Annotated in this window: 46 protein-coding genes and 2 pseudogenes (2 of these 48 cut by a window edge); 36 read left to right on the top strand and 12 right to left on the bottom strand. The window is 45.1% G+C overall.

Annotation, left to right across the window (positions count from 1 at the left end; translation table 11 throughout):
• The 14 genes from GC098_RS11235 to GC098_RS11170 form a co-directional block, all read left to right on the top strand.
• Positions 1–180: the 3' portion of a serine hydrolase domain-containing protein gene (locus GC098_RS11235; protein WP_246358552.1), read on the top strand. 903 nt of this gene lie to the left of the window's left edge; the window shows 180 of its 1083 coding nt (coding positions 904–1083); its start codon lies beyond the left edge, outside the window; the stop codon is at positions 178–180.
• Between the two features lie 40 nt (positions 181–220).
• Positions 221–1525: an ABC transporter substrate-binding protein gene (locus GC098_RS11230; protein ID WP_171643251.1), complete on the top strand. Its 1305-nt coding sequence runs from the start codon at positions 221–223 to the stop codon at positions 1523–1525.
• A 28-nt stretch (positions 1526–1553) separates the two neighbouring features.
• On the top strand, positions 1554–2483 hold the full coding sequence (locus GC098_RS11225; RefSeq protein WP_171643250.1) for a carbohydrate ABC transporter permease: 930 nt from the start codon (positions 1554–1556) through the stop codon (positions 2481–2483).
• A gap of 15 nt (positions 2484–2498) precedes the next feature.
• A complete protein-coding gene (locus tag GC098_RS11220) occupies positions 2499–3323 on the top strand; it encodes a carbohydrate ABC transporter permease (RefSeq protein WP_171643249.1) in 825 nt (274 codons plus the stop codon).
• A gap of 1 nt (position 3324) precedes the next feature.
• Complete coding sequence (locus GC098_RS11215; protein ID WP_171643248.1) at positions 3325–4344, top strand: N-acetylglucosamine kinase; 1020 nt, start codon at positions 3325–3327, stop codon at positions 4342–4344.
• Between the two features lie 39 nt (positions 4345–4383).
• A complete protein-coding gene (gene murQ, locus GC098_RS11210) occupies positions 4384–5295 on the top strand; it encodes an N-acetylmuramic acid 6-phosphate etherase (protein ID WP_171643247.1) in 912 nt (303 codons plus the stop codon).
• 262 nt (positions 5296–5557) lie between these two features.
• Complete coding sequence (locus GC098_RS11205; RefSeq protein ID WP_171643246.1) at positions 5558–7381, top strand: sensor histidine kinase; 1824 nt, start codon at positions 5558–5560, stop codon at positions 7379–7381.
• A complete protein-coding gene (locus tag GC098_RS11200; RefSeq protein WP_171643245.1) occupies positions 7374–8894 on the top strand; it encodes a response regulator transcription factor in 1521 nt (506 codons plus the stop codon). Before GC098_RS11205 ends, GC098_RS11200 begins: the two co-directional genes overlap by 8 nt.
• Before the next feature lie 174 nt (positions 8895–9068).
• Positions 9069–10538 carry an ABC transporter substrate-binding protein gene (locus GC098_RS11195; protein WP_171643244.1) on the top strand — a complete coding sequence of 490 codons (1470 nt, stop codon included), beginning with the start codon at positions 9069–9071 and terminating at the stop codon, positions 10536–10538.
• A gap of 77 nt (positions 10539–10615) precedes the next feature.
• On the top strand, positions 10616–11554 hold the full coding sequence (locus GC098_RS11190) for an ABC transporter permease (RefSeq protein WP_171643243.1): 939 nt from the start codon (positions 10616–10618) through the stop codon (positions 11552–11554).
• A 29-nt stretch (positions 11555–11583) separates the two neighbouring features.
• Positions 11584–12501, top strand: coding sequence for a carbohydrate ABC transporter permease (locus tag GC098_RS11185; protein ID WP_171643242.1), 918 nt, complete (start codon positions 11584–11586; stop codon positions 12499–12501).
• A gap of 46 nt (positions 12502–12547) precedes the next feature.
• On the top strand, positions 12548–13867 hold the full coding sequence (locus GC098_RS11180; protein WP_171643241.1) for a glycoside hydrolase family 125 protein: 1320 nt from the start codon (positions 12548–12550) through the stop codon (positions 13865–13867).
• Positions 13864–16995 carry a beta-galactosidase gene (locus GC098_RS11175; protein ID WP_171643240.1) on the top strand — a complete coding sequence of 1044 codons (3132 nt, stop codon included), beginning with the start codon at positions 13864–13866 and terminating at the stop codon, positions 16993–16995. Before GC098_RS11180 ends, GC098_RS11175 begins: the two co-directional genes overlap by 4 nt.
• Positions 16996–16998: 3 nt before the next feature.
• Complete coding sequence (locus GC098_RS11170) at positions 16999–19728, top strand: alpha-mannosidase (RefSeq protein WP_171643239.1); 2730 nt, start codon at positions 16999–17001, stop codon at positions 19726–19728.
• Positions 19729–20045: 317 nt separating this feature from the next.
• Here GC098_RS11170 and GC098_RS11165 read toward each other — a convergent pair whose 3' ends face one another.
• Positions 20046–20648, bottom strand: a complete 603-nt coding sequence (locus tag GC098_RS11165) for a DUF2238 domain-containing protein (protein WP_171643238.1) — start codon at positions 20646–20648, stop codon at positions 20046–20048.
• A 206-nt stretch (positions 20649–20854) separates the two neighbouring features.
• On the opposite strand from GC098_RS11165, the gene GC098_RS11160 reads away from it, so the two are divergent.
• The 15 genes and pseudogenes from GC098_RS11160 (at position 20855) to GC098_RS11090 (ending at position 38333) form a co-directional block, all read left to right on the top strand.
• The gene (locus GC098_RS11160; RefSeq protein WP_171643237.1) at positions 20855–21259 is read left to right on the top strand and encodes an Rrf2 family transcriptional regulator; all 405 of its coding nucleotides are present in this window, start codon (positions 20855–20857) and stop codon (positions 21257–21259) included.
• Positions 21260–21337: 78 nt separating this feature from the next.
• Entirely contained in the window at positions 21338–22240 is a 903-nt protein-coding gene (locus GC098_RS11155) for an NAD(P)/FAD-dependent oxidoreductase (protein ID WP_171643236.1), read from the top strand.
• Between the two features lie 140 nt (positions 22241–22380).
• Positions 22381–23383 (top strand): annotated as a pseudogene (locus GC098_RS11150) (glycoside hydrolase family 130 protein).
• Positions 23384–23471: 88 nt separating this feature from the next.
• Positions 23472–25310 carry a cache domain-containing sensor histidine kinase gene (locus tag GC098_RS11145; protein WP_171643235.1) on the top strand — a complete coding sequence of 613 codons (1839 nt, stop codon included), beginning with the start codon at positions 23472–23474 and terminating at the stop codon, positions 25308–25310.
• The gene (locus GC098_RS11140; protein ID WP_171643234.1) at positions 25288–26832 is read left to right on the top strand and encodes a response regulator; all 1545 of its coding nucleotides are present in this window, start codon (positions 25288–25290) and stop codon (positions 26830–26832) included. The genes GC098_RS11145 and GC098_RS11140 overlap by 23 nt, the downstream gene beginning before the upstream one ends.
• A 15-nt stretch (positions 26833–26847) precedes the next feature.
• Entirely contained in the window at positions 26848–28506 is a 1659-nt protein-coding gene (locus tag GC098_RS11135) for an extracellular solute-binding protein (protein ID WP_171643233.1), read from the top strand.
• 168 nt (positions 28507–28674) lie between these two features.
• Positions 28675–29601: an ABC transporter permease gene (locus GC098_RS11130; protein WP_171643232.1), complete on the top strand. Its 927-nt coding sequence runs from the start codon at positions 28675–28677 to the stop codon at positions 29599–29601.
• A gap of 43 nt (positions 29602–29644) precedes the next feature.
• Positions 29645–30514, top strand: coding sequence for a carbohydrate ABC transporter permease (locus GC098_RS11125; protein ID WP_171643231.1), 870 nt, complete (start codon positions 29645–29647; stop codon positions 30512–30514).
• 82 nt (positions 30515–30596) lie between these two features.
• Entirely contained in the window at positions 30597–32180 is a 1584-nt protein-coding gene (locus GC098_RS11120; protein ID WP_171643230.1) for an extracellular solute-binding protein, read from the top strand.
• Positions 32181–32246: 66 nt separating this feature from the next.
• Positions 32247–32651, top strand: coding sequence for a carbohydrate-binding protein (locus tag GC098_RS11115; RefSeq protein WP_171643229.1), 405 nt, complete (start codon positions 32247–32249; stop codon positions 32649–32651).
• Between the two features lie 287 nt (positions 32652–32938).
• Positions 32939–33994 (top strand): type I glyceraldehyde-3-phosphate dehydrogenase, encoded by a 1056-nt coding sequence (gene gap, locus GC098_RS11110; RefSeq protein WP_171643228.1) that lies wholly within the window; start codon positions 32939–32941, stop codon positions 33992–33994.
• Positions 33973–34149, top strand: a complete 177-nt coding sequence (locus tag GC098_RS11105) for a GapA-binding peptide SR1P (RefSeq protein WP_171643227.1) — start codon at positions 33973–33975, stop codon at positions 34147–34149. Before gap ends, GC098_RS11105 begins: the two co-directional genes overlap by 22 nt.
• Entirely contained in the window at positions 34149–36830 is a 2682-nt protein-coding gene (ppdK, locus tag GC098_RS11100) for a pyruvate, phosphate dikinase (protein WP_171643226.1), read from the top strand. Before GC098_RS11105 ends, ppdK begins: the two co-directional genes overlap by 1 nt.
• Positions 36831–36910: 80 nt before the next feature.
• Positions 36911–37519, top strand: coding sequence for a helix-turn-helix transcriptional regulator (locus GC098_RS11095; RefSeq protein WP_171643225.1), 609 nt, complete (start codon positions 36911–36913; stop codon positions 37517–37519).
• Between the two features lie 13 nt (positions 37520–37532).
• Positions 37533–38333 carry a pyruvate, water dikinase regulatory protein gene (locus GC098_RS11090; protein WP_171643224.1) on the top strand — a complete coding sequence of 267 codons (801 nt, stop codon included), beginning with the start codon at positions 37533–37535 and terminating at the stop codon, positions 38331–38333.
• Positions 38334–38416: 83 nt separating this feature from the next.
• On the opposite strand, the gene GC098_RS11085 is transcribed toward GC098_RS11090, so the two are convergent.
• Positions 38417–38608: a hypothetical protein gene (locus tag GC098_RS11085; RefSeq protein ID WP_171643223.1), complete on the bottom strand. Its 192-nt coding sequence runs from the start codon at positions 38606–38608 to the stop codon at positions 38417–38419.
• Positions 38609–38851: 243 nt separating this feature from the next.
• On the opposite strand from GC098_RS11085, the gene GC098_RS11080 reads away from it, so the two are divergent.
• The 5 genes from GC098_RS11080 (at position 38852) to GC098_RS11060 (ending at position 44498) form a co-directional block, all read left to right on the top strand.
• Complete coding sequence (locus GC098_RS11080) at positions 38852–40675, top strand: assimilatory sulfite reductase (NADPH) flavoprotein subunit (protein ID WP_171643222.1); 1824 nt, start codon at positions 38852–38854, stop codon at positions 40673–40675.
• A 38-nt stretch (positions 40676–40713) separates the two neighbouring features.
• The gene (gene cysI / locus GC098_RS11075; protein WP_171643221.1) at positions 40714–42435 is read left to right on the top strand and encodes an assimilatory sulfite reductase (NADPH) hemoprotein subunit; all 1722 of its coding nucleotides are present in this window, start codon (positions 40714–40716) and stop codon (positions 42433–42435) included.
• A gap of 538 nt (positions 42436–42973) precedes the next feature.
• A complete protein-coding gene (locus GC098_RS11070; protein ID WP_171643220.1) occupies positions 42974–43303 on the top strand; it encodes an ArsR/SmtB family transcription factor in 330 nt (109 codons plus the stop codon).
• An 18-nt stretch (positions 43304–43321) separates the two neighbouring features.
• A complete protein-coding gene (locus GC098_RS11065) occupies positions 43322–43831 on the top strand; it encodes an SRPBCC domain-containing protein (RefSeq protein ID WP_171643219.1) in 510 nt (169 codons plus the stop codon).
• Positions 43832–44348: 517 nt separating this feature from the next.
• A complete protein-coding gene (locus GC098_RS11060; RefSeq protein ID WP_171643218.1) occupies positions 44349–44498 on the top strand; it encodes an aspartyl-phosphate phosphatase Spo0E family protein in 150 nt (49 codons plus the stop codon).
• Positions 44499–44568: 70 nt separating this feature from the next.
• Here GC098_RS11060 and cydS read toward each other — a convergent pair whose 3' ends face one another.
• The 8 genes and pseudogenes from cydS to GC098_RS11025 form a co-directional block, all read right to left on the bottom strand.
• Positions 44569–44667: a cytochrome bd oxidase small subunit CydS family protein gene (gene cydS / locus GC098_RS41540; RefSeq protein ID WP_376769369.1), complete on the bottom strand. Its 99-nt coding sequence runs from the start codon at positions 44665–44667 to the stop codon at positions 44569–44571.
• Positions 44668–44672: 5 nt separating this feature from the next.
• Entirely contained in the window at positions 44673–45704 is a 1032-nt protein-coding gene (locus GC098_RS11055) for a cytochrome d ubiquinol oxidase subunit II (protein WP_171643217.1), read from the bottom strand.
• Positions 45701–47044, bottom strand: coding sequence for a cytochrome ubiquinol oxidase subunit I (locus tag GC098_RS11050; RefSeq protein ID WP_171643216.1), 1344 nt, complete (start codon positions 47042–47044; stop codon positions 45701–45703). The genes GC098_RS11055 and GC098_RS11050 overlap by 4 nt, the downstream gene beginning before the upstream one ends.
• 366 nt (positions 47045–47410) lie before the next feature.
• Entirely contained in the window at positions 47411–47734 is a 324-nt protein-coding gene (locus GC098_RS11045; RefSeq protein ID WP_171643215.1) for a luciferase domain-containing protein, read from the bottom strand.
• A 31-nt stretch (positions 47735–47765) separates the two neighbouring features.
• The gene (locus tag GC098_RS11040; RefSeq protein WP_171643214.1) at positions 47766–49142 is read right to left on the bottom strand and encodes an MFS transporter; all 1377 of its coding nucleotides are present in this window, start codon (positions 49140–49142) and stop codon (positions 47766–47768) included.
• Between the two features lie 59 nt (positions 49143–49201).
• The gene (locus tag GC098_RS11035; RefSeq protein ID WP_171643213.1) at positions 49202–49771 is read right to left on the bottom strand and encodes a TetR/AcrR family transcriptional regulator; all 570 of its coding nucleotides are present in this window, start codon (positions 49769–49771) and stop codon (positions 49202–49204) included.
• Between the two features lie 148 nt (positions 49772–49919).
• Positions 49920–51361 (bottom strand): annotated as a pseudogene (gene pdxR, locus GC098_RS11030) (MocR-like pyridoxine biosynthesis transcription factor PdxR).
• A 227-nt stretch (positions 51362–51588) separates the two neighbouring features.
• Positions 51589–52821, bottom strand: a complete 1233-nt coding sequence (locus GC098_RS11025) for a cysteine desulfurase (RefSeq protein WP_171643212.1) — start codon at positions 52819–52821, stop codon at positions 51589–51591.
• Between the two features lie 115 nt (positions 52822–52936).
• Here GC098_RS11025 and GC098_RS11020 point away from each other — a divergent pair, with 115 nt between their 5' ends.
• On the top strand, positions 52937–53761 hold the full coding sequence (locus GC098_RS11020; RefSeq protein ID WP_171643211.1) for a LysR family transcriptional regulator: 825 nt from the start codon (positions 52937–52939) through the stop codon (positions 53759–53761).
• Between the two features lie 142 nt (positions 53762–53903).
• Complete coding sequence (locus GC098_RS11015) at positions 53904–55091, top strand: benzoate/H(+) symporter BenE family transporter (protein WP_171643210.1); 1188 nt, start codon at positions 53904–53906, stop codon at positions 55089–55091.
• 132 nt (positions 55092–55223) lie between these two features.
• On the opposite strand, the gene GC098_RS11010 is transcribed toward GC098_RS11015, so the two are convergent.
• Both GC098_RS11010 and GC098_RS11005 read right to left on the bottom strand, forming a co-directional pair.
• Positions 55224–56414, bottom strand: a complete 1191-nt coding sequence (locus tag GC098_RS11010) for an MFS transporter (protein WP_171643209.1) — start codon at positions 56412–56414, stop codon at positions 55224–55226.
• Positions 56415–56447: 33 nt separating this feature from the next.
• Positions 56448–57671, bottom strand: partial view of a helix-turn-helix domain-containing protein gene (locus tag GC098_RS11005; protein ID WP_171643208.1) — the 3' portion only. 276 nt of this gene lie beyond the right edge of the window; 1224 of the gene's 1500 nt are visible here — the last part of the coding sequence; the start codon falls outside the window, past its right edge — the gene reads right to left on this strand; its stop codon occupies positions 56448–56450.

Below are 57671 nucleotides of genomic sequence, written 5' to 3'. Positions count from 1 at the left end.
AGCTGGCCTACGGGTAGTTTCGGTCATACTGGTTTTACCGGAACGAGCTTGTGGGTTGAGCCCGAACAGGGCATCAGCGTCGTATTTCTTACCAATGCCGTTCATTTGGGGCGAAACACCAAGATCCGGGAGCTGCGTCCAATTTTACATGAAGCGGTTTTGTCCTCATATCTATCTTGAGGTTAAACATATAAGTAAACATTAAAGGGAGGCTTTCTAAATGAAACGTTTATTCAGTGGGGCATTATTAACTATGGTCGCTGCTTCTTCCATGCTTGTCGCTTGCAGCAGCAACAATACCGCAACTCCTAGCACAACCCCTGGTGGAGCTAGTACAGCGCCATCGGCAGCACCTCAGGAAAAAGTAAAGTTGACAATGGGCAGCTGGCGTACCGAAGATTCGGAAGCTTACGCTAAAATCATTGCTGAATTTAAGAAAACCAACCCGAACATTGATATCGAATTCAAGCCGATTAAAAATACGGAATACAACACAGCCCTAAACACAGGTCTGCAAAGTGGAAATGGCCCTGATATTATTCATCTTCGTCCCTATGCTGCAGGTGCTGCTTTGGCTGATGCCGGTTACTTAGAGCCGCTGACAAGCGTCAAAGGAATGGACGTATTCTCGAAGGACACTTTGCTGGCCGCTACTGGAACAGATGGTAAAGTATACGGCGTACCGACAGTATTCAGCTCCACGCAAGTATTTTACAACAAGAAAATCTTCCAAAAATATAATCTGACAGAGCCAAAAACGTGGGATGAGCTGTTGAAAACGGCGGATACTTTGAAGAAAAATAAAGTAACTCCGTTTGCTTTCGGCTCCAAGGAAGGTTGGATTCTTTCCCTAACCCAAGGTACGCTTGCACCTTCCGTTTATGGTACTGATTTCATTAAGAAGATACTTGCCGGTGAAGCGAATTTCAAAAGCCCGGAATACGTAAGTTCGATTAAAATGCTCAAAGATATGACCCCATACTTCCCAGATAATTATGTAGGGATTGGTATGGATGATATGAGAAACATGTTTGTTTCCGAGCAGGCCGCTATGATGGTCATGGGTGATTGGGAATATGCCGTTATGAAGAAAACGAATCCAGATTTGCAAATGGATGTGTTCCCAGTGCCGCCGATGAAAGCAGATGGCAAAGCAACAGTTACAACGTGGGTAGACGGCTCTTTTTCAGTGAATGCAAAATCTGCTCATAAGGCAGAAGCTCTGAAATTTATGGAGTTTTTGACAACGAAAGAGTTCGGAGCGCTTGCTGTAAATGAACTGCAAAAACCAAGCACAATCCCAGGTGTGGCAGCAAAAGATCCGCTTGTAGCCAAAATTGCGAAGAATGCAGATACGATATCTACACCTTACGCTTCCGTTGTCTATTTCAATGCAGGCAACCCTACAACCAAATCTACTTTAGAAAACTCCATTCAAGGGATGTACCTAAACAAATTGACTCCAGAGCAAGTGACGGAAGAAGTTCAAAAGAGCGCAGATACATGGTTCAAGCCTAAGAAATAAATTCGTTTAAGAAGAGGGGTGGGGGCACATGAATAACTTTGCAAAATCGCCTTGGTGGAAAAAGGGAGCAGTTCATCTGTTCCCGGTTCCTGCCCTCGCAGTTTACATTCTCTTCGTGATCTATCCGATCCTTTCGGCTTTCGGTTACAGTTTTTATGACTGGAAGGGTCTCACCCGCGGGGAGTTTGTGGGGCTAGGCAACTTTGTGAGCCTGTTTACGAAAGAACCGTTCAACCATTTATTTTGGAATGCGTTTGGTCATAATCTTTATTATTTTGCTGTTGAAATGGCTGTTCAGAACGTGATTGCGTTCGTGCTTGCCTATCTTGTTTACAGCAAACTTAAGGGTTCGAACTTTCTGAAAATGGCTTACTTCTTACCGAGGCTGCTTTCTGTCATCGTCGTAGGCTTTTTGTGGAAACTCATGTTGAACCCGAACAACGGTATTGTCAATGTGCTGCTCAAAAAGATCGGTCTTGTTTCGTGGGCTAAGCCTTGGCTCGGGGACCCGGCTTATGCGTTAACATCAATTACACTGGTCAACAGTTGGTTTGGCATAGGTTTCTCCATGTTGATTTTTCTCGCTGGTCTGCACGCAATTTCGACAGAAGTCATTGAAGCGGCGCGGCTAGACGGAGTAAAAGGTTTACGCTTGATCCGTTCCATCATCCTGCCGATGATGAGTCAATCATTAATCATCATTACGGTGTTTACCTTTATTCATGCTTTCGAAGCGTTCGAACTCATCTATGCCATGGAAGGTTCGCAAGGGGAACCTTACAACTCCACCGACACGCTTGCTGTGTTCTTTTATCGGATTGCGTTTGGCGGCTCATCTGGCGGCGATTCGGTCGCATTAGGCCTGGGCTCAGCACTGGCAGTGGTACTATTTTTCATTATCGCAACGATTTCGGCTTTGTTCCTGTACTTTACTAGGAACCAATCGTCTCAGCATTAAGAAAGGAGGCACACCATGAAAACCAACAAATCCGTTCGGGGGCTCCAATACGCTGCTGCGTACTTGGGTGCACTGGTCAGTTTGTATCCGATCTTTCTGATGCTGACCTCATCTTTCAAGACGAACATCCAGATTCTGAAAAACCCGATGTCGCTTCCGACTTCTATATCGTTTACGGCATATAGTAAGCTAATCCATCAAATTCCGTTCGGAACTTATTTTTGGAACAGTGTCGTGGTTAGTGTTGTTTCCGTAGCTTTTATTCTGCTGTTTGGCGTTTTGGCATCATTTTATATCGCAAGATATCCATTCCGTTGGAATGGTGTGCTGTTCTTCTTTTTCCTCTTAGGTATGATGATTCCAATTAAGCTAGGGATCGTACCGCTGTTCTTATTAATGAAGAAGCTAGCCCTTTTGAATAGCGTTTGGTCGCTTGTTAGCGTGTATACGGCGATCGGAATGCCGCTTGCTGTCTTGATCTTAACTGGATTTTTTAGAACGCTGCCCAAGGAGTTAGAGGAAGCAGCACGCATCGATGGTTCTTCGGATTTCGGTGTCATGTGGCATGTTTTGCTGCCGCTTATACGCCCTGCATTGGGAACGGTCATGATTATGAATTTTATTATGGCGTGGAACGATTTCTTTTTCCCGCTGATTTTTATCCAAGACGATATGAAAAAGACGATACCAGTTGGCATGCTGTCGCTTTTCGGACAATACTCTACGGATTTAAGCATGCTATTTGCCGGGCTCACGTTGGCTTCAGTACCTATGATTGTCATGTTTTTCCTAGCGTCGAAACAGTTTATGGAAGGCATGACGGCAGGAGCGGTGAAATAATATGGCTGAAACTAGATATATTGGGATTGATGGCGGAGGGACCAAAACCGTATGTATTCTCGGCGATGCGGAAGGCAACATATTGGCTGAAAGCCGCGGAGAATCTAGCAGCGTGAAGTCCCGTCCATGGGAGGATGTTCAGCGAGTTCTACTCACACTCATCCGTGACGTATTATACCAATCGGGTACGGAAATGTCCCAGTTAGGTGGGATCTTCCTTGGGCTTGCGGGGAGTGATCGTCCCGAAGACCGGAAACGGATCAGTGACTGGCTGCAAACCGAATTGCCGGAAGGTGTTCCGATCACCGTGCACAATGATGCAGTGACCGCTTTGGCCGCTGGTACTTGGGGGCAGAAGGGCATTGCGCTCATTTCAGGCACAGGCTCGATCGCATATGGATTCGATCCAGCGACGGGCGGGTTTGTAAGAGTCGGAGGCTGGGGTTATTTACTCGGAGATGAAGGAAGCGGGTTTGATCTTGGGCGGAAAGCGCTGGTGGCAGTTATGCGAGCGTATGACGGCCGAGGGGAGCCTACAGCTTTGACTAGGTTAGTTCTTGAACGTTGGTCCTTACAGCATCCTGGGCAATTGATCAACACCATTTATGGCCAGGACAATGTACGTACCGCGATTGCGGATGGCTCCAAGCTCGTTATGCGGGCTGCAGCAGATGGGGATCCAATTGCTGTTAAGCTCGTGGAAGAAGCGATTCAGGAGCTAGAAGAGCTCGTGAAGACTGTGATAACCTCCATGGAGAAACAGCAGCCCATTGAGGAAAGCGATAGCCATCATTTGGCGGAAAATACAATCCCTCTTGTGATAACTGGTGGCTTATTTTCAGATCAAATGTTCGAAAATCGCTTTATGCAAACACCTTTGATACGGTCCGGCATGTTCGATGTCCGACTGCTCGAACGCCCACCAGTCATTGGAGCCTATCTTCTTGCCTTGCAGGAACGGGGCTTCGAATTAACGGAAGTAATGAAACAACGGATAGCAGCATTTGTCTTTCGTAAATAGAGGCAAGGTAACGCATCCATAAAAAGGAGGCAAGGTAACATGGTACAACAAGTTAATCAAACGGTTACCGAGCAGAGAAATGCAAAGTCAAGTCACCTAGACCGACTTACTGTTCAGGAGATCGTGACTCTAATGAATGAGGAAGACCAAACGGTAGCTATCTCCGTAAATGGAGCTTTGCCGCAAATCTCGGATGCAGCTGAAGCGGTGGTCGAAGCGATGACTGGCGGCGGCCGACTTTTCTACATTGGAGCTGGAACCAGTGGCCGTCTCGGCGTTCTAGATGCATCCGAATGCCCGCCTACGTTCGGTGTTGAGGCAGAGCTTGTGAACGGCATTATTGCTGGAGGAGAAATAGCCATTCGTTCAGCTGTAGAGAATGCTGAAGATGACGAAGAAGCTGGAGTACGTGCGATAGCAGATGTTGCACGAGCAGGTGATGTAGTCGTCGGTATTACAGCAAGCGGAACCGCTCCCTATGTGATCGGCGCCATACGAGAGGCTAACCGACTAGGTTTATTGACGATCGGCATTAGCTGTAACCGAGATACGCAGCTCAGTGCAGTTGTGAAATATCCGATCGAGGTGCCCGTCGGACCTGAGATTATAACAGGGTCGACAAGGTTAAAGGCGGGAACGGCGCAAAAAATGGTTCTTAACATGATCTCCACGACCGTGATGATTCAGATGGGTAAAGTTTATGGTAATCTGATGGTAAATGTTCAGGCGACGAATAAGAAGCTTAGAGATCGTACCGTGCGGATTATTCAGGAGGCGACTGGTGCTAATGAAGAAACAGCCCGCCGCGTCGGAATGGAAGCTAAGGGAGATGCAAGAGTCGCGATTCTGATGATTATGTTCAACGTAAGCCGTGAGAAAGCTTTGGATGCGCTTGTTCAAGTAAATGATCATTTTGGTAATGCTGTAAAGCAGCTCGAACAAACGAAATAAATCTTATTAGTTAAATGCCTAGGCTGATAGTAATCAGTTTAGGCATTTTTTAACATAATTCATATGTTTTGGACGAGAAGTCGATTTCCGGCTTCTCAGACTCAGTGGGCGAGCTTCGGCGCGTAGAGCTCTCGCAGTAAGCGCAGTTTTCGCGCTTATTTGTTCTTTGTTTGGGAATGTTAACGCATAAACGGATGCGAATTCATGTGCGATCTCTGATATGCTATAATGTACCCGATTAATAGCAGGAGTTGATGGCAGGATGGGGTTCCGCAAGATGTACCGAAATTATTTGAAAAATAATTTGTTTATGAAGCTGCTTCTCCTGTTCTCATTGATAACCGTCATTACGATTATATCGTTTTCGTATTTCATGTATCATTCGATGTCGCAAGCGGCAATTAATCGTGAGCTGGATATACAGAAGAAGGCAATGACGAATGTGAACAATTATTTGGGGGGGAAATACGATTCAGCGCAGTCTATCGTGTTCGGCTTATATCGGGATAGTTCGCTTGCCGCGGGCATCTCTTTCATGCTGCAGCACCCTTTCCAAGAATATGTGCAGCATGGTCTGGAGCAATATAATTTAGGCGGCAACAGCACGTGGAATGCCGGTTTGCAATATTTTAAAAATCGGGTGGAAGATGACGAAGATATTCGCAGTCTGATGCTGTACAGCGTGGATCAGATGACCTTATACGTGCTGGATCGTAACCGGCAATTGAAGATCGTTCCCACGAATGCAGCCCACTCTTACATTCCTGAAGTCATGGCGCTTGATAGCAAGAGTGTTACCTTGCCGAATATATGGGTACGTGAAGCCGCAGGTCAATGGGATAACCATCTGTACTCGATTAGGACACCCATCAACGACAAGCAAACCTTGAAAAATATAGGGCAGCAAGTCGTGTACTTCAGCTCAGACGGCATTTGGAAGATTCTCTTGAATGATAAGGAAGAGTTAAAGGGGACGATTCTCGTTCTCTCACCGGATGGGGGCGTCCTGTTTGATTCTTCGGATCAGTATTATGGCAAGCCCTATCCTTTCATGGATCAGGTTAGTTCGTTATACGAGAATAGTGGTTCGAATCAAAGTGGCTATGTGACGAAGCTGACGCAGAGTAAAGGAGACTTTATTGTCGTCGGTATCATTCCGAAGAATGAACTTGAAGCATCCTCAAGGCGAATCGGGAGTACAATCTTTATGATTAGCTCGATATGTATTTTTTTCGCCATTCTGATTCCTTCTCTGGTTGTAATGAATGTCTCTAAACGCACCAATCAGATCATTCGCTTTACACGGAAGGTCAAACAAGGCGATCTGAATGCACGGATTCCGGATGAGCGAGAGGACGAGTTAGGACAAATTTCTCGCAGCTTCAATGAGATGATCGAAGAGCTGAATCAATATATCGATAGGGTGTATAAGGCAGAAATTAAGCAGAAGCATACAGAGTTAACGGCTCTGCAAGCTCGCGTTAATCCACACTTTTTATACAATACACTTGAAGTCATTCGAATGCGGGCAATCTCTCATGGGGCTCATGACGTTGGTGAAATGATTTACAGCTTGTCGGCGTTATTCCGAAGCCTGGTACAGCAGAAAAAGATTTACACACTGAAGGATGAGCTTGAAGCCTGCCGCTTATACCTCGAGCTGTTCCAGATTCGCTATAAGGACAAATTCACGTATTCGATCGAATGGGATCGGAAGCTAGCATCTACACGCATAATGAAAATGTCGCTGCAGCCCGTAATTGAGAATTACATCGTACATGGCTTGCGAAGCGAATGCACCGATAATGAGCTTCATATTCGTGTGAAACAAACGGAAGAGTTCCTTCATGTGCAAGTGGAAGACAACGGAAACGGTATTACGCCTGAGCGTTTGAGCGAGCTAGAATCCTTCTTACAAGCTGAGGAAACCGAAGGGGAATCCTTCGGTCTGCGGAGCATCAATCAACGCTTAAAGCTGCTCTACGGCAGCAGATGTGGCTTAAAATTAAGTAGTGAACCTGGTAAAGGAACGGTAGTTGATATATGGCTGCCTATGGACGACGGAAAAGAGGGTTATGATGTTTAGGGTTTTTCTTGTGGATGACGAGCCTTTCATTATCGAAGGGTTGTATGACATTATTGATTGGGCCGAAGCAGGGCTGGAAATTGTCGGACATGCCAGCAATGGGCAGAAGGCTTTGGATGCTCTGCAGGAAACATCGGTGGATATTTTGTTGACGGATATTTCCATGCCGGTGATGACTGGTTTGGATCTGATTCGCCATGCCCGAACGGTTCATCCCGATTTGAAAGTCATCGTGCTCAGCGGTTTCGATGAGTTTACCTATTTAAAAGAAGGCATGCAGCTCGGTATCGAAAATTACCTGCTGAAGCCCATCAACATCCAAGAGCTGAAGGCAACGCTTCACAATACGGTCGAGAAGATGAATACGTTCGAAGAAACTCGGCAGGTTCAGGCCTACAGCAAACAAGTATTGAAAGATAACACGCTTCATCGTTGGTTAACCCATCAGATTGCGCCTTTGGAATTTTACGAACGCGCAGACCTTCTGGGGATGAATCTCGATCGTGCCTATATGATAGCTACTGTACTCCGAGCGACATCTGATGCTGCCGAGGTTTTCGAGGTTATCTCCGATCGGGTGCAATCCTATGATTGGATCACCTCATTCTTCGATATGGATGGCGATATCGTCCTACTTGCAGCTATGGATGATGCTGACCGAGGCAGAACGGATTTGACCGCTTTGCTTCAGCAGCTGCAGGCTGATTTTCAGGATCGTGCTCTCCGCATATCTATCGGCAGTGTAGAGCTTTTGCCTGAACAGGCTGGACAAAGCTATGCGGCCGCGAAGAAAGCGCAGGAGTATTTCTGGGTATATCCGGAACTGAACATGATTGATTATACAGAGCTTGCGATGAATCAAGACAATCGAAAGGTCGATTTCTCCATCATTGATTGGCCGATTTACGCGAAACTAATTATTGCTAAAGATCAAGAGAACTTGCGCGAGCAAATTCAAAACGATTTCAAACGGATTCAAGCGCTTCCGGGAATTACGCCGCACGATTTTCAGAATATCGCCTTTGAGATGATCATTCATTTCAAGCTGGAGATCAAAGCGATTCGCCATACCGAGGAACTCGATGCCTATAATCACGCTTTTCACCAAATCAGGAACGCGATTACGCTGGAAGAGCTGGAAACAGCCATCCTCGAGATTGCCCATACGACAATCGGTTTCTTAATTTCAGACGTTCGAAGCCCGATTGTGCAGCAGGTTTTAAAATATATCCAACAGTCTTATGCGGAAGAGCTATCGCTCAAAATGCTGGGGGCGCACTATCATATTCACCCCGTTTACTTGGGACAATTGTTCCATAAGGAAATCAACGAGACTTTTACGGAGTATATTAATCGGTACCGAATCGAAAAAGCGAAAGAACTGCTCAAGACCACGCACTCAAAAGTTCATGTTATTGCCAATGAGGTGGGCTACTCAGAATTGGGTTACTTTTATAAACAATTTAAAAAGTATGTGGGAATCTCCCCAACGGATTACAGAGGATTGCTCTAGGGAAAACTGAGGAGCAGTCCTTTTTTTTGTCGGAAAGGATAAATAGCTGCTTTTTTCTTAACTTTAGACAGGGTTCATTTAGTTTATCGTCTATTTGTAAATGCTTTCATGAGTTACTGTAAAGGTAGCCCCACGGGGCGTAAACAAAAGAGCAGTTAACAGGGAGGATACAACATGAAAAAACGTTTGGTCACTACACTAGGATTGACACTAGCCGTTTCCATGGCTCTTAGTGCATGCGGCAGCAAAGATGCCGGCAGTGCGAAAGGGAATGAAACGACAAATAAACCGGTAGAGTTAATCTGGTACACCATCGGAACACCGCAAAAAGACGTAGACCGCGTCATGGCTGAAGTGAGTAAATACACCGCGGAAAAAATCGGCGTTACTGTGAAAATGAACATGGCGGACTGGGGCGACTACGCGCAAAAAATGCAAGTCATGACAGCATCCGGCACACCGATGGACATTATGTTTACGTCTTCATGGGCTTTTGATTACGTGCAAAACGCGCGTAAAGGCGCATTTCAGCCGATTGACGAGCTTCTTCAAAAAAATGGACAAGGTATCGTGAAAGCATTGGATCCTGCATTTCTTAACGGCTCCAAAGTGGACGGGCACAATTACGGCGTACCTGCCAATAAAGAGCTGCCAGCTCAAGACGTATGGCGTTTCAACAAAAACCTGGCCGACAAATACAACCTTAGTCTAGATAATGTGAGCTCGCTTGAAAGTTTGGAGCCATTGCTCAAAACAATCAAAGAAAAAGAACCGAACATTTATGGATTAGCCGTTGATAAAAATTACATGCCATATGTGCCTTATGATTACATTATCGAGAAAATGCCGATGGCCGTAAAAGTAGACAATCCGGATTTCAAAGTGGTGAACATTTTTGATACGCCAGAAATGAAGCAAGCCCTTAAAACCATGAACAAATACTACAAAGCGGGATATGTTCCTACGGAAGCATCGACGCTTTCCTCGCTTAACGATGTACAAGTAACTGGCAAATGGTTCGCGGATAAAGCAACGAATCAACCGTTTGCGGACAACCTTTGGTCAGCTAGTTATGGCTATCCGGTTGTTTCCAAGGCGGCAAGCCCTGCTTTGATTTATAACTGGTCCGTTATGGGCTCCATGCAGGCGATCTCGGCTAATTCCAAATATCCGGAAAAAGCCATGGAATTCCTGAACTTGCTGAATACGGATCCTGTACTTCGTAATATGGTCGATTCCGGTATTGAAGGCGTCCACTACAAAAAAGTCGATAACGACAAAATGGAAAATTTACCAGAATCCAAAAACTACGACATGCCGACTTTCTCACTCGGAAACGTTCTGCTGACGTATAAAGATGTCAAAGATCCTGCGAACAAATGGGAAGAGTTCAAGAAGTTTAACGATACAGGTGTACCAGCACCTCTGCTTGGCTTCAACTTCGACCCGTCCAAAGTGATCAATGAAATCGCGGCGGTTCAAAACGTTAAAGAAGAATTCTGGGCAACATTGATGACGGGTACTGTAGATCCGGATAAATACATTCCGCTAGCTAACGAAAAATTCAAAAAAGCTGGTTTGGATAAAATCATGGCTGAAGCGCAAAGTCAGATTGATGCTTGGAAAGCAGCTAACAAGAAATAATTTCAGCATAGTTGATTAGGCGAATGTTCAACATTCGCCTGATCTTTTTCACTACAATGATCTTGAGGGGTGATTTTATGAAAGGAATAGGAGCATTTTTTAAAGATGTTAAACAAAGTAGAGTTCTGCTGCTGATGGCATTGCCGGCGACGCTTTGGTTCCTGTTCTTCTCTTATTTGCCGATGGCCGGCATGGTGATTGCTTTTAAGCAGTATCGCTATAGCCGCGATGGTTTTTGGGCAAGTATTATGGAAAGCAAATGGGTAGGACTGCAAAATTTCAAATTTTTATTCAGCACCAATGACGCCTATATCATTACGCGGAACACGCTTCTCTACAATATTGTGTTTATTATTGCAGGGCTTGTGCTATCCGTAGGGTTAGCCATTGTGTTATCGGAAATCGTCAATAAAAAACTGGCGAAGTTGTATCAAACGGGGATGTTCCTGCCTTACTTCCTATCGTGGGTAATCGTTGGTTACTTCGTGTTCAGTTTTCTTAGTGTAGATAAAGGTATGCTGAATCACATTCTCTCCGGGTTCGGAATTGATCCGATCCATTGGTATAACGACAAGACGTATTGGCCTCTTATTATCATTTTTGTTTACCTGTGGAAATCGGTCGGTTACAGCAGCGTTGTGTATTTGGCCGCGATCATGGGGATTGACAAATCGCTGTATGAAGCCGCGATGATTGACGGAGCGAGCAAATGGCAGCAAATCAAACACATTACTTTCCCTATGCTGAAGCCGCTCATGACGATTCTGACATTGCTGGCAATCGGACGCATTTTCTATGCAGACTTCGGATTGTTCCTGCAAGTGCCGAGAGATTCAGGTACTCTGTATTCCGTGACGAATGTTATTGATACGTATGTATACCGTGGTCTCAAATCTACGGGAGAAATCGGTATGAGTACTGCAGCCGGTCTATATCAATCAGTTATCGGTTTCATTCTGGTTATGACTTCGAACTATATCGTTAGAAAATTCGATAAAGATAATGCGTTGTTCTAAACTATTTTCATGGAAAGGAGGATTTCCAAATGATTGCTAAACCAATGAAAAGCCGTGACTTCCATAAATTGCCGCCTGCTTTAAATATACTTTTTAATCTTGTCGCGGGCCTCTTTGCGCTCGCTTGTATCTTTCCGTTCTTGTTTGTAACGATCATTTCATTTACGGATGAGAAGACGTTAAGTGCTAATGGCTACCGCATTATTCCGGAACAATGGAGCCTCGATGCCTATCGCTATCTCTTTAAAGCGGGTGATCAGCTGTTGCTTTCCTATGGAGTTACCATTCTTGTAACTGTCGTAGGGACGATTGTAAGCTTGCTTATCACAGCTACGTTTGCCTATGCGATTTCACGCAAAAGCTTTAAATTCCGCAATGCCTTCGGTTTTTTTGCTTTCTTCACGATGCTGTTTAACGGTGGACTTGTACCGACATATATCGTTGTTACACAATTGATGGGACTTAAAGATTCAATCTGGGCTTTGATTCTGCCTTTGGCCGGAAATGCATTTTACATCATGATTATGCGTACTTTCTTCGTCACATCTGTTCCTGACGCCATTATTGAATCTGGGAAAATCGACGGGGCCGGTGAATTTGGGATTTTCGTCAAACTAGTGCTGCCGCTCTCGCTCCCTGGACTGGCCACTATAGGTTTGTTCAGTACTCTGGGATACTGGAACGATTGGTTTAATGCACTGCTCTATATCGATACACCGAAACTAGTGCCTTTACAATCGATGCTGATGCGGATCGAGAACAGCATGCAGTTCCTGCTTCAGAATGCAAGCAACCCTTCTGTTGGCGTAGGCTTACTGCAATCGCTGCCGCAAGATACGTCCCGTATGGCGATGGTTGTTCTTGCAACTGGGCCGATTATTTTTGCTTATCCGTTCTTCCAACGGTACTTTATTCAAGGCTTGACGATTGGCGCCGTGAAAGAGTAACGTAAAAGTGCATTCTTCGAAACTAGAAAAATTTGGAGGACTTACCGTGGAACAATTCAGACTGCCGAAAATTCCGATGCCGAAACTGGAGCTGCCAAAGGCAATTCAAGAGGTATTGCTGGAGGCCGAAGAGAAGCTGGCGCATCGTCCGAAGCTGCTGCAGCTATTTAAAAATTGTTTTCCTAATACATTAGAGACGACGACCAAATTGATGGAGGATGGCACCACATTCGTCATCACCGGAGATATCCCGGCGTCGTGGCTGCGCGATTCTGTGGAACAAGTCATGCACTATGTGCCATTTGCCAAACAGGATTCTGATCTACAGCGCATCATTAGCGGCTTAATCAAGCGTCATATCCAATATATTCATATCGATCCATATGCCAATGCGTTCAACGAATCAGCGAACGATTGGCACTGGAACAAGGCGGATCAAACGGAAATGTCGCCATGGGTATGGGAACGTAAATTTGAACTGGATTCGTTATGCTTCTCGATGCGGCTGGCTTATGCGTATTGGAAGGAAACGGAGTTAACGGATATTTTCGATGCGGGATTTAAAGCTGCGATGTTTAAAATCTACGAATTGTTTAAGACGGAACAATATCACTTTGAAAAGTCCCCTTATCGTTTCACGCGCAATAACGGAATTCCGACGGATTCGCTGCGCAATAACGGGATGGGGATGCCAGTAAATTACACGGGCATGGTATGGTCAGGCTTTCGTTCAAGTGACGATGCCTGCGACTTTCATTACAATATTCCAGCGAATATGTTCGCGGTTGTGGCGCTTCGCCATATGCAAGAGTTTGTGGAGTGGGTATTCAGAGATATGGACTTCCTCCACGATCTGAAAGCCCTTGAAGCGGATATCGACCATGGCATCCAACTATATGGCATCTATCGTCATCCAACATTTGGTCCGATCTATGCCTATGAGACAGACGGCTTCGGGAACTATTGCTTGATGGATGATGCGGGCACGCCAGGGCTGATGTCGATTCCTTATCTGGGTTATGTATCGGCGGATGATCCGATCTATCAGAACACAAGACGATTTGCGCTCAGCAAAGAGAATCCATTTTATTTCGAAGGCAAAGTTGCGAGAGGCATCGGCAGTCCGCATACGCCAGACGATTACATTTGGCATATGGCCTTGTCCATGCAAGGCTTGACGGCTTCCACAGATGAAGAGAAGCTGGCTATGATCGCGATGCTTGAGGCGACGGATGCAGACACTGGGTTTATGCACGAGGGCTTTCATGTCGATGATCCAACGATTTTTACGCGGAAATGGTTCGCTTGGTCGAACAGTTTATTCTCTCAGTTGGTGTATAAAGCGATGAAGGATGGTTTACTATGAGTCGACCGGTCATTATTTTCTATGATTCTGCATTCCCGATCAGCAATTCAAGTGAAGTGAATGCCGATCTACTCGCAGCGCAAGGTGCAGTTGTTGTAGGCGCCGATGCACTTGGAGAAGCTCTCCGGTCGGCGGTTGGTGGATGCTTTGTTAATCTGCATGCCCCGTATTTTCCTAAGTCCACATGGCCGGAAATCCTTGCATTCTTGAAACGCGGCGGCGGGCTGCTTAGTATTGGCGGCGCAGCCTTCAAGCGTCCGGTGCGCCGGGAAGCTGATGGCTGGCATATAGAGTCGGAGCAGACCGCCTATCATCAGCAGTTATACATTCATGAAATACTTCGTGTTGAAGCAATTCCAATGCGCTCCTATACAGCATTAGAAACCTTGCCGCTGCTTCAGGGGCAGGAATCGATGTTCGCGCTTGCAGATACGTGGAATCTGGTTCCGCATACGACACGTAACAGCGACCTGCCAGATCAAATGGGCGCTGCGGGTACCATGAGCACACAGATTTATCCGCTTTTGAAAAGCATCAGTAAGGAAGGCCGCGAAGTTGCTGCGCCTGTCGTTCTTTGGGAAAACTCGCGCGGCACGTTTATCGGTTCGCGTTGGATGTTTGTCAATGTACCGCTTAGTCCTTCGTTTTGGAACGAAGGCGGGGCACATGCATTGATGGGGTGGGCGGCATTTTGCGCTAATGGCGTTACGGAGCTGTGGATCAAGCCGAATTATGCCAGCTTCGAGCCGGGAGAGCATGCGATGCTCACGCTCCAAACTCAGCTAATTGGTGGGCGCCAAACTGGAGCTGCCTCGAAGCAGTGGACATTTGATCTTCATGTAGCTCATGAAGGTGGCGCACAGGACGTGTGGACCCATCGTTTGACAGCCCAAGTGAATAAAGAATTCAATGTGGTGCGCATCCCGGTGCCACTAGACATACAACGTGGTTTATACCGTGTGACTTGCACGGCAACATCTGAGGATGGGGAGCTTCGCGTGCTTCGCCAAGGCTTCTGGGGGCACGACCCCTTGCTGCTTGCGGAGGGACAACCGATTACCTGTGATCGCGATTATTTCATCAAGGACGGACGTCCGCTGCCGATCGTCGGCATGACGTATATGACTTCCGATGTTGCTCGCAAATTCTTGTTCCTTCCCAATAGCGATGTCTGGGATCGTGATATGGCCCAAATGGCCAAAGCGGGCATCAATTGGATCCGAACAGGGATTTGGACGGCTTATCGCAATATTATGCAGGTGGACGGACATGCTTCCGAAGAAGTTCTGAGAGCAATTGATGCTTTCTTCTTAACGGCTAAGAAGCACAATCTCCAGGTAACGTTCACCTTCTTCTCCTTTACGCCAGAGACTTGGGAAGGGGTTAACCCTTATCTCGATCCGCAAAGCGTAGAGGCACAAAAGCGGTTTATCCGCTCTATTGTTTCGCGTCACCGTGCTACGACGCATGTGGATTGGGATCTGATCAACGAGCCTTCGATGTTTGATCCTGCGCTGATTTTTTCCGAGGGACCGCGTTCCACCCGGGATATCTACGAACGGCAGGCTTTTGTAGAGTGGCTTAAGCAGCGTCATGGCAGCATCGAGCTTCTTCAGGAACGGTGGAATATGTCGCCTGAACAGCTTCCTACTTTTGAGTCAGCGGCTATTCCCGAAGCTGAAGAAATCAATTTCGACGTGCAGGATATGCACAAGGGCAAGAAAGGGACACGTTGGCTCGATTACTGCTTGTTCTCGATGGATATGCATAACCGTTGGGCCAAAGAGCTCTACGATACGATTAAAGAGATCAGTCCGGATCATCTTGTGGTGGTCGGACAGGATGAAGCACTTGGCGCGCAGCGACCTTCTCCTTTGTTTTATGAGGAAGCGGTGGATTATACAACCGTGCACTCTTGGTGGCTGAACGATAACCTCGTTTGGGACGGTATTTTTGCCAAAACAGCGAATAAGCCGAACGTCATTCAAGAAACAGGCATCATGTACGTGGAGACACCGGATGGGCGCGCTAAACGTTCGGAGAACGAACTGCGCAGCCTGTTGGAGCGCAAGTATGCCTATGCATTTGCTACCGGAGGCGCCGGTGCTATTCATTGGATTTGGAATACTAACTTCTATATGGATAATGCCAACGAATCACATATCGGTGCGCTTCGTGCTGACGGTACGGAGAAGCCAGAAGCTGATGTTTCTTACGATTTCGGGCGGTTTATGGCTGGAATCAGAGATTTGTTCCAAGATCGGGCGTTGGAAGACATCGTCGCGATTTTCCCTTATTCGAACGATTTTTCCAACCGGAAATTGGCGTTTGATGCGACGACTAGAATGACGCGCGTGCTGTCCTATCAAATGAAGATGCCGTTCCGATCGGCATCGGAATATCATTTGGATGCGTTGGAGGACCAACCGGCGAAGTTGATCATTTTGCCGAGCGCGCACAATCTTGATGAACAAGCTTGGATGAAGCTTGTAGATATTGTACAGCGTACAGGTGCGACGCTGCTTGCGACTGGTCCGATCAGCCTTGATGCGTATTGGAAGCAAACTCCGCGTCTAATCGATGAGCTGGGTGCAGCTGAGCTTCACAATGTTCGCCGCGAAGAAATGCTTGGGCTGCAAGGTGCAGCACTCCCGGTTTCCTTTGACAAGCGCCGAATTGCTGAAGTCGTGAAAGAAGTGCGGGCTGGACGTTCGGAATCAGGTACAGCTTCTAGCAGCGCTGGCGATGCGGTTGTCGATATACCTCTGGGCAAAGGCAGACTCATTTGGAGTCCGCTGCCTGTTGAATTGAACGAACGACTGGACACGGTCGCCAGCCTGTATCGATATGCCATCGATGCCGCGGGCTGTGAAAGCGGATTGCAATGGCTGCTGGGTGGCGACATCGCAGGTGTATATGGAAGGAAGTTACGCTTTAAGAACGGTTTCCTGTATGTATTCGTATCTGAATTTGCATGGAACGTGAATATCGAAGTGAAGGATACGGATAGCGAGGCAACTTATGCATTTACGCTAGAGAAAGAGCGTTCCGTTCTCTTTGCTGCAGATGCGCAAGGCAATCTCATCTCCGTATACCGTCCGGAGGAAGTCCATATTGAAAGGAGTTAAACGATGAGTACCAAGAGAACCGCTCATATCATTTCCCATACGCATTGGGACAGGGAATGGTATTTACCATATGAGAAGCATCATGTTCGTCTCGTTAAGCTAGTAGATACGCTGCTGGATAAAATGGACCTGGATCCGAATTATCGCAGCTTCTTTTTGGACGGACAAACGATTATTTTGGAGGACTACCTCCAGGTTCGACCGGACCAAAAGGATCGATTGACCAAATTTATTCAGGACGGCCGTATTTTAATAGGTCCGTGGTATATTTTGCAGGATGCATTTCTGACCAGCGGTGAAGCCAATGTGCGTAATATGCAGATCGGGCATCAAGATGCGAAGAAATATGGCGATGTATCGAAGATCGGTTATTTTCCTGATACGTTCGGACTGGTAGGCCAAACACCGCAATTGATGCAGCAGTCTGGGATCACGAATGCCTTATTTGGTCGCGGCGTGAAGCCGACTGGTTTTAACAATACTGTTTCTGACGGAGATTATGAATCGTCATTCTCGGAACTACTTTGGGAAGGACCCGATGGTTCCCAGGTACTCGGCATTCTGTTCGCCAACTGGTATTCGAACGGAAATGAAATTCCAGTAGACCGGGAAGAAGCGAAAGCGTACTGGGAGCGGAAGCTAGCGGACGCAGAGAAATACGCATCGACTGGCGAGCTGCTCTTTATGAATGGGTGCGACCATCAGCCGGTTCAGTTGGACTTACCTGAAGCGATTCAAGCTGCGCGCGAGCTGTATCCGGATACGAATTTTGTTCATTCGAATTTTATCGATTACTTGCAGGCTGTTCAGCGTTCCTTGAAGCATGAACTTTCTACGGTAAAAGGTGAGCTTCGCAGTCAACGGACAGACGGTTGGTCTACGCTCGTGAACACCGCTTCGGCTCGTGTTTACTTGAAGCAAATGAATCAGCTGGGGCAAGCGATGTTAGAAAAAGTGGCTGAACCGCTGGCCGCTTTCGCACATGTCCTCGAAGTTGGGGAGAAATACCCGCATCATCTGTTCACATATGCTTGGAAAACATTAATGCAGAATCATCCGCACGATAGCATTTGCGGCTGCTCCGTAGACGAAGTACACCGGGAAATGGTGACTCGCTTCGAGAAAAGCCGTCACGTGGCGGAATCGATCGTTGATGACAGCAAACGAGCGATTGCTGAAGTGATCGATACGTCGAGCTTTGCGCAAGCGGGCGAAGGCGCCCTGCCGGTCGTTGTTTTTAATACATCCGGTTGGGAGCGTACCGGCGTAGTGAGTATCGAGCTTGATGCCTTGCGTTTGTACTTCCGTGATGGATACACGCTAGAAGAAGCAAGCAGTTTTGCGAAGGCGGCGGATCTTTCAGGCCGTACGCTCGTGGACGCGATGGGAAATGACGTAGCTTGCACTTTTGAAGATCTCGGACTGCAATTCGGTTACGATTTGCCGGACGACAAGTTCCGTCAGCCGTATATGTGCCGTAGAGTGAAGCTGACTTTTGAAGCGGAGAAGGTTCCTGCTTTGGGACTCAAGACGTATGCTTGGGTTAAAAGGGATGAGGAGATTGTTGATTCCTCGCTGTTAGTGGGTGACCGGGTGCTGGAGAATGAATCGCTGAAGATCGAAATCGCGGATAACGGTTCATTCACGTTGACTGACAAGAAGAATGGCCGTACCTACCGTGATTTAGGCGTATATGAGAATACCGGAGATATCGGCAACGAATATATGTACAAACAACCGGATGGCGAGACGCCGCTTACAACCAACGGCTTAGCTGCTCATATCCGCGTGTTAAAGGATACAGCCTATCAGGCAGCTATTGAAATTGTACACGACTGGGAAATTCCTGGGTCAGCGGACGAATTACTGGAAGAAGAGCAGCGCGATTTGATCTACTATCCACACAGAAAAGCGCAGCGATCAGCTCGCATGGTACCTATGCAGATCCGTACCATTGTCAGTCTGAGCCGTGGTGGCAAAGGGGTAGAGATCGAGTCCTCTTTCAACAATCAGGCCAAAGATCATCGTTTACGGATGTTGTTCTCATCGGATCTTAATTCACAGGTTCACCGCGTCGACTCCATGTTTGAAATCCCGCAGCGCGACAACACGCCAACAGCTGAATGGGAAAATCCAAGCAATACGCAGCATCAACAGGCATTCATTGATGTAAGCGAGGCAGAGGCTGGTCTTGTTGTTGCTAACCTCGGATTGAACGAATACGAAGTTCTGCGCGACGGACGCAATACGATTGCCGTGACGCTGCTTCGCGCAGTAGGAGAGCTGGGCGACTGGGGCTTGTTCCCGACGCCGGAAGCTCAGTGTCTGGGCGAGCACACCGTCCGAATGACCATCATTCCGTATAATGGAGAAGGCGAACAATACGGCGCTTATGAGCAAGCCTACCAGTTCCAAATTCCGTGGACGTTATGTCAAACGGGCATTCACTCTGGACGCATCGCACCTACGTATGCACCAATCCGTTGGGAAGGCGAGAAGATGGCTTTTTCCTCCATGAAAATGAATGAAGGAACTGGCGATCTGCTGCTCCGTTGGTACAACATGAGCTCCCAAAACACCGAGCTCAAACTAAACTCCAATATACCTCTATACACCTTCTATAAGAGTACGATTATGGAAGTACACGGTCCGAGTATTGAAGCTAACGCCGGAGGCCAAGTATCTTTGCCGACAGGTCCTTCTGAAATTGTTACTATCGGGATTCAACGATAAGATTAGCTTACTGGTAAAAAAATAGGGCTGTCCTCAAGTAGATTTTTATCTATTTGAGGACAGCCCTTTAATTTTGACCTTATGGAACATTCGAGTTGTATTCAGCTTGCAATGAATACTTCCATTGGAATTTTCCAATGGAATCGACTCTCCTGCCTCGAAATTCGCAATTGTATTGGAAATATTCCAATACAATTGGCTTTTAGTCTGTCAAATCTCTATTTCCATTGGATTAATCCAATGGAAGAGCATTCAGGCTTCGAAGTTTTAAAAACTGAATATTCTAAATTCATTTTTTGGGGATAGCCCCGGTGAGATCAGGATTTCACGTCAATCAGCGGCATTTTTCTGCGCTTCGCCTTGAAAGCTAGATAAATACAGGTCACTACAGCGCCTATGGTTCCGCAAATGATATCCGTCATCGTGTCGACCAAGCTTCCGAACTGTGAATGGAGACCGAAGAGACTATCCGTCGTAAACTCGTATATTTCCCAAACGCCGGCCATGGCGATGGAAAAGAAAAGGCAAAACCACACGGCAACTTTCGCATTCGGCACGGCCGTTTTCTCGCCTTTACTTGCTTTCATATAAATCAATAAACCGATGAAGCAAAGGATCAAGCCCGAAAAGATATGCTCGATTTTATCTAGATAAGGGATTACGCTGTAAAATCCAAACTCGTTTGCCAAAAACATTGTGATAAAAATGAACAATAGGACAGAAAATCGCAACGCTGCAAACATCGTGGTCTTTGTGAATTTGACTACGATTCGGATGATCAGCAGCACAGCAACAATCAAAATGGCCTGAAGCATCTTTGCTTGGCTGCCTTTTATCCAAAAATAAACAAAGCAGATTGCGGCAGTCACATACATGGCCAATTCGAAGAGGTCGTTCCATTTGTCTTTGTGTTTTTCCATTTTCATCTCCATCACTCGCTCCAAAATCCGAAATTAGTCGTTTAAGTAAACATTAAACATTATATTTTACTCTTAAACAAGCCAGCACAATCATTAAACATATAAAAATCTACGTTGCCTCTTTAAATAATTGCCCGGGAAATTCTTGACACATTTACAGTCAAACGATATTATAGACACATGAAGTCTGTAATTGAGGTGAGATCATGAAATTTTCAAAAGCAACCAATTATGCTTTGCATACGATGCTTATGGTCGTTGCCGCTTCCCCAACCAAGCCCGTAGGCGTTCAGCAATTAGCAGAGGCTCAGGGAGTCTCACCAAGCTATCTCTCTAAAATTTTAACAAAGCTTGTGAAAGCAGGGATGATTGAATCGGCTTCTGGGGCCAATGGAGGCTACCGACTTACCCGAAAAAAAGATGAGATTACTTTCTTGGATATCATTCATGCCATTGAGGGTACTGCTTCCTTATTTGACTGTGATTTTGACCACGGTTCTGAATGTTTGATTCAAAAAGTGATGGTTGAAGCAGAAGATTTGATGGAGCAGCATCTCAAAAAAACAAGAATTATTGACTTGGCTCACAAAGTTAATTTCAGTTTGAGCTAAGTCGTTTTTTTAAAGTAATTATAGATATTAAGAGTCTGTTATAGCTTTAATCGAAAACTTTAATAGGAGATGATCATCATGATTTATGATTGTGCCATTATTGGCGGAGGACCAGCTGGTTTGAATGCAGCACTTGTACTTGGTAGAGCTAGGAGAAGCGTAGCTTTGATTGACAATAATCAGCCTAGAAATGCCGTAACACACGCATCTCATGGATTTATTACGAGAGATGGCATAGCACCGTCTGAGTTCAGACGTATTGCTTATGAAGAAGTGCTGCAATATCCGTCAGTTAACCATTGGCGAACCGAGGTTACTTCTGTTAACAAAGCCAAATATGGATTTGAGATGTTCACATCATCTGGTGTTAGTGTTCAAGCGCGAAAACTGATTTTGGCAACGGGTGTAAAGGAGATCTTTCCCGAGATCGAAGGTTTTTATCCGTTATATGGGAAGAGTTTGTTTAATTGTCCCTTCTGTGACGGCTGGGAGCTTCGGGATCAACCGCTTGTTGTTGTCTCCGAGTTTCCGTCTGCTTTCCACACGACCAAACTTCTTCTCAATTGGAGTAAGGATGTGGTGCTATGCACGAACGGTCATGCGTCATTGTCGGATCAGCAAAAAGAATGGCTTGAATCGAAGGGAATTAGGGTCATGGAACAACCTATTAAGGCCTTTATCGGTCAAAATGGATTGCTTGAGCAGGTCCAATTTACAGATGGTACTCATATCCTGAGAGCTGGTGGATTCGTTACCCCTAAATTTGTGCCAAAAACATCTTTTGGAGAAAGCTTGGGCTGCGAATTGACGGAATTAGGTGGAATTAAGACAGATGGGTTTGGAAGAAGTTCGGTCACTGATTTATATGCCGCCGGGGATGCGTCGTATTTCATGCCATCGCAATTAATTTATGCCGCGGCCGATGGCAGCAAAGCAGCTATGGGTGTGAGTATGGATTTGATGGAAGAATTCATAGAATGACCGTTGTTTGTTTCGAAGATTCGGATGTCACCTAAAAATCTTATCTATTTTTCAATCATTGCTAGCTGTTAAAGAAGATGGAATGTACTATATTTGCTGTATGAAAGGTGTTAAAATACGATGCAAAGGAGTACTCTTCCATGGTTTTCACAAGCTCGCTGAAATCAAGCAAGTTTATCACAAGACATGCTATGAACCCGATTCTAGCTCCGGGCGATGTCCCCTATAATCCTGCACTTGTTTTTAATGCAGGTGTTGCCAAATATGAAGGACAGTATGTCATGATGTTTCGTAATGATTATGGCGATGCTGCAAATGAAACGTTACTTCCGATCAGCACCACCAATTTGGGGCTTGCTTTTAGTAAAGACGGCATTCATTGGGACGTGCAGAAGCAGCCATGCTTTGACATTGAAAGCGATGAGATTATTCGAACGTACGATCCGCGGTTAACGGTAATTGACGGGCGCTGCTATGTTTGTTTTGCAGTAGATACCAAGCACGGTGTGCGCGGGGGAATCGCGGTTACGGATGATTTCGTGGACTTCGAGATTCTTAGTCTCTCTGCCCCAGACAATCGAAATATGGTGTTATTTCCTGAAAGATTGGGTGGCAAATATGTCCGCTTGGAACGCCCGTTCCCGGTCTATGGTAAAGGCGGAAAAGATAGCTTTGATATATGGATCTCCGATTCGCCTGATTTAAAATATTGGGGGAATACCGAGCTGCTGCTCGGCTTGGAGCAGGTGCCGTTCGCCAACGATAAGATTGGTCCGGCTGCGCCTCCGATACGAACCTCCAAGGGCTGGCTCACCACGTTCCATGCGGTAGATATTGATCATGCCCGAGGCAAAAACGAGCTGGGAACCGCATTGGAAGAAGCGATACACAGCCGGCATCATGCTGCTGGATTTGGACAATCCCTATCGAATCATCGGGATGTGCCAGGAGCCTTTACTTGCACCGGAATTGAGCTATGAGATAGAAGGCGGTTTTCGCAACGATGTCATATTTCCAGGGGGAATGATTTTGGAGGACAGTGGTGAGGTCAAAATCTACTATGGAGCGGCAGATACGGTAGAATGTCTGGCAACAGCCCATGTTTACGATCTAATCCGGTTGTGCTTGCCTGATACAAAATAATAGTTATTACCTAGGGAAGTTGCGTTCAGTGAGCAACTTCTCTTGTTGGTTTTCTACGCGCTGTTCTTCAGGAGGAATTCATTGCCCTATGAAACATAACCACCTCATTCAATATATCAATCAACATTTTAAAGTGAAATTAATTCTAACGCTGTCTGTTATTATCATTGTCTGTTCATTGATAACGGGATATGTTTCATACCGGATGAATGTAAACCTGTTTGAGAGCGAGATCAGCAAGCAGTATCTCAAAACAAGCGAACAAACGATTCAACAGCTTGGCTTTAAAATTCAGGATATGTACCGCATAACCGACTTTGTTTTTTTTCATCCGTATGTGGAACAGATCGTTCAAGAGATGTCTGCCGAGCCGGCAGAAGGTGAAAGCGGTGCTTACCGAAATTTTTTGCTGGAGAGGGATCTGGCCAATATTTTACTCCCCCTAAAAAATGAAACACCGCATATCAGGGCCGTATACCTTGTCGATTTGCAAGGTTACAACATGTACTATAGCCAATCGAACCCTTCGATACAGGTCACCTTTCCTGATTTTTATGAAAAGGTCAAGAACGGCAGGAAAGATACGTCTGCGGAAATGGTGTGGCAGCGGATGAAAATTCCCGATTCCTCCGAACCGTCCGGTGAAAAAAGCAGCCTTGTTGCTGCCCGTTGGCTTAAATCTACGAAGACACAGACCGTATACGGCATGATGATTTTGATCATCGACGAGGCATTTTTGGGCAATTCGTTGGACCCGCTTTTAGCTGGCCGGACATCAGGAGCCTATATCTACGATCAATACAATCGATTGCTTTATAGCCGTGAGCCAGAAGGCAGACCGGGGATTGAGCCAAAGCTGGAAAATAAGGAAGCAACGGTTATTCAACATCACAACGGGGATGATTACTTATTTGTCAAAAGTGTATTCGAGCCGCGCTCGTTCACTCTGGTGAGCGGGATATCACTTGCAGAGATCAAAGCTAAGGGATTGAGTGTCTATCATTTGGCCATTTTCTCTGGATTTGTCAGTATTATTTTGATGGCGGTGAGCGTCTCCTTATTTAGCGGCAGAATGCTGAAGCCCTTACACGTGCTTGTAAAGGCTATGCAGCGGGTGCGGGAAGGGAATTTACGAGTCGTTATTCCCAAAACGTCGAATGATGAATTCGCTTTTTTGGCGGATAGCTTTAATAAGATGGTTACGGATATTCAATCGTTAATACAGGAGGTGTACGTAAGCAAGCTTAGCGAAAAGGAGGCTGAACTTAAGGCGCTGCAAGCTCAACTGAATCCTCATTTTTTGCATAATGCCTTGAATTCAATTTATTGGAAGATCATGCTTCTTTACGATGATGATGAAACGGCCGCGCTCGTTACCAGCTTGTCGGAGCTGCTGAGATATTCTTTGGCAACGGTTACAACACCCAGTACCCTGCGGGATGAGTTGGCTCAAATACGCAACTATATAACCATTCAGGAAGCGCGTCACGGCGAAGAGCTTTACGTTCATATTGAAGCGGATGAGACACTAGCGGAATGCCAAATGCAAAGGCTGCTGATTCAGCCGTTGGTCGAGAATGTGTTCGTTCATGCTTTTCAGAATCAGACGGTGAACAAGCGATTAACGATTCGCGCTTTCCGTAAAGATGCCAATATGCTGATTGAAGTTGAAGATAACGGATGCGGCATGCATCCGGATACCGTGTTGAAGCTTTTGGTTGATCAGAATATGTACGATGGGAGCAGGGAACGTGAAAGCATCGGCGTTCGCAACGTTATCAGACGTATAGACTTAGTTCACGGTGAGCCTTATGGGTTGGATATAGTTCGTTTATCTACGGGTACTTTGATTCAGCTAATGTTGCCTTACAACATTGATCATACCAGAGAGGGGGCGATGGCAGATGACACGAATACTGCTAGTTGAAGATGAGCCCTTGTTTCGTAAGGGGCTTGCGAAAATGATCGCAGAATCCGGAACTAGCTGGAACGTCTGCGGGGAAGCCGAGAACGGACAAGAAGCAGAGCGATGGATTGCCGAATTGCAGCCTGACCTTGTCATAACAGATATCCGTATGCCATTAATGGACGGTTTAGAGCTGTTGAAGCGTGTCAAGACTCATTTCCCCGAGATTGAAGTCATTGTCATTACAGGGTATCAGGATTTCCAATATGCACAAGCGGCGCTGCGTTACGGAGCACTCGATTTGCTTGTCAAACCTTGCAGTAAACAGGATATGTACGGAGCCTTGGAGAAAGTGAGCGTCCTCATGTCCGACAAGCAGGCCAGACTGAGAAAAGAAGCAAGCGAGAACCAACTGCTACTGGAAAATACGATTCGCGCAATGATGCTAAGATTTCCTTACCCCATGGAATCGGTATTACATTTACGGGGGAAGTTGCAGAATTGTAAGTTCGTTTTGTTTCAAATTACCGACTATTTTCCCATTCAAAAGCAATATCTTAAGCGTGATGTGCCGCTGCTGCAATTCGCTGTCCTGAATATTATTAGCGAAATACTGGACGCATATGAGATCCCTGGAACATTGCTGCTTATCGAATCCGGGCGATTTGCACTTTTCGTCAAGCAAGACGTGGAAGAACAAGCCTTGTGTAAGGAGGCATGCGAAACGATTCAACAGCTGCTTGGTTTAAACGTCCGAGCTTTTGAGGCTGGCATCATTCATAATCCAATAGAACTGCCGGAACTCTATGAGTCCTTGTTGACAAATGCCGGGATGGACCAGCCAGCAAGTCCCGATAAGGGACATGACGTCGAGCCTACTTTACAGATCAATCGGGCCAAGGTGCAGCTAGTTAGCGCACAGATGGGGGCATTTCTGTTAGCCGGGCAGTCCGATTCTTTAAAACAGTATTTGGAGCAGCTAATGAAGGACATCTGCCGCATGCACGCCGATATATGCAAGATTGAAGCATTATCACTGAGTTTCGCTATGCAGGAGACGGCCCGTAAACAGCTTGAACAAGATCACAATCCACAAGCAATGAGCGATAGGATTAGTAAGCTGCACGATTGCTCCAGCACGGAGGAAGTTTATGATTGGATGAGGGGTGAAACGGATCTTTTCATGAACACGTTTTTCGAATGGCAGTATAAATACAGCGCCAAAACGGTATCGAGGGCGATTCACTTTATGAAAGAGCATTTTTCCGAACAGCTTTCTTTGCAGCATGTAGCATCGCAGATTCATTTGAATCCGGCCTATTTCAGTCATTTGTTTAAAAAAGAGACGGGGCGCAGCTTCGTTACCTATTTGATCGAATTGCGGATGGAGAAAGCCAAACAACTGCTTTCGAATACAGATATGAGCGTTACCGAAATATCAGGCCATGTCGGCTATGATCTGCCTAATTATTTTGCCAAGCTGTTCAAGCAGTTTACCGGCTGCTCGCCGAAGGAATACCGCAAGCTGAGTGAAGTCAACTAGGAGAGAAAGGAAGAGATGATTGACTTGATGAAACGGGTTCTCCTTCCAACACTGATGTTGGCTGCACTTCTAAGTATGGCGGTTAGCTGCAGTACCAAAGAGAAGGATGCGGAAGCGCCAATAAGCGCAAAAAGAGGTAAAATTACAGTCACTATCTATGACCGTGGAAACATTCCTTCCCAAGAAGGGAAGGTCGATAACAATAAGATTACGCAATGGATTAGTGAAGCTGGACCTGTCGATGTCAAGTTTGTTCCTATCCCTCGGACGCAGTCGGAACAAAAGCTGAATGCGTTATTCGCCGCCGGGGAAGCGCCGGATTTGATTCTGGAATATGCCCCGCAAATTAAAAATACGCTAATCGATCAAAAATTGCTGCGTCCAATCGACGATATGATTGATACATACAGCACGAATTATAAAGAGCTGCTGAAGAAATATCCGGCACTACGAATTGCTGGAACCGGATCCGATGGCAAGTTATATCACTTTGGACGGATTAATGAAACCATACCCCAGAGAGGCTTGTTTATACGTACTGATTGGTTAAAAAAGCTGAAGCTGGACATTCCCAAGACGACGGAGGAGCTTTATCAGGCAGCTAAAGCTTTTACCAACCTCGATCCTGACGGCAACGGCAGAAACGATACGTACGGCATGGCCATGTCCTATAACTCCGGAGCTGTTCTGAACGAAATGTTTGGTGTTACCTACCCGGACTTCGTAGTTCAAAACGGCGAACTTGTCCATGGATGGGACCATATCCAAGCGGTCGTTGCGTTCAAAAGAAAGCTGTACAGCGAAGGTTTAGTCGATCAACAATATTTGAACGATAAGAACGGCTCGAAGGCGAAGCAGGATTTCCTTACAGGCAAAATCGGCATTTACATGGATCAATTTAATGTTCCGATTACCTTTTATAACGACTATTATATGCCTTTGAAACGATCTAATCCGAATGCCGAGATTACGGTCATTCCTTATCCGAAGACGCCGGTGGGGCAATTTAATCCTATTTTTGTGAATCCAATTCAAATGACGGGTGTTGTCAATGCGGGGACGAAGGACCCGGAGGCCGTTATGAAATTTGTCGATTTCGCCTCTTCTGAAGCCTTTATGAAAACGATGTATTACGGATTTGAAGGTGTGCACAGTAAGACGGAACCGGGGAAATGCCCGCAGGTGACAGATCTGGACAAATGGAAAACCGAGTTTAATTTCGCCACCGGTGATTTTGCCATGCTGGCTTCTCCTATTTTGTCGGGCAATTGTTATTACGGAACGGAGAAACTGAATGCGAATGATCCCTTTCAAGCGGACGTGAAGAAAATGTTTGAGTTGAACTCTTCGTTTATCAATTTTGATCTTCAAGTTGCGGGTCCGACGCATTCCGAGCAGATGCCTCAGCTGCCCAAAGAATTGCAGCAGATCTTGTCCAACACAACGAATCACGTGGGCGTCGGCGATGGCTATATCTGGATCAAGTCCATTTTGACCCCCAATTATTTGCCGGAGCAGGCCATGCAGGATGCCATTGCACTATGGGAGAAGGCTGGAGGGAAGCAGGTCGATGATTGGTACAGAAATTATTATGCGAATGAAAAGAGCCATATGATTTTAACGAAAGACATCTATGATATTTTCAGACAGCAGCGCGCTGCTCAAAATAAATAAACAGAGTCCGGATGATCGCATCCGGGCTTTTTTTTGTCTCACCTAAAAATAGTATCCATTTTCCCAATGTTCGTAGATGTTGTCGAATTGCGTAAATACTATACTTGCTTCATAGAGGTGAACGAAAGCCACAGAAACACATATCAACAAGAATTTGAGGTGAAGGAAATGAGTTCCGTATCTGCCAATGTCAAAGGCACATTTCGTTATTTGAACAAAAAGAAGTATCTGTATCTGTTATTGCTGCCCTGCGTCATTTATTTCCTCGTTTTCAATTACATCCCTATGTATGGGGTGATGATTGCGTTTAAGGATTTCAATTTTGCAAAAGGCATTCTTCACAGTCCTTGGATAGGGTTGGAAAATTTCAGGTACATGTTCGGCTTAAGCGACTTTTACAAGGTGTTTTGGAATTCACTTTACCTTGGTCTATTGCGGCTCGTTTTCGGGTTCCCGTTCCCCATCATACTGGCTTTGTTATTGAATGAAATCCGAATGGCTAGTTTTCAACGCGTCACTCAGACCATGATCTATCTGCCTCACTTTATTTCGTGGGTTGTTATTGGAGGCATACTGGTCAACTTCCTCTCCCCGTCTTGGGGAATTGTCAATATCTTTCTCAAAGAGTTAGGCATAGATCCTGTATTCTTTCTAGCCGATCCGGATTATTTCCGCCCAATCGTCGTGCTCAGCAGCATATGGAAGGAATCAGGATGGGGGAGCATCATTTATCTGGCTGCAATTGCAGGCATTAATTCAGAATTATACGAGGCAGCGAGTATAGACGGGGCAAGCAGATTGCAGAGATTATTGCACGTAACGCTGCCAGGTATCAAATCTACGATAGTCATTCTATTCATTCTGAGACTTGGTCAATTGATGGGAAATGGCTTCGAACAAATTTTCGTGCTTCAAAACCCAATGAATCTGGACGTCTCCGAGGTGTTCGAAACGTATGCGTACCGAGTGGGTATACTTGGAGGTCGCTTCTCCTTTGGAACAACCGTCGGGCTATTCACCTCCGTCATTGGCTTCATCTTTATACTCATCAGCAACCAAATTGCCAAACTGCTGAAAGAAGACGGGATTTGGTAAGATATGCCATTAGTAAAGGCCATTAGAAAAGGAGGCCCCTGTATTGATAATTCGATCCTTTGGCGATAAAGTTTTTGACTTTTTCAACTATATCATTGTCTCACTATTCGCTTTAGCTTGCTTATTCCCGTTCTTTTATGTGGCTTCCTTCTCAGTTACACCCTACTCGGAATATTTGCAAAATCCTTTAAAGCTGATACCCAGTCACGTCGAGTTCGGTGCTTACAAACAAATTCTTCAGATGCCGCTTATGTGGACCGGCTATAAAAATACCATTTTGATCACCGTTATCGGCGTGGCGTTAAATATCTTTTTGCTTCTTGTCTCTGCGTACCCGCTCTCCAAGCCGGATCTTAAGGGCAGGAACGTGATCTTGGTCCTCATCACATTTACGATGTTTTTCAACGGTGGATTAATCCCCAATTTCTACCTGGTGAAGACGCTGCACCTCTATAACACACTTTGGAGTATGATTTTGCCCGGCGCACTTGGCGCCTACAACCTGATTTTGATGAAAAACTTTGTAAGCGCCATACCGGCGAGTCTTGAAGAATCTGCTTTCATCGATGGCGCCAATGAAATTAAAGTGCTTTACAAGATTATTATCCCGCTCTCCAAGCCAGCGATTGCCACTTTTGTGATTTTCCATGCGGTGACGCAGTGGAACACCTTCTTCTCGGCCATTATTTATACCTCCAAACGGGAGCTTTGGCCGCTCATGCTGATCTTGCGGGATATGGTAGTAGATGACGGAGGCATTGTGAAGGATGCGATGGATACCAGCTCAGGCGTAACGGAATTTACGATAAAAATGGCCATCATCATTTTTGCCACACTGCCGATCGTGCTTGTGTATCCCTTTTTGCAAAGATTTTTTATGAAGGGAATGCTCGTGGGCTCGATTAAAGGTTAAGCGGCTGATTTCCAGAAGTTCGGTTTTATCTGCAATCTTTTGCAGTTGAAATATAAACTCGATGTATAAGGGAGTGTTCACAATGAAAAAGGTGGGAAGAAATTTCGCAAGTACGTTCGCTTGTCTCATGCTGATAGCCACTGTTTTAGCGGGCTGCGGCGCCAGTACGGACAACAATAAGGGTGAAGCGGCACCTACAAGCACCAGCTCGGCAGCAAGCTCGAGTCCAAAGGCTGCGACTGTATCTATTAAGATGTTTAATAGGGTGAATGCCGGAATTGTGTTAGAAAATAATCCTGTCATTGCCGAAGTTGAAAAGCTGGCCAACGTCAAATTATCCATCGAAGCTCCGCCGATCAATAACTATGTGGATAAGCTGCAGGTGTTAATGGCATCGGGCGATCTACCGGATCTTGTTTACAACTGGGGCGGCGCTGACGCCAATATGGAAACTTGGGCCAAAAACGGTCTTCTAGCGCCATTGGATGACAAAATTGCCAAATACCCCAATCTGATGAAAAACATCACGAAAGAAATGTGGGACGGCGTCAAATCAGTTAACGATGGCAAAACCTACATCATTCCCAGAGCGAATGTCGTTAATCATTGGGGATATATGATCAATCAGCAATGGCTCGATAAGTTGAATCTAAAGGCTCCTACAACCCTTGATGAATTTACGAATGTTTGTAAGGCGTTCACAAAGAACGATCCTGATGGCAACGGAAAACCGGATACGTTTTGCTTGAGCTTCTCCAATCCATCGCTAGGCAACAACTCGATATGGAACGCATCAAACTTTCTTGCTTCCGCATTCACTCTACCTATTGTTAATGGCGCAAAGGACACGGACGGAAGCTATAAAATACGTGAAAAGATGTCAGGCTATATCCCTTACTTGACTTACTTAAAGCAATTGAATGATGAGAAGTTGATCGATCCTGAATTTTTGATCAATAAAATTTATGTGGATCAAGAAAAGCTAAACCAAAACAAAATCGGTATCATCTACGCTCACCAATACGCGGTAATGGGGAACATTTCCAAGGAAAAAGAGTCGGATAAGAAGTACACCTATCAAGGCGTTTTAAAAGATAGCAAGGGTGTTGCTACGGATTGGGTGACTCCTGCAACGTGGGGCGGATGGATGATTTCCAAGTCGAGCAAAAATATAGATACTGTCTTGAAATTCCTGGATTGGGGCAATACGACGGAAGCAAATACCTTGTTCCAAATCGGATTGAAAGGGCTTACATTCGATAGCTATAAACCTTCCACGAAGATCATTAGCCGTACAGCGGACCAGACAGCCAAGCTTCCAAGCACGACAAGTACTTACATGACAATCGCTAACGCGATTGACGGCAATCCCGCGATCATTGAAAATGCCGACACGCCAGAGCGTCTTGGCAAATACAAAGCGCAGTTGGATACAGCAATGAAACAAATGACATCCGTTAATGTGCCGGCCGTAAGATCGCCGAAAATTTTAAACTTGAACAGCACTATTCCGGATGTGGTAAAGAAAAAAGATGACAGAGAGATGAAATACGTCATGGGTGCTATTTCGCTGCAAGAGTTTAAAGATTTCCTTGAAAAAGAATGGTATCCGGCAACCGCCGATGCCGAAAAGGAATATGTCGACTACATGAACAAGCTTAAATAAAAAGCGGAATCCCGCGCAGGGCGGAACTCATTAGTCATGCGCGGGTTAGTTTTAATGAGGGAAGGTATGCTGAGAACTTTTTTACCACATAAATCAGCCGGAGACACAAGTGTAAATTCAGCAGATGCAGCGGCTAGCGGCGGATCGCTCAGCTATGGCAATTTTAATGCCGTGGGCGATTGGATTCAATATACAGTAAATGTTCCGTCTGCTGGAACTTATATCGTAAGCTCAAGGGTCAAAAAGCATCCCGATAGAGGCACTGCTCAGTTGTATATCGACGGTATCGCTCAAGGGAACTCAGTAGATCAGCGTCAGAGCAGCACGAACTATACGACAGTAAGCTTTGGGGAAGTGACCTTTGCTTCACCTGGCAACAAACAATTTAGACTACAAATAACGGGCAAGGATCCGAGTAGTAACTCGTACACACTTGCTAATGACACCTTTAGTCTTACAAAGATTAATTGATGATGTTTTATCTACCGCGTTACGACTAACCGTCGTAACGCGGTTTCTTTATTGTATGGGAAGTTATGAAAGAAGCCGCCCGTTAAGCGCGGAAAAGTCGCTTACAGCTCGTCGCGCCGCGCGAGGTCCTATCGTGTCTTAAATATGACGCTATATATGACGTCATATATAAAATAAGTCCCTATAATAGTGACAAATGATGATATTTTTGTGAACTTTAAAATATATATTGTACATTATATAACCTTATGATACATTTATGACATACTAAATAATGAAATTGGGGGATGGAGATGCGAGTTGGCATTAGTGGTACAGGTAGAATCGGAAGGCTTTGTTTGAGAAAAGCATTGACCGAGAAGCAGCAGGATTTTGAAATCAACGTTATCAACTCAACAAGCCCCATTCATGTGTTAGCCCATTTATTGAAATATGATTCGGTTCATGGCACATGGGACGCGAAAATTGACGTGTTGAATGACAACTTAATGAAGATTAATGGAAAGCTGATTTCTGTCATTTGTGAAAGAGAGCCGGATTTATTGCCGTGGGAGGATTATGGTGTTGAATTGGTTGTGGATGCAACCGGAAAGTTCAATCATCGGCATGGTGCTGAACGACATTTATTTGCTGGAGCTAAGAAGGTTTTGATTACTGCACCAGGGACGAATATGGACCTCACAGTTGTCATGGGTGTGAATGAAGAGAAGTATGATCCCAAGCAGCATCGCTTAGTATCTGCAGCTTCCTGTACAACCAACTGTATCGCACCAGTTTTGCATATCCTAGATGAAGCTTTTTCTGTTAAACAGGGTTGGATGACAACGGTTCATGCTTTTACGAATGATCAAAATCATATGGATAACCCGCATAAAGATCTTCGACGTGCGAGGTCATGCACAAATTCTATTATTCCGACTTCAACTGGCGTGGGGAAAGCACTTATCGATGTGATTCCTCATCTCGCATCCCAAATTCAAGGCGTCTCCGTTCGCGTGCCAACACAAGATGTTTCTTTGTTAGATCTTCAAGTGGTGGTCGGTCGTAAAGTTAGCGTTGATGATGTGAAGTTCGCTATTAAAAAGGCGATTGCTGGGCAAATAGGAACCTTTGTTGACTACAATGAATTGCCGCTTGTTTCTGCGGATTATATAGGTAATGAGAAATCTGCCATTATTGACGGTCTTAGCATTATGACGCACGAAAACCAAATTAAGCTGCTGGCCTGGTATGACAACGAATGGGGTTACACAAACCGAGTCATTGATTTAGTAGCTCATATGTCACGTGCCGAAAGCACACAACTAAAGGGGGAAACGAAATGTCTAACACAAACCATGTAACATTGGCGGCCATTCATCGGTATGATCTTGGTGTTATCATTTGTAAATCATGTAATGAAGTGATTGCAACGTTACCTACGGACGGATATAAAAAATTCTACGGCTTGTGCAATTCAACCCAATGTATCGATAAAAATAAGGAGGCTAACAAATAATGACTCAGAAACAAGTGGTACCCTTTCAGGAGGGAAATGCTTCAATGAAATCTTTACTGGGAGGAAAGGGGGCTAATCTCGCTGAGATGACACGTGCCGGCCTTCCCGTACCACCGGGTTTCACCATTACGACAGAGGCCTGCTTAGCTTTCTTTAAGGTTGGTAATCGGATCTCAGAGGACCTGCTTGAACAAATTGCAGCAGCTCTCAAGCAGTTAGAGAAACAAAAGGGACAAACATTCGGGGATGCGAACAATCCACTTCTTGTTTCCGTTCGTTCCGGTTCTGTCTCTTCGATGCCGGGGATGATGGATACCATTTTGAATCTAGGTCTCAACGACGTAACCGTTCAAGGGTTGGCTGCTCTTACGAACAATGAAAAGTTCGCTTATGATTGCTACCGTCGCTTGATGCAGATGTTTGGTAACGTAGTGCTTGGCATTGAAGGGTATCATTTCGAGCAGCTGCTGCACCGTTTGAAAGAGAAAGAGGGCGCCCAGCAAGATCAGGATGTTACAGCTGAGGGTTGGAAGGGTCTTATCGAAGATTACAAAAAGTGTATTCTGGCTAAAACAGGCCTAGCTTTTCCACAGCATGTCTACGAGCAGTTGCGATTGGCAGTTGAGGCCGTATTCAAGTCATGGAACAATCAAAGAGCTCAGATTTACCGTAAAATAAATCGGATTCCAGATGAACAGGGAACAGCCGTTAACATTCAGAGCATGGTATTTGGCAATATGGGCAGCAGTTGCGGTACAGGCGTTGTCTTTACGAGAAACCCATCCACGGGTGAGAATACATTTTTCGGTGAATACCTGATTAATGCACAAGGGGAAGATGTGGTTGCCGGTATCAGAACACCGCTGGCGATTGCCGCGCTGAAAAGCGAAATGCCCCTGATTTATGAGCAGTTGTTTGCGGCATCCAAGCAGTTAGAGAAACATTACAAAGATATGCAGGATATCGAGTTTACGGTTGAAAATAATAAGCTTTACCTGCTGCAAACCCGAAACGGGAAACGAAATGCCCAAGCTGCGCTCAAGATTGCCGTCGATTTAGTGCATGAAGGTTTACTGACTAAGCAGGAAGCCGTTGAACGCATCGAAGTGTCTCATCTTGATCAGCTGCTTCACAGAGGTATCGATGAAGAGGCTGTAAAGGATGTGTTGGCTAAAGGACTTCCTGCTTCGCCGGGTGCCGCGGTTGGACAGCTTGTATTTGACGCAGACACGGCTGCAGAATGGAGCCGCGCCGGCAAGACGGTCATTCTAGCAAGAAACGAAACAACACCCGAAGACATTCATGGTGTGATCGCATCGGAAGGCGTGCTCACGAGCCGCGGTGGGATGACGAGTCATGCCGCTGTTGTGGCAAGGGGAATGGGTAAACCTTGCGTTTGCGGCTGCGAAGAAGTCCGAATTGTGCTTGATGAGAAACGGATGTTTGCGGGAAGCAGAGTCGTGGAAGAAGGCGATTGGATTACATTAGATGGCGCAAGTGGGCGCGTCATTATCGGTGCAATGCCTTTACATGAAGCGAGAATGACGGATGAACTTCTCGTTATGCTGGAGTGGGCGGATGATATTCGCACGCTGAAAGTATACGCGAATGCAGACAATCCGGAAGATGCGAAAATCGCCAGACAGCTGGGTGCTCAAGGGATCGGTTTATGCCGAACGGAGCATATGTTTTTCTCACCAACTCGTCTGCCTGTCGTTCAACGAATGATCCTGGCGGATAACAAAGAGGATCGCTTGCAGGCTCTTTCACAGCTGCTTCCCATGCAGCAGTCAGATTTTGAAGGCATGTTCGAGGAGATGGATGGCCTTCCGGTAACGATTCGGTTGCTGGATCCACCTTTGCATGAGTTTTTACCGAACCTCGAAGATCTGCAAAAAAGACATACGGAGCTGACTTATAATAAAGGTGCGTCAGACTTAGAAAGAGAAGAGATCGCTCACCTGCTTCGCAAAGTGCAAGCTCTCCATGAGGCTAACCCGATGCTCGGACAGCGGGGCTGCAGATTGGGAATTGTATATCCGGAGATTTATGATATGCAGATAGAGGCCATCTTCTGTGCAGCTTCAGGCTGTATCGACAGAGGCGTTCGAGTTCTTCCAGAAATCATGATTCCACTCGTGGGTCATGCCAATGAACTGAAAATTTTGAGAGAGCTTGTTGACTTCGTTGCGGAACAGGTGCTGGGGAAAGACAAACTTCGGGATTGTCCATATAAGGTCGGGACCATGATCGAGGTTCCACGAGCGGCTCTTACTGCGCGCCAAATTGTAGCCTATGCCGATTTCTTCTCTTTTGGCACCAATGATTTGACGCAAATGACGTATGGTTATAGCCGTGATGATGCGGAGGGTAAATTTCTAACCCACTATGTCGATCAGAAGCTTCTCCCGCATAATCCGTTTCAAGTGCTTGACACAGAAGGAGTCGGACAATTGATTGACTTAGCCGTGAATGCGGGTAGGCTCGTTAAGCCATCGCTCAAAACGGGCATATGCGGGGAACATGGCGGAGATAAAGAGTCGATTTTCTTTTGCCACTTGACGGGGTTGGATTATGTTAGCTGTTCCCCTTACCGAATTCCATTGGCTCGAATAGCTGCAGCACAAGCGTTCATCTTGCATGGTGTTATCGGTGAACAAAAGGTTGCTCAAGCCATTTGATACAGCGAGAAAATCGGTTAAAATGGGGATGAACATGAAAGTTCGGGGAGGGAAATACGATAGAACTTACATCCCGTCAAATGGAAATCATTGAACGTGTAAAAAAACATGCTCCGATTACCGGAGAACACCTAGCTGAAATGCTCGGAATCGCTCGTCCTACTATTCGTTCCGACCTTGCCCTGCTTGTTATGCTAGGTTATTTGGATGCGAAGCCAAAGGTTGGTTATTTTCTCGGCAAAACACTGGAACGTGAGGAATCATCGTACAAAAAGCTTGATGGCATTTATGTGAAAGATGTTATGGGTTTACCTGTCGTTCTTCAAGAAACAGCTACGGTGAATGATGCCGTTGTCTCTCTGTTCCTTGAGAATGTGGGTACTCTGATGATTGTGAGCAGTAATCGGGCATTAGTTGGCATTGTCTCTAGAAAAGATTTGCTAAAGGTAACGTTAGGCAATGCGGGTGCTCCTTCCATGCCGATTAGTCTTGTGATGACGAGACACCCGAACATTGTTACCGTAAGTCCAGAGGACCACGTCATTGATGCAGCGCGCAAAATGATTCATCATCAAGTTGACAGTTTGCCAGTCGTGAGTTTGGATGCCGAACAAGACAAAGATGGCGTTATCGGACGAATAACGAAAACAACTATGACCAAATTAATGTTGGAACTAGCTGCGAATTAGGAGGTATTCACGGGTGGAGGAGAAAGTCCATACGATATTCGTTTGTTCGGACTCGGTTGGGGAAACGGCAAACACGGTTGTTCAAGCGACAATTCGTCAGTTTAACGCCAGTCAAGTTCATGTAAGGCGTTTTGGAACTATGCGTACGGAGGAAGAAATCCGAAGTATGATGGAGGAAGCTTCCCGACTTGGCAGTTTTGTTGTTTACACGCTGGTTCTTCCAGAATTAAGAGAGATGATGCGTCAAGAAGCGATTCGATTAAACGTGACCAGCATCGACATCCTAGGTCCTGTTATGCAAGCTTTCATTGATACTTTTAATGATTCTCCCAAAAGGAAAGCAGGGCTGCTGCACCAAATGGACGAAGAATATTATAAGCGGGTCGAAGCGATCGAGTTTGCAGTCAAAAGCGATGACGGTAAAGACACAAGCGCTCTAAAACAAGCTCATATTGTTCTGTTGGGCGTTTCAAGGACGTCGAAAACACCGCTAAGTATTTATTTGGCGCATAAAGGATATAAAGTAGCCAACTATCCATTAGTTCCTGAAGTAAAGCCTCCGCAAGGGTTGTTTACGCTTAACAAAAGTAAATTGATCGGATTGACGATGAGCGCTGAACAGCTTGTTAAGATCCGTACAGAACGGCTGAAAGCAGTTGGGCTGCCATTTGGCGCTAAATATTCGGCGTTAGAAAGAGTGGCGGAAGAGCTGGAGTATGCATTCGGTTTGTATAAGCAGCTTGGATGTACTGTAATCGATGTCACTGAAAAAGCCATTGAGGAAACGGCTGGTATCATACTGGACGCGATGTAGCCGCGAATACTTGGTTTAATAATAAAATGCGAAACGAGCTTTAGAAGGAATTCTAGAGGTTCGTTTTTTTGCTATTTTTTCGCTTATTTTCGGTCGTTTGGCCGTCGTTTCAAGCCGCTTAAACTGATCGGTTTTTCAATTTCTGCATAGTTATCATCAATATCACTACGAATCGAATTCAGCAGATGAATAGCGTGGCTTCTTTCATCGTACTCAGGAATCAATTGAATCAATTCTTCCAATCGTTTTAATCTCGTTTCTGTAACAAATCTCATTAGCGAAGCTCCTCTGCTTAATTCCTGTATCCTATAATATTCGTCTATGACTGTTCATATCGGTCTATACTTTTGACATCCGGTAAAAGGTATTTATCCCTTTATCAATATTACTGATAGATCACATAAGATCATTCTAATTGACCAATTTCGACATACATGATAGTTTCAAGAGAGTGAAAATAATGCGAAAAATGTATAATAGGAATTAATATCATTGCAGGCTATGAGAGGTGGATATTCTTGGTACTTCAAGTAACAAACAGTCCTTTTAATCAGGAACAAGTAGAATTGCTTAATCGATTACTTCCTACACTAACGGAAACACAACGAATCTGGCTGAACGGGTATCTTGCAGCACTTCAAGGATCGGCTGTAGTGACGGCTTCTGGTGCAGCTCCCTTAGCAACATTGGCGGCAAATGCGCCGGTAATTTCTAAAGAGGTGACCGTACTCTTCGGATCACAGACAGGGAAATCTCAAGGGTTAGCGAAGAAAATGTCCAAAAAGCTAGAAGAGCTAGGCTTTCAAGTAGCGCTCTCCTCGATGGCAGACTTTAAACCGAATAACTTAAAAAAGATTCAAAACTTGCTTGTTCTAGTGAGTACTCACGGAGAAGGAGATCCACCGGATAACGCGATTTCCTTCCATGAATTCCTTCATAGCAAGAGAGCTCCTAAATTGGAGGATCTACGGTTTTCCGTGCTTTCACTTGGAGATACATCTTACGAGCTTTTCTGCCAAACAGGTAAGGATTTCGACAAACGTCTGGAGGAGCTTGGCGGCAAACGTCTTGCGCCGCGTGTCGATTGCGACGTGGATTTCGATGAGCCAGCAGCAGAGTGGATGAATTCCGTATTAGGCTCTTTAAGTGAAGCTTCAGCGGGCTCAATTGCTGTAAGCAGCGTCGGAGCAGCAGTTGAAAGTGGAACAGAATCGGAATATTCGAGAACAAATCCATTCCAAGCCGAGGTTCTTGAGAATTTGAATCTGAATGGCCGTGGATCAGACCGCGAAACCCGTCACATTGAGATCTCACTAGAGGGATCCAATCTTCAGTATGAACCGGGTGATTGCTTAGGCATCTATCCGGAGAACCACCCACGCCTTGTGGACGAATTGATCGAAGCCATGGGTTGGAAAGCCGAAGAACTCGTTACTATTAATAAGAACGGCGAGAAGCGTTCATTGCGCGAGGCGTTGCTTCATAATTATGAAATTACTGTATTGACGAAGCCGTTGCTGGAGCAAGTGGCAAAGCTTACCTCAAACAATGGGCTGCAAGAGTTGTTGGTTGCAGGACGTGAGCAAGATCTCAAATCGTACACCAGTGGGCGCGATCTATTAGATTTGGTGCAGGAGTACTCCCTTAAGGGAGTACCAGCGGGCGAATTCGTAGCGATCCTGCGGAAGATGCCTGCTCGACTGTACTCGATTGCAAGCAGTTCCAAAGCTTTCCCGGAAGAGGTTCACGTTACCGTCCGTACGGTACGATACGAGACTCAAGGCAGAGAACGTTACGGCGTATGCTCCGTGCAGCTCGCTGAGCGAATTAAGTCTGGCGAAACGCTGCCGGTTTACATTCAAAATAACCCGAATTTCAAGCTTCCCGAGAACTCGGAAACGCCTATCATTATGATCGGACCTGGCACGGGCGTCGCTCCGTTCAGAGCCTTTCTAGGAGAAAGAGAAGAGACTGGGGCTGAAGGCAAATCATGGCTCTTCTACGGTGATCAGCACTTCTCCACAGATTTCCTTTATCAGATTGAATGGCAGAAGTGGCTTAAGGATGGCGTGTTGACGCGCATGGATGTTGCATTCTCCCGCGATACCGACCAGAAAGTATATGTGCAGCATCGGATGCTTGAGAAGAGCGCCGAGCTCTATAAATGGCTTCAAGAAGGGGCAATCGTGTACGTATGTGGTGACGAAAAGAAAATGGCACACGACGTCCATGCGACCCTAGCAGCAATTATTGAACAAGAGGGCGGTTTCAGCTCGGAAGAAGCAGCGGAGTATTTGACCCGTATGCAACAGCAAAAACGTTATCAGAGGGATGTCTACTAAGTTCAAATCCCAAAGATCGCGAGAGGAGAAAGGCCAATATGTCAGAAAACAATTTACTTTCAAAGAACAGTGCGCCGCACAGCGAAGTAGAACACATTAAAATAAGAACCAATTACTTGCGGGGGAGTCTCGAAGAGACTCTGAAAGACGCAATTACGGGGTCCATCCCCGAGGATGATAACCGTTTGATGAAGTTTCACGGAAGCTATATGCAGGATGACAGGGATCTGCGTAACGAACGGCAGAAGCAGAAGCTAGAGCCGGCTTATCAGTTCATGCTGCGTGTGCGTGCCGCTGGCGGAGTCGTTACGCCAGAGCAATGGTTGATGATGGACGAGGTTGCACAGAAGTATGCTAACGGTACGATCCGTCTGACAACTCGTCAATCTTTCCAGCTTCACGGCGTGCTGAAGTGGAATTTGAAGAAGACAATCCGTGAAGTGAATGATTCGTTGTTAAGCACACTAGCCGCGTGCGGTGACGTTAACCGAAACGTCATGTGTAATCCGAATCCTTACCAGTCGGATGTTCATGCTGAAGTATACGAATGGGCCTGCCGCGTTAGCAACCATCTTGATCCACAGACCAAAGCCTATCACGAGATCTGGCTTGACGGCGAAAAGGTAGTAGACAGCCAAGATGGCGTAGAGCAAGAGCCGATCTATGGAAAGGTGTATTTGCCACGTAAGTTCAAAATCGGTATTGCCGTACCGCCTTCCAATGATGTGGATGTCTTCTCGCAGGATTTGGGTTTCATTGCTATTGTTGAAGATGGACGTCTGAAAGGCTTCAATGTATCCGTCGGTGGCGGTATGGGGATGAGCCATGGTGATCCGTTGACTTACCCGCAAGTAGCCCAAGTGATTGGATTCATCACGCCGGATCAAATGGTAGATTTGGCAGAGAAGACGGTTACGATTCAACGGGATTATGGCGATCGTTCTGTGCGGAAGCATGCACGTTTTAAATATACGATTGATGACCGCGGCGTTGATTGGTTCGTTGGTGAACTAACCTCTCGTTTAGGTTGGAAGCTCGAAGCGGCGCGTCCATACCATTTTGATCATAACGGTGATCGCTATGGCTGGGTGAAGGGAAATAACGGGAAATGGCATTTTAACCTGTTTATTGAAAACGGTCGTGTTAAAGATGAGGATAACTACCTGCTGATGACCGGACTTCGTGAAATTGCCAAAGTGCATACCGGGGACTTCAGACTTACGGCGAACCAGAATCTGGTGATCGGTAATGTGAGCACTCAGAAGAAGAAAAAGATCGAAGAGTTGATCAAAGAATACGGTCTTGCGGATGGGCTTCAGTACTCCGCATTGCGCAGAAGCTCTATGGCTTGCGTGTCTCTGCCGACTTGCGGTATGGCGATGGCTGAAGCCGAGCGCTACCTTCCCGGCTTAATCGATAAAATCGAGCCGATGTTGGAAGAAGCCGGTTTAGGTGATAAAGAGATCGTCATTCGCATGACCGGTTGTCCAAATGGATGCGCCCGCCCAATGCTGGCGGAAATCGCGTTCATTGGTAAGGCACCAGGCAAATACAACATGTATTTGGGCGGTGGACATTCCGGAAACCGACTGAACAAGTTGTATAAGGAAAACATTGGCGAAGCGGAGATTCTGGATTCGCTGCGACCGATTGTTAATCAATATGCGAAGGAACGGCAAGATAATGAGCATTTCGGTGATTTTGTCATTCGCGCCGGCTATGTGAAAGAAGTCCGTTCCGGGCAAGACTTTCATTCGTAAAATTTGGTTAACTAATCTCAATTATTGGAAATAGAAAGAAGTGCGTTCACTTAGGCGCACTTCTTTTTTTTGCCTCTGTTTTGATTTTATGGTTGATTTTACGCCAAATAATGTAGATTAGCGGAACGTCGATTCGCTATTTTGGGAAATCTGTGCTTGAAATCGAATGAGAGGAACGTGGGGGCGCTAATTGATCAATTTTGAACGATCCGGAGGCAAAAACCGCGAAATAACGTATCGTCGTTCCTCTTCCTCATGATTTCGGGCGTTTTTCGGCTATATAACGCATCGTCGTTCCCTCAGCGCATTCATTTCTACCATAGCATAAGTACAGTAAAGGGTAGGTAGGCATAAATGTATATTGGATTGAGCCCACTCGTCTTATACAAATCTTGCTCGAGCAAATTCACAAATTAATTATGCAATATTCCTTGACAGGAATATTCAGATTGAGGTATATTGTAAATAGAAATAAGGTAACTTGCTAACGAAACGAGGTGGCCTGACTTGACTAGAACTGGAACAGGAAATCATCATCATGGATAACACAACATTTAACGCACTGGCCGAACCCAACCGTTTACGCATTGTTGAACTCCTGTTAGAGGGTCCCTTGACTGTAGGGGATATCGCCGATGGCCTTGGACTTCGCCAGCCTCAAGCCTCGAAGCATTTGCGTGTCCTGCTGGAGGCCGGACTAGTCGAGGTGCAGGCTGTTGCCAATCGCCGGAACTACAAACTTCGTTTGGAACCATTTCAAGAACTGGATAGTTGGCTTGAAACCTACCGCAGTGTCTGGGATGAACGACTTGACGCTCTGGAGAATTACCTGCAGAAGCTGAAAAACAAACAAAATAACCAAAACTAAATTTTAGGAGGATTTTCAATGTCAAACAAAATGATTTCCAAGGTAGATGGTCAGGAACTAATTTTGGAGCGTGTTTTTAACGCGCCGCGCGAGCTTGTATTCAAAGCATTCTCCGAGGCTGAGCATCTAAAGCACTGGTGGGGACCTCGCGGTTGGACGCTTACAGTTTGCAACGTCGATTTTCGTCCGGGCGGTATCTGGCATTACTGCATGAAGTGTATCGATCAGAACCAAGGGGATTTTTACGGATACGAATCTTGGGGCAAAGCAGTCTATGATGAAATCGTTGAGGCGGAGAAAATCATTTACGTCGATTACTTCTCGGATGCCGAAGGGAATGAAACGGAGGGTATGCCGTCGTCTCACATAACGATGACTTTTGTAGAATTTGAAGGCAAGACGAAGCTTGTCAGCCGCTCAAAATACGCTTCACCTGAAGCGCTCAAAACTGTCATGGAAATGGGAATGGAGCAAGGAATTACTGAAACTTGGGATCGTCTCGAAGAGCATCTGCAATCCATCCAATAATCTCTTATCACAAGGCCGTCCGGCATATAGCCGGCGGCTTGTTTTAGGAGTTAGTGGGTAAAACAAAGTGATCCTAGTAAGTGTAGCGATGTATTTCATCGCTACACTCACTCCTAATCGCTCATACGCAACTCTAGCGATGAAAAACATCGTCTCAGCATGCACTTTAACCAGATGGGCACTCATTCTGAAATAATTTCAGCCTTTTTATAGGCAATAGAGCTACTTTGCGTTGGTTATTTTTTACAATATTCGCGTGGATAAACACGGATTAGCTTGCTTAATGCTGTATAAAATACAACTTTGTCGTTCCATCCAACCATGTTCGATAATGTTAGTTACCCATCAACAGTAAATGACATTAAGACGCAAAAAAACAGAAATATTATTCTATGTTGAAATAATATTTCACAAATTTGTCATAAAGTTTATCCACCCAATCATTACCTTTTATAGCATCCTGTTTTATAATAGGTATACAAACCATTATTGAACAGAATTGGTGTGAATAAGTGATATGGAACTACTGCTATTAGAAAAAATCGAAGCATTACGCATTGAAATGATAGAAGAGGCGTATATACGCGGAAGTTTTACGCATGAGAAAGTAGTAGATCTTAGTCAAAAATTAGATGAATATATTGTTAACTTTCAAGAGTTAAAATGATAGTACTTTTATAGAGAATAGACCAGGGGATATGCAACTGCATATCCTCTTTTTTTTTAGTTAAGTTCGATTATAACTTATCCTGCCCTCTTGAGAACATCATGAATAAGATCCCGAGGGAAAACGCCACAAGTAGAAGAGGCGCAATCATAAGCAGAAAGAAATCCATAATCATCACCCTTTCTTGGTGGGATTCCCTCGCACATATTCAGCATCAAACAGGAACAGTCGCATCAGTAGAACAAGTGATGGAATAAGCAGACATAATCCAGCAAGGAAAACGACAATTAGCGAGATAGCCATAGCATCGTTCGTGAAATTCTGGTGAATGGTAATGAACGGATAAAGGATATAGGGCAAGTGGGAAGCTCCATATCCGAAGAAAGCAAAGGCGAATTGCAGCATAACAAGTATAAATGCCCAGCCAAAGCTTTTTCGTTTGAACATCAGATAGACCGCACCCAAGAAGCATAGTAACGAAGCAACGAACATCCAAGACAAATCAAGCATAGCTTGAAAATGTTCCGGATTGTGCCAGCGAATAGCGAAAAAAACAAATATACTGCACACGATTGTTGGAGGACTCCAGCCTAGTGCGTAGCTTCGGACGATTTCAAGTGCTTCATAATCCTGCGCTTTGTTGGCATAGTAGGAAAGAAACATCGCAGAAATGTAAAGAACACTAACAAGTGCAAGAAGTACAACCGACCAGGAATAGGAGCTTGTGAAGAGCTTGCTAAAGTGTAAAATAACCTTGCCATTCTCTTCTGTCATATAGCCACCTTCCGATATCGTCAGGACGGTCGATAAGGAAGCAGGAATGAGGAGGCCGGTTGCTCCATACAAAAATGTATACAAGTGGCTTTGTTTTTGCATTTGTCCATATATACTAAAAGCATAGTAAGAACCGCGTATCGCAAGTAGCACAATCGCGATGCTGCCAGGCACCAAAAGGGCTGTTCCAAAGTAATACGAGCTATCGGGAAAGAAGCCGACTATGCCAACAAAGAAAAAAACTAGGAAAACATTCGTTACTTCCCATACGGGTGATAGGTAACGTTTGATGATGTTTTCAACGAGATGTTTTTTTCCTGTAGCGTATGAGTAATAGCTGAAGAAGCCTGCCCCGAAATCAATGGAAGCAACGATCAGATAGCCGTACAGAAATATCCATAGGACTGTAATGCCGATTAACTCGTACTTCATTGTGTAGGTCCCCCCTCAATACCTCTGCTCTTAAGTTCTTCTTGTACATCACTGTTCTTGAACATTTTCCTTAGCACTTTGACCAAAGTTAACCCAATCGCTACATATAGGATGCAGAACAAAAGGAGCATCAGATCCACATGTGTGGAGGTGGTCGCTCCATGGACGGTCTTCATATAACCTCGAAGTATCCAAGGCTGTCGGCCTACCTCAGCATAAATCCAACCCAATTCAATCCCCAAAATGGCAAGGGGGCCAGAAAGGACGATCAACCTCAACAGCCAACTTGGATATTGGACACTCTTTAATTTGTAAACCATCCAAACAGATGCCATAGAAAGAACCGTAAGGAAGATGCCTATCGTGACCATCGAATCAAAGTAGTAATGAACAATAAGAGGGGGACGCTCAGCAACAGGTGTTTCATTTAAGCCCTGAACTTCGGAATTCGGGTTATCGTGAGCTAGAATGCTTAGGGCGAATGGGATTTTCAACCCGTATTTAATCTGATGATCTTCTGTTAAAATCCCCCCTAGAACAAGCGGCACCTGTCTAGCCGTCTCAAAATGCCATTCAGCGGCAGCCAGCTTCTCGGGTTGGTATTTGGCCAAAAATTTCCCGGAAAGATCTCCAATGAGTGCAGTTGTAATCGAGAAAATAAGAGCAGCAATCATCGTTAGCTTGAGTGCTTTACGGTGATAGAGCGAATCGCGCTTCTTAAGCAAAGCAGCGCCAGCTATCGCCGCAAGGACGAAGGCGCTAGTCATATATGCAGAAGAAAGCACATGTGCGACCTTCGTTGGAGTAGCGGGATTGAACATGGCTATAAGTGGCTTAATGTCTGTAATGGAGCCGTTGTTCAGCTTAAAGCCCTGCGGGGTATTCATAAATGCGTTAACGGTTGTGATAAAAAAAGCAGACGCTGAGGATCCGAGCATGACCGGAATACTGAGCAGAAAATGAGTGATGGGCTTGCGGAATCGATCCCAAGTGTATAGATAGATGCCTAAGAATATTGCTTCAAAGAAAAATGCAAAGGTCTCCATAAACAAAGGCAAGGCAATAGCTTGGCCCGCAACGCGCATAAAGCTCGGCCACAGCAGGCTGAGCTGGAGACCTATAGCGGTTCCAGTGACAACACCAACAGCAACGGTAATAACGAAGCCGCGGGCCCAGCGCCGCGCAAGAAGCAGGTAGTAAGGATCGTTTCGCTTAATGCCAGACCATTCGGCGAATGCGATCATGATCGGAATACCGACACCTACGGTAGCGAAGATAATATGGAAGGCGAATGTGAGCTCTGTTAGCATTCGGCTATAAAGCACGGGATCATAAGTCATATGTGATGTACTCCTTTTCAGTTTGAAAATTGCTTGGGAAAGCATTTATTTCGAATATGCGATCATCTGTCGGAGCCAGGAAAGAAGCATGAGAGAAGCGACGATGATACAGAGCCATATTAACCATTTCTCTTGCTTTTTGTACTTATCTATATGATCACCTACTGTACGGGTCAGATTGAATGGTTACATTCTATTAGAATGCCAATATTTTGAAATTTTACTCCATGTACTTGATTGCCAATCCGACATTTTGGAGAATAGCAAACACTGTTGATAATCATGCATACAGAAAGACCCTCAGGCAAAATGCCTGAGGGTTCTCCATCGACAATAAACTAAAAATAATATGGAGTGCTCTTATCATTATTCATTTCGATTTGCCACTAGATAATCATACTTGAATCGTAGAAGTTCAATGGCGTTAGTAACATCCTCATTTGACGTTAAATAAACCGATACCCAACCAGAATCAGGATACATATGATGGGGCTGCGCACGCCCTGAAACTATAAGCTGATCGCGAAACGATTTTGGCATGAGCAAGTCGACTAGAGGATCTCCATGTAGATGACCAATTTCTTTTCCGATAAACAGAAATTCAATCCCTCCGAAACGGTGTGGCTGCTGAGTTACTTCTGGCCATGAAAGCAATTGGTCGATAAAAATTTGCCTCACATTACCATTCATCTTTATGTTCCCTCCCCTAATCGTGATTTGTTCAATGTTCAATTGCAACGCTTGGTTTCTTGGTACGGAATTGCAAGTGGTAGAAGAACAAGATCCCCACATGCATTGCGGCAAGAACGAGATAAAAATTGCTGTATAGGTAACTGTTCGGATCGACATTTAACGGATTCCAATGAACGGAGGGACCCTGTGCAACCACAATACTGTAAACGCCTGCAGCTATTCCTTGGGCTATAAAACTGACCATCGAGAAAAGACCCATGCCCACGCCAACCTGATCTTTGGGCAATGATCTTGAAACGGAATTGGACATGGCAATCTGCAAGAAAGATTGGCCTACGTTACCAAAAATCAAAAAGAATGAAATCCATAGAGGCGAGATTCCTGTAAAGATGGACAACAAGACAAAACAAGTAATTAAAGAACCGGAAGCAACAGAAAATAGGTATGAATTGCCTTTCAGATCAGCCAGTTTCCCGCCTTTTCTCCCTAGAAGTGCTGAGGCTGCCGCAGCAGGGACCATGGCGAAACCAATCCAATTGGAACCAAGATGATAAACTTGTGAAAACAGAATCGGAGTTAAAAAATACAAGGAGATGCCTATGCCACTAATGAGAAACGCCAGTGTTATTGCGATGGTATACTTCTTGTTACGAAACAACTGAGGTTGGATAAAAGGTTCTTCGGCGGTACGAATTCGTACGATGAAGAGGCTTAAGGTTGCTAAACCGATAACCAAATACCACAATGATCGATTTGTGACCCCTAGCAGAAGCAGCGCAATGGATGCGGCGAGCAAGCTTCCGCCAAGCCAATCGAATTTGCGCGGAGCTTGTTTCACTTCATGCTCGAGATATTTTCGATACAGCGGCAGCAATAATAAAATTAATAGGGAAGGCAGAAACAGCCATCTCCAATTCGCAAAGCTGACGATAGTAGCGGAAATAACAGGTGCAAGAGCGCTTCCGAGCGCAATCCCGACGGCTGTCATGCTTAATGCGGAGCCTCTCTTTTCAGGTGAAAAATACCTTACAGGGATAATCAATGCAATTGCCGGAATAGCCGCGGCACCTGCAGATTGCAGGCACCTTCCGAGTAGAGCGAACCAGAAAGTTTGTGAAACGAGCCCCATTAGAGAACCCGCCGCAAACAATGTCAGTCCGAACGTCAATAGGCTCTTCAGTTGGAATCTGTCCGCAAGTTTCCCATAAGTCACGGTTCCAAACGCGTAGATAAGCGTATAGGCGGATGACAGCCAGCTCACCTGGGCAAGGGTAAGATGAAACTCCTCGCTGATTTGCGGGAGCACAACGTTAAACATTAGGGCGCTCATCGATGACATCATAACGGTAAACAGCAATAATCGCATTAAGATAGGACCTTTTTGCAGCATTGTTTCAGAATTCATGGTTTATCGCTCCTTTGAATGAATGCAAGCACATACTTGCATTGTGGCTTTTAAAAAAGCTAGGGAGTTAATGCCCTAGCGAATAACCGCACGCTTTCTTCAATAAATTCGTCCAAATCTATGGGAGAAAAGTTGCTATTGAACGCACCATGATTCATCAACATGAAAGCATATGCCTGTATGTCAGGTTTTGAAGTTATCACTTTACCTTGCTCAGACATGGAAACCAAATAATTCGTTAATAGCTTCCTAAGTTCCTGAGGATGGCGGTGGGCCTCCTGATATACTTCTGGAGGGAGACTGCTGCTTCCTTTTTGAATAATCTGAAACAGTTTTCTATTCCGATTCATGAGATAATGATACTTTTGGCTGATAATAAGAAGGTCCTCATGCAGCTCGCCTGTCAAAGATTCGTTAAAAAGCTTTGTCATCTCTAAGGCATAGTGATAACGGTTGAAGGCAGCTGCTAACAGCTTCTCTTTCGTGCCGAAATGGCGAAAAAGCGTGACTTCGTTCACTCCAGCAGCAGCAGCGATTTCCTTAGTAGTCGTGCCATCATACCCTTTTTCCGCCATGAGATCGATTGTTGCTAACAGAAGTTTATCACTCGTACTTGGATTGTTGCTCATTGATCTACCCTTCTTTAATGCAAGTACTTACTTACATTTTTTATTATATGAGAGCTGATCTGCAATGTCAAGGACTGGAAGCACAAATTTTTAAAATAAAAAACTGCCCTTCCTATGTAAATAGCGAAGGGCAGCTTTCACAATCCTTTTAACATTTCTGTGTTAATGCATGAAAAGCCTGAGCTAGTTTGGATATGCCAGACGCGATCTCATCCATTGAGGGACGAGCAAAGCATAATCTTAGATGTCCTGGCTCAGAACCAAATACAGTTCCTGGCATAAATACAACCCCTCGTTTTATCGCTTCCTCCAATAACTTCTGATCGTCAAGCTTGTCCTTGATGGTGCACCATAAATTTAGACCTCCACGAGCCGGAGTAAAGCTGATTTGATCAGGCAATTCTTGCTGAAGGGATCGAATCATGACATGCTGCTTCAGAGAAAGGGAGTCTCTTAGGAAGTGTATATGTTGATCAAACAAATCCGATCCCAGAAATTTATTAGCAAGCCACTGTGGGACAATGCTTAGGCCAAAGTCCATTTGCTGGCGAGCATCCGCTAATCGTTGTACGACAGCCTGGGGAGCTACCAACCAACCGATCCGTAATCCTGAAGCTGCAACCTTGGATAAGGAACCGACATAGAGTACGGAACCGTGAGTATCGATGGATTTCAACGTATCAGGAGGACAATGATCAAAGAAGTAAGGCTGAAAGGATTATCTTCTACGATGGGTATACCGAGTTCTGCGGCGATCTTCAGCAAGGCTTCTCTTTTAGATGCTTGAAGGATCGTCCCTGTCGGGTTCTGATAGTTCGGATTCAAGAAAATCATGCGAATGCGATGTTGGCGGTACAAATTCATAATGTCTTCGGGTTCGATGCCATCTTCTTTTACGGGTAAGCGAAAAATGCGGAGCCCGGCAGATTGGAACATAGACAAAGAATAGTAATAAGACGGGTCTTCAATGGCAACCGCATCCCCAGGAGCTAACAAACATTGCATAATCAAATACAGAGATTGCTGTGAGCCGGAGGTGATAAGGATGGAAGCTTCTGTCGCTCGAATACGTAATCTTTCCTCCAGAAAACCTACAAGAGTCTCTCTAAGCGGCAAATACCCACTAGGATCGTCATATCCTAAGTAGGCTTCGAAAGGAATGTCCTTCATTATTTGCTTAATCGCATCATTGGGGAATAAGTCGGCAGATAATTCGCCACTAGCAAAGTCAATGATTGATTCTCGTTCACGTAGAACCTCACGGACCCGGCGGATATATGGAAGATTGGGGGCAAAAGTGCCACCTTCGACATATTGACGCCAATTAGGTGTTAAATTAGGCCTAATACCCCAAATATGGTTGCTGACCATGGTACCGCTTCCGCTGATACTTTCGACTATTCCTCTTGCACGTAATTCCTCATAGGCCTGTACGACGGTGCTTCGGTTTACTTCCAGTCGTTCGGCTAGTTTACGTTCAGAAGGCAAGAAACTTCCAGGCGGATATTCGCCATGTATAATACTCCTCTCCATCTCATCTGAGATCTGTTGATAGAGAGGTTTTTTACTCGTTCGGTCAGGTTTGCGCATGTATACCACCATCTTTGAGAAATATCAATTTATTCCATAGTATAATACAGTTCATGAATTCGTTGTTGAACTCTCAAGTAGAATATATGACAAACTCGCTAATCTTTTAATAATAGTGGGGATATAATGTGCAAAAATGGAGAAAGGGTCTGGTTATTATTTGCGTAATAATTGGAAAATATTCCATGGAATTTGCTGTGGAGCAACCCCTATATTCCATCACATTTTTATTGAGATACGTAGTTGAAATAAGATATCGCCCGCTTTAAGCCCTTCACAAGAGCATCAATATCTTCTTCCGTATTGTAAATATAAAAGCTTGCGCGCGCTGTGGATGAAACGTTAAGCCATCTCATCAAAGGCTGGCAGCAGTGATGGCCCGCTCGAATCGCAATTCCTTCCGAATCCAGAACCGTTGCGAGATCATGGGGATGCACATCTGACACATTAAAGGTGACTAATCCGCTTCTAAGTTCGGGCTGCTTTGGGCCATAGATCGAAACTTCTTCAATCAATGAAAGTTGCTCCAATGCATAGCTGACCAGTTGATTCTCATGCTGACGAATGTTAGTTAACCCGATTTGTTGCAGGAAATCGATTGCGGCGCCAAGCCCGATAGCGCCTGCAATGTTCGGCGTTCCTCCTTCAAACTTCCAAGGAAGCTCCTTCCAGGTGGATTCGTATAAGTCCACGTGATCGATCATTTCTCCGCCATATTCATAAGGCGTCATTTGTTCCAAGAGGGCTTTCTTGCCATACAGAACACCTATGCCGGTAGGGCCTACCATCTTATGACCGGAAATGGCCATAAAGTCACAATCCAAGTCTTGAACATCCAGCTGAAGATGCGGGGCGCTTTGAGCAGCATCAACGCAAATCACGGCCCCGTGACGGTGGGCGATTGCCGCAATCTGTTTCACAGGATGAATAGTTCCCATCACGTTGGAAACATGGGTTATGGATACGAACTTGGTTTTCGAAGTGATAGCTTCCTCGACATCTTCTAAGCGAATGGTGCCATCAGGTTGGATGGGAATATAGCGAAGCGTTGCCCCTGTTTTATTAGCTGCCTGCTGCCAAGGGATGAGATTGCTGTGATGCTCCATTAAGGTGATCAAGATTTCATCGCCCTCTTTAAGAAACTCTCTCACATAACATTGAGCGACTAGATTTAATGAAGCGGTTGTTCCGCGAGTGAACACGATCTCGGCCGACTCCCTGGCATGGATAAACGATTTGACTTTATCTCTGGCATTCTCATAGGCATCTGTAGCTAATGAACCTAACGTGTGTGCACCGCGATGAACGTTGGAGTTGTAATTCGTATAATAATCCCGTAGCGCTTCAATGACAGCATAGGGCTTCTGTGATGTGGCCGAACTATCTAAATAGACCAGAGGATGTCCATTAACTTGCTGCTTTAAAATCGGAAATTGGTCTCTTATTTCTTGGATATTCATGGTGAAAACACTTCCCTTCAAAAGAATGACTATAGAATGACATGGTTTGATCTATAATACAAATACTATTAATATTATATAATCATAATAATTTGATTATATATCTGGGGGGCTTATGAATACTAAACACTTGTCCTTGTTCTTGCAGGTTATTAAAAAGGGGAGTATTACTCAAGTTGCAAAGGATACCTATGTGAGCCAACCTGCGATTTCCATGCAGCTTAAGCGTTTGGAGCAGGAAGTAGGAGTTCCCCTGTTTACGGTTGTTGGCCGGGATATCGCTGTGACGGATGCAGGACTTACTCTGATGGAGTATGCAGAGACCATGCTGTCCTTGGAAGGGCAGATTTATCGGGCAATGGAGGAATATCGGCTAGGGAATCGAGGCAAAATCATTGTAGCTGCCTCCCAAGTAGTCGCCGCTTATTTGCTACCGAAAATCATGTATTCGTTTACTGAAACATATTCCGATATCACAGTAGAACTGCAAACAAGAACGGATGAGGAAATTGAGAGATTAGTCAGAATGGGCAGCATTGATATCGGAATGACACTGCAGCCGCCAGACGATCATTTTTCATTTCGAGTTACGCCATTTGCTCAGGAGCGATTGATAGGTATTCAACCTTCGTTGTCATTCCATAGCCGAAAGTTGATTGTTCCTCGAGATGTTGTATCCTTACCCATAAACGATAAATGGGATATGGAGATCATGCCTCTCGATTCCACCGAAACGGTTAAACAATTTGTCATGCAGGGGATGGGGTATGGAGTGATCTTGGAATCAGCAGCTAGTTTAGAGCTATCTTATGGGAAGCTGCTGCCTTGGACAACGTTCACACCAATACCTGTGGTAGCGAGTGTTATTACAAGGCCTGCCGAGCGTCTGTCCAAGAGTGTTTGGTATTTCTTGAATCATCTAAGGAGTGGAGAGGACTGATGAGATGGGAAAGAATGGCGGGATTGGTTGGGAAAGAAATCTCGAAATTGGGTGGTTACATACCAATGAGGCTAAGCTACTATTATGTAAATAAGTAGTTACCTTTTCATAGGAAAAAACAATAGGATAGATTGGGGAGTATATGTCAGCTCTGAATACACAAAACCTATCGACCGGCGTTATGTCTGCTTTGATGGCCTGCACGGGTGGCGCCATCATGATCATAAATAGTGCTGAAACAGCGGGGTTTAGCCGGTCGCAGCTGATTTCCTGGTTGTTCTGTGTCTACTGCTTAGGCGGTATTCTAAATTTGGTATTGACATGGAAATACAAGATCCCTTTTGCCGGGGCACACTCGATCACGGCTGTTGCTTTTCTAAGCACAGTTGTCGATCAATTTACGCTGAATGAATTGGCAGCCGGTTTCATTATGGCGGGGGGACTTATCGCTATATTTGGCTTTACAGGATTATTCAGTAAAGCGTTGGATTACATCCCAAAGCCTTTTATTGATGCTATGCTAGCCGGGTTGGTCCTTCAATATGTGGTGAATATCATTCCGGCGTTAAAGGATTCACCTCTTATTGGCGGAATGGCCATTTTAGGTTTTTTTATCGCCCCCAAAATTTCAAAATCAATCCCTCCGTTACTAGGGGTCATACTTTTTGGCGTCTTAGGACTTTTCATCGGATATGATTTTCCGGCAGTACCGGAGGCTGCTGAATTTGCCTTACCTCAAATCATTATTCCTTCCTTTACCGTTCACAGTTTCTTCTCGATTGCGATTCCGATTGCCGTTCTGATTCTGACAAACGATATTGCAGTGGCTTTAGCTGCTTTGAAGAAAAACGACTTTCAGCCTCCAGTTAACCAGACGCTTGTACTTTCAGGGGTTGGCACGCTTATCGCCGGTTTTTTTGGAGGCCATGCCGTGAACATTGGGGGGATGATGACCGCGCTCTGCAGCAGTAAGGAAGCGGGTCCGAAAGAAAATCGGTTAGGTGCGGCACTAGTTTCCGGAGGATTAGTCACTTTATTCGGTTTATTTGCATGGAAAGTCATTGTGATTATTGAAATGCTGCCTTCCGCTTTTATTACGATGTTATCAGGATTTGCTCTCATAGCTGTATTGTTAAATAGCATGCAAGCTGCGTTCTCGGAGTCGTCATATCGATACTCGACCTTGTTTGCTTTTCTAATCGCGATTTCAAACGTCTCATTTATTGGGGTATCCTCTCCTGTATGGTCTTTGTTGGTAGGGATCATTTCAGCACAAATTTTCGGTGAAGGAAAGTTCAACAAGAGAACAGAACGGGGAGAGCAGACTTAGCGATTCGAAAGTAACCGTAAAACTGATCGAACAGCAGCTGTTCTATAAAGAAGCAGCTGCCATGACCAAAAAGTGGTATGACGAGGGTAAAACTAATCGGGACGCGATGATAATCTGTGGAATGCGCTGTTGCTATCTTCCTAAAGATCCTGATTTCAAAATTCTCTTCTCTTTATAAAGCACGTTCATTATAATAACTAGCGCAACCATCACCAATGTGATCGGTATGATAAAAATAGTTGGTGATATACCTCGGATCAATACGGGCAGTAAGTAGCCGATGAGTGATGCTGTTTGGGAGATAAAAAGGTACAAACTGGCCCCAAAGCCTGTGTGGTTGATAAACATGCGCTGAACGTAACCCATTGCTACACCATATAAAATAGAGATGGATAAAGAATAGACAGGCTGGACCGTAAAAAACAGCGCTAAAGGAGAAGACAGTGTATACACGATATAAGTGACGAGCGCACATATGCCGCCTAATACCATGATGGGTTTGCTCCCGAACTTGGCCGCCCAATAACCTGTCAAGGTCATGAATAACAGTTCAAAAACGGCCTGACCGCTCCACAGGTACGACATGAGATCTGGCCTTCCGAACCTTTCGTTGAAAACTAATGGTAAATACAATCCGCGGATGGCGTCAGCACATAAAAGCATCAAGAGCGCTATCAACATGGCCAAAGAGAACGGTTCACCAGCCTTGATGGCTGCGGTTTCAGCCGCTCCTTTAATTTCGTTATAAAATAACAGAAGCAAGAAGAGACCCGTAAATCCTGCGACATTACCCCAGAGTACTCCTCGGAATCCTGTAATCAGATACAGATTAGCGCCGAACAGCAGGCCCATAAAAAAACCAACGCTATACCCAGCACGAAGCCAAAGCATCGCTATTTCCATAATGGATTCGGCTTGTTTCTTGAAATGATTGCGGGCCATAGCAAAAAGTTGTCCCATGATCAATCCAGATGGGCCCACGGCAATCGACATGCCAGTCAGAGCCTCTATATAATTGTCAGCATGCATGTAGATGATGAGCCCGCTTGTGCAAATTACAGCAGCAATCATCGGAATTGGTTTTTTTCCCTTGATCCTGTCACTGACAATGCCGACGGATAAAGTAATGACCATGTTCAGAAATAATGAGATAGAGAAAATGGACGCGATCTCGCCTTTTGATAAACCTAGATGATCCTTCAAATATACCGCATTCATGGGAGCTAGTATGCCAGTTCCGATTCCGTAAATAACGATAGCCATCAGAAGGTATCCGGCTCCCTTAATACGCAGAAATAACTTGATATCTGATTTCAATTGCATGATCTACGTCCTTTCATTGTTAAGGTTATATGTTTATTTATCAAGATGCTGCTCTCTAAATTGAGAGGGGGAGGAGCCATGAAATTCCGAAAAGGTTTTGATGAAATGACTACTGCTGTAATAACCCAGTTGGTTAGCTATTTCTTGAATTTTCATGTTCGTCTTTTCTATCAATATCTCCTTGGCTTTATGCATACGAATCTGGGTAATGTACTTCGAAAACGTGACACCAACTCGTTTGCTGAAGAGTGTACTCAAATAATTAGGCGTAATATTGAATTGGGTCGCTAGTTGATGGATGCCGATATCATCCATATAATGCTGCTCAATATGGCGAATGACATGATTAATCAAATCCTGATTGGCCAAGTCTTTATTAGCTGAAGTAGGTAACAACTTCTCGCCGAGTTCCCTGAGTTTTTCTATCCATATTTTCGACTGACTGTTAGGGTCAAAAGCTCTTTTGATGGTCGTATTAAAGAATTCACAGATGGCGTGAATGGTTTTGATCTGATGCAGGGGAATAGAAGTTAATTGTCGCTCCAGGGTGTCTATTTCTTTCTTATAGAATAAGTATTCATTGCTTTGATAATAGCGGACGATCCTTTCAGCAGTTCGGCTAATTTCAACGATAGGCTGATCGTTATTTTGATAGAAATCCAAATCTTTCTTTAACCATACGCCACTATGAGGTAAGACGGCCCTTAGCGGAGCTGCGTTTTGAAGACTTGAAATTTGCCCCATACATGTTTCCAAGTCATCACTAATATCACTTTGCAAAGCAGTTAATGAAAAATAGTCGGTTTTATATTCGATCATCTTGGATTTAATAAAATGGACTAACTCTGAGCGTATACTCATCATAATTGAACGATGCGAAGGATTCCAGGCTGTTATAATCGCATAATCGCCATTGCGTAGCGTAATTTTGGCATACCTGATATCTTTATGATTCATCGTTTTTTTCATATGGGTTTGTATCTCTTTCAACCATGTTTGTATCAGCTGTAGCTTTAAAGATTCAGATAAGGAACTGTCTATACAAATAAGGGTGCCGGAAAACTGATGAGATTGGAATCCTGATAAATCCTGTAATGTTCTGTTGCCCCATACGAAAGAAGAAATTAAAAACTCGAATTCATCATTACCTTTTACCAAATCATGATTATAATCCTCTGAAATCTCCTCTACACACGCTGACAATGATTGTGGGTCAACTGGTTTTAACAGGTAGTTTTTAACGCCTAGTCGAATGGC

Source organism: Paenibacillus phytorum (genome assembly GCF_013141715.1).
Taxonomy (GTDB): domain Bacteria; phylum Bacillota; class Bacilli; order Paenibacillales; family NBRC-103111; genus Paenibacillus_E; species Paenibacillus_E phytorum.
The sequence above is the reverse complement of the archived record's forward strand: the minus strand, read 5'-3'. Positions and strand labels throughout refer to the sequence as shown.

Excerpts from the sequence above, each read along its gene's own strand:
- GC098_RS11230 (WP_171643251.1), top strand. The coding sequence starts at position 221 with ATGAAACGTTTATTCAGTGGGGCATTATTAACTATGGTCGCTGCTTCT.
- GC098_RS11225 (WP_171643250.1), top strand. The coding sequence starts at position 1,554 with ATGAATAACTTTGCAAAATCGCCTTGGTGGAAAAAGGGAGCAGTTCAT.
- GC098_RS11220 (WP_171643249.1), top strand. The coding sequence starts at position 2,499 with ATGAAAACCAACAAATCCGTTCGGGGGCTCCAATACGCTGCTGCGTAC.
- GC098_RS11215 (WP_171643248.1), top strand. The coding sequence starts at position 3,325 with ATGGCTGAAACTAGATATATTGGGATTGATGGCGGAGGGACCAAAACC.
- murQ (WP_171643247.1), top strand. The coding sequence starts at position 4,384 with ATGGTACAACAAGTTAATCAAACGGTTACCGAGCAGAGAAATGCAAAG.
- GC098_RS11205 (WP_171643246.1), top strand. The coding sequence starts at position 5,558 with ATGGGGTTCCGCAAGATGTACCGAAATTATTTGAAAAATAATTTGTTT.
- GC098_RS11200 (WP_171643245.1), top strand. The coding sequence starts at position 7,374 with ATGTTTAGGGTTTTTCTTGTGGATGACGAGCCTTTCATTATCGAAGGG.
- GC098_RS11195 (WP_171643244.1), top strand. The coding sequence starts at position 9,069 with ATGAAAAAACGTTTGGTCACTACACTAGGATTGACACTAGCCGTTTCC.
- GC098_RS11190 (WP_171643243.1), top strand. The coding sequence starts at position 10,616 with ATGAAAGGAATAGGAGCATTTTTTAAAGATGTTAAACAAAGTAGAGTT.
- GC098_RS11185 (WP_171643242.1), top strand. The coding sequence starts at position 11,584 with ATGATTGCTAAACCAATGAAAAGCCGTGACTTCCATAAATTGCCGCCT.
- GC098_RS11175 (WP_171643240.1), top strand. The coding sequence starts at position 13,864 with ATGAGTCGACCGGTCATTATTTTCTATGATTCTGCATTCCCGATCAGC.
- GC098_RS11170 (WP_171643239.1), top strand. The coding sequence starts at position 16,999 with ATGAGTACCAAGAGAACCGCTCATATCATTTCCCATACGCATTGGGAC.
- GC098_RS11165 (WP_171643238.1), bottom strand. The coding sequence starts at position 20,648 with ATGGAAAAACACAAAGACAAATGGAACGACCTCTTCGAATTGGCCATG.
- GC098_RS11160 (WP_171643237.1), top strand. The coding sequence starts at position 20,855 with ATGAAATTTTCAAAAGCAACCAATTATGCTTTGCATACGATGCTTATG.
- GC098_RS11155 (WP_171643236.1), top strand. The coding sequence starts at position 21,338 with ATGATTTATGATTGTGCCATTATTGGCGGAGGACCAGCTGGTTTGAAT.
- GC098_RS11145 (WP_171643235.1), top strand. The coding sequence starts at position 23,472 with ATGAAACATAACCACCTCATTCAATATATCAATCAACATTTTAAAGTG.
- GC098_RS11140 (WP_171643234.1), top strand. The coding sequence starts at position 25,288 with ATGACACGAATACTGCTAGTTGAAGATGAGCCCTTGTTTCGTAAGGGG.
- GC098_RS11135 (WP_171643233.1), top strand. The coding sequence starts at position 26,848 with ATGATTGACTTGATGAAACGGGTTCTCCTTCCAACACTGATGTTGGCT.
- GC098_RS11130 (WP_171643232.1), top strand. The coding sequence starts at position 28,675 with ATGAGTTCCGTATCTGCCAATGTCAAAGGCACATTTCGTTATTTGAAC.
- GC098_RS11120 (WP_171643230.1), top strand. The coding sequence starts at position 30,597 with ATGAAAAAGGTGGGAAGAAATTTCGCAAGTACGTTCGCTTGTCTCATG.
- GC098_RS11115 (WP_171643229.1), top strand. The coding sequence starts at position 32,247 with ATGCTGAGAACTTTTTTACCACATAAATCAGCCGGAGACACAAGTGTA.
- gap (WP_171643228.1), top strand. The coding sequence starts at position 32,939 with ATGGAGATGCGAGTTGGCATTAGTGGTACAGGTAGAATCGGAAGGCTT.
- GC098_RS11105 (WP_171643227.1), top strand. The coding sequence starts at position 33,973 with ATGTCTAACACAAACCATGTAACATTGGCGGCCATTCATCGGTATGAT.
- ppdK (WP_171643226.1), top strand. The coding sequence starts at position 34,149 with ATGACTCAGAAACAAGTGGTACCCTTTCAGGAGGGAAATGCTTCAATG.
- GC098_RS11095 (WP_171643225.1), top strand. The coding sequence starts at position 36,911 with ATGGAAATCATTGAACGTGTAAAAAAACATGCTCCGATTACCGGAGAA.
- GC098_RS11085 (WP_171643223.1), bottom strand. The coding sequence starts at position 38,608 with ATGAGATTTGTTACAGAAACGAGATTAAAACGATTGGAAGAATTGATT.
- cysI (WP_171643221.1), top strand. The coding sequence starts at position 40,714 with ATGTCAGAAAACAATTTACTTTCAAAGAACAGTGCGCCGCACAGCGAA.
- GC098_RS11070 (WP_171643220.1), top strand. The coding sequence starts at position 42,974 with ATGGATAACACAACATTTAACGCACTGGCCGAACCCAACCGTTTACGC.
- GC098_RS11065 (WP_171643219.1), top strand. The coding sequence starts at position 43,322 with ATGTCAAACAAAATGATTTCCAAGGTAGATGGTCAGGAACTAATTTTG.
- GC098_RS11060 (WP_171643218.1), top strand. The coding sequence starts at position 44,349 with ATGGAACTACTGCTATTAGAAAAAATCGAAGCATTACGCATTGAAATG.
- cydS (WP_376769369.1), bottom strand. The coding sequence starts at position 44,667 with ATGGATTTCTTTCTGCTTATGATTGCGCCTCTTCTACTTGTGGCGTTT.
- GC098_RS11055 (WP_171643217.1), bottom strand. The coding sequence starts at position 45,704 with ATGAAGTACGAGTTAATCGGCATTACAGTCCTATGGATATTTCTGTAC.
- GC098_RS11050 (WP_171643216.1), bottom strand. The coding sequence starts at position 47,044 with ATGACTTATGATCCCGTGCTTTATAGCCGAATGCTAACAGAGCTCACA.
- GC098_RS11045 (WP_171643215.1), bottom strand. The coding sequence starts at position 47,734 with ATGAATGGTAATGTGAGGCAAATTTTTATCGACCAATTGCTTTCATGG.
- GC098_RS11040 (WP_171643214.1), bottom strand. The coding sequence starts at position 49,142 with ATGAATTCTGAAACAATGCTGCAAAAAGGTCCTATCTTAATGCGATTA.
- GC098_RS11035 (WP_171643213.1), bottom strand. The coding sequence starts at position 49,771 with ATGAGCAACAATCCAAGTACGAGTGATAAACTTCTGTTAGCAACAATC.
- GC098_RS11025 (WP_171643212.1), bottom strand. The coding sequence starts at position 52,821 with ATGAATATCCAAGAAATAAGAGACCAATTTCCGATTTTAAAGCAGCAA.
- GC098_RS11020 (WP_171643211.1), top strand. The coding sequence starts at position 52,937 with ATGAATACTAAACACTTGTCCTTGTTCTTGCAGGTTATTAAAAAGGGG.
- GC098_RS11015 (WP_171643210.1), top strand. The coding sequence starts at position 53,904 with ATGTCAGCTCTGAATACACAAAACCTATCGACCGGCGTTATGTCTGCT.
- GC098_RS11010 (WP_171643209.1), bottom strand. The coding sequence starts at position 56,414 with ATGCAATTGAAATCAGATATCAAGTTATTTCTGCGTATTAAGGGAGCC.